Annotated in this window: 57 protein-coding genes, 1 tRNA gene and 1 riboswitch (1 of these 59 cut by a window edge); of the genes, 36 read left to right on the top strand and 22 right to left on the bottom strand. The window is 67.8% G+C overall.

Annotated elements, in window-relative coordinates:
• The first annotated feature begins 56 nt into the window (after positions 1-56).
• Both EHF44_RS09795 and EHF44_RS09790 read left to right on the top strand, forming a co-directional pair.
• On the top strand, positions 57-518 hold the full coding sequence (locus EHF44_RS09795) for a tripartite tricarboxylate transporter TctB family protein (RefSeq protein ID WP_124683569.1): 462 nt from the start codon (positions 57-59) through the stop codon (positions 516-518).
• 13 nt (positions 519-531) lie between these two features.
• Entirely contained in the window at positions 532-2,034 is a 1,503-nt protein-coding gene (locus EHF44_RS09790; RefSeq protein ID WP_124683568.1) for a tripartite tricarboxylate transporter permease, read from the top strand.
• Between the two features lie 81 nt (positions 2,035-2,115).
• Here EHF44_RS09790 and EHF44_RS09785 read toward each other — a convergent pair whose 3' ends face one another.
• Positions 2,116-3,000 (bottom strand): LysR substrate-binding domain-containing protein, encoded by an 885-nt coding sequence (locus tag EHF44_RS09785; RefSeq protein ID WP_124683567.1) that lies wholly within the window; start codon positions 2,998-3,000, stop codon positions 2,116-2,118.
• Positions 3,001-3,162: 162 nt separating this feature from the next.
• On the opposite strand from EHF44_RS09785, the gene EHF44_RS09780 reads away from it, so the two are divergent.
• Both EHF44_RS09780 and ggt read left to right on the top strand, forming a co-directional pair.
• The gene (locus EHF44_RS09780) at positions 3,163-4,140 is read left to right on the top strand and encodes a Bug family tripartite tricarboxylate transporter substrate binding protein (RefSeq protein ID WP_124683566.1); all 978 of its coding nucleotides are present in this window, start codon (positions 3,163-3,165) and stop codon (positions 4,138-4,140) included.
• A gap of 50 nt (positions 4,141-4,190) precedes the next feature.
• On the top strand, positions 4,191-5,816 hold the full coding sequence (gene ggt, locus EHF44_RS09775) for a gamma-glutamyltransferase (protein ID WP_124683565.1): 1,626 nt from the start codon (positions 4,191-4,193) through the stop codon (positions 5,814-5,816).
• A gap of 129 nt (positions 5,817-5,945) precedes the next feature.
• Here the strand turns inward: ggt and gltS are convergent, their stop codons facing one another.
• Positions 5,946-7,139: a sodium/glutamate symporter gene (gene gltS, locus EHF44_RS09770; protein ID WP_124683564.1), complete on the bottom strand. Its 1,194-nt coding sequence runs from the start codon at positions 7,137-7,139 to the stop codon at positions 5,946-5,948.
• 209 nt (positions 7,140-7,348) lie between these two features.
• Here gltS and EHF44_RS09765 point away from each other — a divergent pair, with 209 nt between their 5' ends.
• Positions 7,349-8,209, top strand: coding sequence for a PhzF family phenazine biosynthesis protein (locus EHF44_RS09765; protein WP_124683563.1), 861 nt, complete (start codon positions 7,349-7,351; stop codon positions 8,207-8,209).
• Between the two features lie 230 nt (positions 8,210-8,439).
• Complete coding sequence (locus tag EHF44_RS09760) at positions 8,440-9,081, top strand: pyridoxamine 5'-phosphate oxidase family protein (protein ID WP_124683562.1); 642 nt, start codon at positions 8,440-8,442, stop codon at positions 9,079-9,081.
• A 31-nt stretch (positions 9,082-9,112) separates the two neighbouring features.
• On the opposite strand, the gene EHF44_RS09755 is transcribed toward EHF44_RS09760, so the two are convergent.
• A complete protein-coding gene (locus EHF44_RS09755; protein ID WP_124683561.1) occupies positions 9,113-10,582 on the bottom strand; it encodes a CoA transferase in 1,470 nt (489 codons plus the stop codon).
• Positions 10,583-10,876: 294 nt separating this feature from the next.
• Between EHF44_RS09755 and EHF44_RS09750 the strand changes: the two genes are divergently transcribed.
• The 7 genes from EHF44_RS09750 to EHF44_RS09720 all read left to right on the top strand — a co-directional run bounded on the left by EHF44_RS09750 (position 10,877) and on the right by EHF44_RS09720 (position 15,493).
• On the top strand, positions 10,877-12,625 hold the full coding sequence (locus tag EHF44_RS09750; protein ID WP_124683560.1) for a glutamine--tRNA ligase/YqeY domain fusion protein: 1,749 nt from the start codon (positions 10,877-10,879) through the stop codon (positions 12,623-12,625).
• Positions 12,625-12,855, top strand: a complete 231-nt coding sequence (locus tag EHF44_RS09745) for an RNA-binding S4 domain-containing protein (protein WP_124683559.1) — start codon at positions 12,625-12,627, stop codon at positions 12,853-12,855. The genes EHF44_RS09750 and EHF44_RS09745 overlap by 1 nt, the downstream gene beginning before the upstream one ends.
• Positions 12,856-12,954: 99 nt before the next feature.
• Positions 12,955-13,341, top strand: a complete 387-nt coding sequence (locus tag EHF44_RS09740) for an MAPEG family protein (protein WP_124683558.1) — start codon at positions 12,955-12,957, stop codon at positions 13,339-13,341.
• Between the two features lie 11 nt (positions 13,342-13,352).
• Positions 13,353-13,952, top strand: coding sequence for a YceI family protein (locus EHF44_RS09735; protein ID WP_124683557.1), 600 nt, complete (start codon positions 13,353-13,355; stop codon positions 13,950-13,952).
• A gap of 154 nt (positions 13,953-14,106) precedes the next feature.
• Positions 14,107-14,427: a hypothetical protein gene (locus EHF44_RS09730; protein ID WP_124683556.1), complete on the top strand. Its 321-nt coding sequence runs from the start codon at positions 14,107-14,109 to the stop codon at positions 14,425-14,427.
• A gap of 123 nt (positions 14,428-14,550) precedes the next feature.
• Positions 14,551-15,099, top strand: coding sequence for a YaeQ family protein (locus tag EHF44_RS09725; protein ID WP_124683555.1), 549 nt, complete (start codon positions 14,551-14,553; stop codon positions 15,097-15,099).
• Between the two features lie 46 nt (positions 15,100-15,145).
• Complete coding sequence (locus EHF44_RS09720; protein ID WP_124683554.1) at positions 15,146-15,493, top strand: FKBP-type peptidyl-prolyl cis-trans isomerase; 348 nt, start codon at positions 15,146-15,148, stop codon at positions 15,491-15,493.
• A 90-nt stretch (positions 15,494-15,583) separates the two neighbouring features.
• On the opposite strand, the gene EHF44_RS09715 is transcribed toward EHF44_RS09720, so the two are convergent.
• Entirely contained in the window at positions 15,584-15,904 is a 321-nt protein-coding gene (locus tag EHF44_RS09715) for a hypothetical protein (RefSeq protein WP_124683553.1), read from the bottom strand.
• A gap of 232 nt (positions 15,905-16,136) precedes the next feature.
• On the opposite strand from EHF44_RS09715, the gene EHF44_RS09710 reads away from it, so the two are divergent.
• On the top strand, positions 16,137-16,934 hold the full coding sequence (locus tag EHF44_RS09710; protein WP_124683552.1) for a gamma-glutamylcyclotransferase: 798 nt from the start codon (positions 16,137-16,139) through the stop codon (positions 16,932-16,934).
• Between the two features lie 22 nt (positions 16,935-16,956).
• Complete coding sequence (locus EHF44_RS09705; protein ID WP_216643973.1) at positions 16,957-17,757, top strand: ankyrin repeat domain-containing protein; 801 nt, start codon at positions 16,957-16,959, stop codon at positions 17,755-17,757.
• A gap of 115 nt (positions 17,758-17,872) precedes the next feature.
• Here the strand turns inward: EHF44_RS09705 and EHF44_RS09700 are convergent, their stop codons facing one another.
• The gene (locus tag EHF44_RS09700) at positions 17,873-19,579 is read right to left on the bottom strand and encodes a long-chain fatty acid--CoA ligase (protein ID WP_124683551.1); all 1,707 of its coding nucleotides are present in this window, start codon (positions 19,577-19,579) and stop codon (positions 17,873-17,875) included.
• 237 nt (positions 19,580-19,816) lie between these two features.
• Here EHF44_RS09700 and trxA point away from each other — a divergent pair, with 237 nt between their 5' ends.
• Positions 19,817-20,656, top strand: coding sequence for a thioredoxin (gene trxA, locus EHF44_RS09695; RefSeq protein ID WP_124683550.1), 840 nt, complete (start codon positions 19,817-19,819; stop codon positions 20,654-20,656).
• 28 nt (positions 20,657-20,684) lie between these two features.
• On the opposite strand, the gene EHF44_RS09690 is transcribed toward trxA, so the two are convergent.
• A complete protein-coding gene (locus EHF44_RS09690; RefSeq protein ID WP_124683549.1) occupies positions 20,685-21,158 on the bottom strand; it encodes a bacteriohemerythrin in 474 nt (157 codons plus the stop codon).
• A 129-nt stretch (positions 21,159-21,287) separates the two neighbouring features.
• Between EHF44_RS09690 and EHF44_RS09685 the strand changes: the two genes are divergently transcribed.
• Positions 21,288-21,866: an AAA family ATPase gene (locus EHF44_RS09685; protein WP_124683548.1), complete on the top strand. Its 579-nt coding sequence runs from the start codon at positions 21,288-21,290 to the stop codon at positions 21,864-21,866.
• Positions 21,867-21,869: 3 nt separating this feature from the next.
• Here the strand turns inward: EHF44_RS09685 and tcdA are convergent, their stop codons facing one another.
• A complete protein-coding gene (gene tcdA, locus EHF44_RS09680; protein WP_253700016.1) occupies positions 21,870-22,721 on the bottom strand; it encodes a tRNA cyclic N6-threonylcarbamoyladenosine(37) synthase TcdA in 852 nt (283 codons plus the stop codon).
• Positions 22,722-22,914: 193 nt separating this feature from the next.
• Between tcdA and EHF44_RS09675 the strand changes: the two genes are divergently transcribed.
• From EHF44_RS09675 to EHF44_RS09650, 6 genes are all read left to right on the top strand, one after another.
• Positions 22,915-25,233 (top strand): AsmA family protein, encoded by a 2,319-nt coding sequence (locus EHF44_RS09675; RefSeq protein ID WP_124683547.1) that lies wholly within the window; start codon positions 22,915-22,917, stop codon positions 25,231-25,233.
• A gap of 314 nt (positions 25,234-25,547) precedes the next feature.
• Complete coding sequence (locus tag EHF44_RS09670) at positions 25,548-26,750, top strand: MFS transporter (protein WP_124683546.1); 1,203 nt, start codon at positions 25,548-25,550, stop codon at positions 26,748-26,750.
• A 131-nt stretch (positions 26,751-26,881) separates the two neighbouring features.
• Positions 26,882-27,520 (top strand): pyridoxamine 5'-phosphate oxidase, encoded by a 639-nt coding sequence (gene pdxH / locus EHF44_RS09665; protein WP_124683545.1) that lies wholly within the window; start codon positions 26,882-26,884, stop codon positions 27,518-27,520.
• Between the two features lie 247 nt (positions 27,521-27,767).
• Complete coding sequence (locus EHF44_RS09660; RefSeq protein ID WP_124683544.1) at positions 27,768-29,009, top strand: SAM-dependent methyltransferase; 1,242 nt, start codon at positions 27,768-27,770, stop codon at positions 29,007-29,009.
• Positions 29,010-29,019: 10 nt separating this feature from the next.
• The gene (locus tag EHF44_RS09655; RefSeq protein ID WP_124683543.1) at positions 29,020-30,126 is read left to right on the top strand and encodes a DUF72 domain-containing protein; all 1,107 of its coding nucleotides are present in this window, start codon (positions 29,020-29,022) and stop codon (positions 30,124-30,126) included.
• A 196-nt stretch (positions 30,127-30,322) separates the two neighbouring features.
• A complete protein-coding gene (locus tag EHF44_RS09650; RefSeq protein ID WP_124683542.1) occupies positions 30,323-30,886 on the top strand; it encodes a flavin reductase family protein in 564 nt (187 codons plus the stop codon).
• 2 nt (positions 30,887-30,888) lie between these two features.
• On the opposite strand, the gene EHF44_RS09645 is transcribed toward EHF44_RS09650, so the two are convergent.
• Positions 30,889-31,377 (bottom strand): Lrp/AsnC family transcriptional regulator, encoded by a 489-nt coding sequence (locus EHF44_RS09645; protein WP_124683541.1) that lies wholly within the window; start codon positions 31,375-31,377, stop codon positions 30,889-30,891.
• A gap of 158 nt (positions 31,378-31,535) precedes the next feature.
• On the opposite strand from EHF44_RS09645, the gene kynB reads away from it, so the two are divergent.
• Genes kynB through kynA form a run of 3 tightly spaced genes read left to right on the top strand, consistent with a single transcriptional unit; the run spans position 31,536 to position 34,350 of the window.
• Positions 31,536-32,183, top strand: a complete 648-nt coding sequence (gene kynB, locus EHF44_RS09640; protein WP_124683540.1) for an arylformamidase — start codon at positions 31,536-31,538, stop codon at positions 32,181-32,183.
• A gap of 31 nt (positions 32,184-32,214) precedes the next feature.
• Complete coding sequence (kynU, locus tag EHF44_RS09635) at positions 32,215-33,471, top strand: kynureninase (RefSeq protein WP_124683539.1); 1,257 nt, start codon at positions 32,215-32,217, stop codon at positions 33,469-33,471.
• A 12-nt stretch (positions 33,472-33,483) separates the two neighbouring features.
• Positions 33,484-34,350 carry a tryptophan 2,3-dioxygenase gene (gene kynA / locus EHF44_RS09630; RefSeq protein ID WP_124683538.1) on the top strand — a complete coding sequence of 289 codons (867 nt, stop codon included), beginning with the start codon at positions 33,484-33,486 and terminating at the stop codon, positions 34,348-34,350.
• A 164-nt stretch (positions 34,351-34,514) separates the two neighbouring features.
• On the opposite strand, the gene EHF44_RS09625 is transcribed toward kynA, so the two are convergent.
• A complete protein-coding gene (locus tag EHF44_RS09625) occupies positions 34,515-35,339 on the bottom strand; it encodes an IclR family transcriptional regulator (RefSeq protein WP_124683537.1) in 825 nt (274 codons plus the stop codon).
• Positions 35,340-35,532: 193 nt separating this feature from the next.
• On the opposite strand from EHF44_RS09625, the gene EHF44_RS09620 reads away from it, so the two are divergent.
• Complete coding sequence (locus tag EHF44_RS09620) at positions 35,533-36,726, top strand: acyl-CoA dehydrogenase (protein WP_124683536.1); 1,194 nt, start codon at positions 35,533-35,535, stop codon at positions 36,724-36,726.
• A gap of 159 nt (positions 36,727-36,885) precedes the next feature.
• On the opposite strand, the gene EHF44_RS09615 is transcribed toward EHF44_RS09620, so the two are convergent.
• Positions 36,886-37,524: a peroxiredoxin gene (locus EHF44_RS09615; RefSeq protein WP_124683535.1), complete on the bottom strand. Its 639-nt coding sequence runs from the start codon at positions 37,522-37,524 to the stop codon at positions 36,886-36,888.
• 269 nt (positions 37,525-37,793) lie between these two features.
• Between EHF44_RS09615 and EHF44_RS09610 the strand changes: the two genes are divergently transcribed.
• The 3 genes from EHF44_RS09610 (at position 37,794) to EHF44_RS09600 (ending at position 39,250) form a co-directional block, all read left to right on the top strand.
• Positions 37,794-38,141 carry a DUF883 family protein gene (locus EHF44_RS09610; protein WP_313835164.1) on the top strand — a complete coding sequence of 116 codons (348 nt, stop codon included), beginning with the start codon at positions 37,794-37,796 and terminating at the stop codon, positions 38,139-38,141.
• Positions 38,142-38,336: 195 nt separating this feature from the next.
• Positions 38,337-38,714: a phage holin family protein gene (locus tag EHF44_RS09605; protein ID WP_124683534.1), complete on the top strand. Its 378-nt coding sequence runs from the start codon at positions 38,337-38,339 to the stop codon at positions 38,712-38,714.
• The gene (locus EHF44_RS09600; protein WP_124683533.1) at positions 38,711-39,250 is read left to right on the top strand and encodes a DUF3318 domain-containing protein; all 540 of its coding nucleotides are present in this window, start codon (positions 38,711-38,713) and stop codon (positions 39,248-39,250) included. Before EHF44_RS09605 ends, EHF44_RS09600 begins: the two co-directional genes overlap by 4 nt.
• Here EHF44_RS09600 and EHF44_RS09595 read toward each other — a convergent pair.
• The 12 genes from EHF44_RS09595 to ybgC all read right to left on the bottom strand — a co-directional run bounded on the left by EHF44_RS09595 (position 39,247) and on the right by ybgC (position 50,190).
• Positions 39,247-41,259, bottom strand: a complete 2,013-nt coding sequence (locus EHF44_RS09595) for a diguanylate cyclase domain-containing protein (RefSeq protein ID WP_124683532.1) — start codon at positions 41,257-41,259, stop codon at positions 39,247-39,249. The genes EHF44_RS09600 and EHF44_RS09595 overlap by 4 nt on opposite strands.
• A gap of 121 nt (positions 41,260-41,380) precedes the next feature.
• Positions 41,381-42,268, bottom strand: coding sequence for a hypothetical protein (locus tag EHF44_RS09590; RefSeq protein WP_124683531.1), 888 nt, complete (start codon positions 42,266-42,268; stop codon positions 41,381-41,383).
• 180 nt (positions 42,269-42,448) lie between these two features.
• Positions 42,449-42,524, bottom strand: a tRNA-Lys gene (locus EHF44_RS09585).
• 60 nt (positions 42,525-42,584) lie between these two features.
• On the bottom strand, positions 42,585-43,700 hold the full coding sequence (locus EHF44_RS09580) for a YeeE/YedE family protein (RefSeq protein WP_124683530.1): 1,116 nt from the start codon (positions 43,698-43,700) through the stop codon (positions 42,585-42,587).
• Between the two features lie 96 nt (positions 43,701-43,796).
• Positions 43,797-44,480: a 7-cyano-7-deazaguanine synthase QueC gene (queC, locus tag EHF44_RS09575; RefSeq protein ID WP_124683529.1), complete on the bottom strand. Its 684-nt coding sequence runs from the start codon at positions 44,478-44,480 to the stop codon at positions 43,797-43,799.
• A gap of 224 nt (positions 44,481-44,704) precedes the next feature.
• Positions 44,705-45,460, bottom strand: a complete 756-nt coding sequence (gene ybgF, locus EHF44_RS09570) for a tol-pal system protein YbgF (RefSeq protein ID WP_124683528.1) — start codon at positions 45,458-45,460, stop codon at positions 44,705-44,707.
• 18 nt (positions 45,461-45,478) lie between these two features.
• Positions 45,479-45,988 carry a peptidoglycan-associated lipoprotein Pal gene (gene pal, locus EHF44_RS09565; RefSeq protein WP_172966031.1) on the bottom strand — a complete coding sequence of 170 codons (510 nt, stop codon included), beginning with the start codon at positions 45,986-45,988 and terminating at the stop codon, positions 45,479-45,481.
• A gap of 20 nt (positions 45,989-46,008) precedes the next feature.
• Entirely contained in the window at positions 46,009-47,349 is a 1,341-nt protein-coding gene (gene tolB / locus EHF44_RS09560; RefSeq protein ID WP_124683527.1) for a Tol-Pal system beta propeller repeat protein TolB, read from the bottom strand.
• Between the two features lie 212 nt (positions 47,350-47,561).
• Complete coding sequence (gene tolA / locus EHF44_RS09555; protein ID WP_124685055.1) at positions 47,562-48,629, bottom strand: cell envelope integrity protein TolA; 1,068 nt, start codon at positions 48,627-48,629, stop codon at positions 47,562-47,564.
• An 18-nt stretch (positions 48,630-48,647) separates the two neighbouring features.
• Positions 48,648-49,085: a protein TolR gene (gene tolR, locus EHF44_RS09550; RefSeq protein ID WP_124683526.1), complete on the bottom strand. Its 438-nt coding sequence runs from the start codon at positions 49,083-49,085 to the stop codon at positions 48,648-48,650.
• 20 nt (positions 49,086-49,105) lie between these two features.
• Complete coding sequence (tolQ, locus tag EHF44_RS09545) at positions 49,106-49,789, bottom strand: protein TolQ (RefSeq protein ID WP_061956800.1); 684 nt, start codon at positions 49,787-49,789, stop codon at positions 49,106-49,108.
• On the bottom strand, positions 49,786-50,190 hold the full coding sequence (gene ybgC / locus EHF44_RS09540) for a tol-pal system-associated acyl-CoA thioesterase (protein ID WP_124683525.1): 405 nt from the start codon (positions 50,188-50,190) through the stop codon (positions 49,786-49,788). The genes tolQ and ybgC overlap by 4 nt, the downstream gene beginning before the upstream one ends.
• Before the next feature lie 168 nt (positions 50,191-50,358).
• Positions 50,359-50,461, top strand: a riboswitch (ZMP/ZTP riboswitch).
• 180 nt (positions 50,462-50,641) lie between these two features.
• Here ybgC and glyA point away from each other — a divergent pair.
• From glyA to EHF44_RS09510, 6 genes are all read left to right on the top strand, one after another.
• Positions 50,642-51,889 carry a serine hydroxymethyltransferase gene (gene glyA / locus EHF44_RS09535; protein ID WP_124683524.1) on the top strand — a complete coding sequence of 416 codons (1,248 nt, stop codon included), beginning with the start codon at positions 50,642-50,644 and terminating at the stop codon, positions 51,887-51,889.
• 170 nt (positions 51,890-52,059) lie between these two features.
• A complete protein-coding gene (gene nrdR / locus EHF44_RS09530; protein ID WP_124683523.1) occupies positions 52,060-52,527 on the top strand; it encodes a transcriptional regulator NrdR in 468 nt (155 codons plus the stop codon).
• Between the two features lie 238 nt (positions 52,528-52,765).
• Complete coding sequence (gene pilV / locus EHF44_RS09525) at positions 52,766-53,392, top strand: type IV pilus modification protein PilV (RefSeq protein WP_124683522.1); 627 nt, start codon at positions 52,766-52,768, stop codon at positions 53,390-53,392.
• Complete coding sequence (locus tag EHF44_RS09520) at positions 53,392-54,345, top strand: PilW family protein (protein WP_124683521.1); 954 nt, start codon at positions 53,392-53,394, stop codon at positions 54,343-54,345. The genes pilV and EHF44_RS09520 overlap by 1 nt, the downstream gene beginning before the upstream one ends.
• Positions 54,336-54,977: a pilus assembly PilX family protein gene (locus EHF44_RS09515; protein ID WP_124683520.1), complete on the top strand. Its 642-nt coding sequence runs from the start codon at positions 54,336-54,338 to the stop codon at positions 54,975-54,977. The genes EHF44_RS09520 and EHF44_RS09515 overlap by 10 nt, the downstream gene beginning before the upstream one ends.
• Positions 54,978-55,041: 64 nt before the next feature.
• Positions 55,042-55,117: the 5' portion of a pilus assembly protein gene (locus tag EHF44_RS09510; protein ID WP_124683519.1), read on the top strand. 3,803 nt of this gene lie beyond the right edge of the window; 76 of the gene's 3,879 nt are visible here — the first part of the coding sequence; the start codon lies at positions 55,042-55,044; the stop codon falls past the right edge of the window.

Genomic DNA, 55,117 nt, shown 5'->3' with positions numbered 1-55,117 from the left:
CGACCGGGGAGCTTTCGTCGCGTCGATTTCTAGCAGTCATATCGAGGAGAATCATTTTGCGCATACGTAGCCAAAAGGACTTTGCCTCCGGCCTGATGTTCATTCTGGTCGGCCTGGGCTTTTCCTTCGTCGCCCGTGGCTATTCCATGGGAACAGCCGCCAAGATGGGACCGGGATACTTCCCGTTCTGGCTCGGCATCGTGCTCGCCATCCTGGGCGCGCTCGTCCTGTGGGGTTCGCTGTCGTCCAAGGGCGAAGACGACCAGCTTGCACGCTGGGACCTGAAGATCCTGCTGTGGATCCTGGGCTCGGTGGTGCTGTTCGGCCTGCTGCTCAAGCCGCTGGGCATGGTGCTGTCGGTGGTGGTACTGGTACTGGTCTCCTCGATGGCCAGCCATGAATTCAGCTGGAAGGGTGCAGTCCTGAACGCGATCATCCTCGTGCTGATCAGCCTGGGCGCGTTCGTGTACGGCATCAACCTCCAGATGCCGGTGTGGCCGGCTTTCCTGGCAAGCTAAGGAGACGGCCCTCATGGAACTGTTGACCAACCTGGGACTGGGCTTTTCCACCGCCCTGTCCTTCCAGAACATCGCCTACGCGTTCCTGGGCTGCGTGCTCGGGACGCTGATCGGCGTGCTGCCGGGCCTGGGCCCGCTGGCCACCATCGCGATGCTGCTGCCCGTGACCTACACGCTGCCCCCGGTGGCGGCGCTGATCATGCTGGCCGGTATCTACTACGGTGCCCAGTACGGCGGCTCCACCACGGCCATCCTGGTGAACCTGCCGGGCGAATCGTCGTCGGTGGTGACCACCATCGACGGCTACCAGATGGCGCGGCGCGGCCGGGCGGGGGTGGCGCTGGCCACCGCTGGCCTGGGTTCGTTCTTCGCCGGCTGCGTGGCCACGCTGATCCTGGCTGCCTTTGCTGCCCCGCTGTCGGAACTGGCGTTCAAGTTTGGCCCTGCCGAGTACTTCTCGCTGATGATCCTGGGCCTGATCGGTGCCGTGGTGCTGGCGTCCGGCTCGCTGGTCAAGGCGATCTCGATGATCGTGCTGGGTCTGCTGCTGGGTCTGGTCGGTACCGACGTGAACTCGGGCGCGGCGCGCTTCTCGTTCGACGTGCCGGAGCTGACCGACGGCCTGAACTTCGTGTCCGTGGCCATGGGCGTGTTCGGCTTTGCCGAAATCATCGCCAACCTGGAGCAGAAGGAAGCGCGTGAGACGTTCACGGACCACGTGACCAACCTGTTCCCGACCAAGGAAGACTTCAAGCGCATGATCCCGGCCGTGCTGCGCGGCACCGCCCTGGGTTCGGCGCTGGGTATCCTGCCGGGCGGTGGTGCATCGCTGGCGTCGTTCGCGGCTTACTCGCTGGAAAAGAAGACGTCGAAGTACCCGCAGGAATTCGGCAAGGGCGCCATCGAAGGCGTGGCCGGTCCGGAATCGGCCAACAACGCGGCCGCCCAGACGTCGTTCATCCCGCTGCTGACGCTGGGCATTCCGCCCAACGCCGTGATGGCGCTGATGGTCGGTGCGATGACGATCCACAACATCCAGCCCGGTCCGCAGGTCATGACCAGCAACCCGGCGCTGTTCTGGGGCCTGATCGCCTCGATGTGGCTCGGCAACCTGATCCTGATCGTGCTGAACCTGCCGATGATCGGCATCTGGGTGAAGCTGCTGAAGGTACCGTACCGCTACCTGTACCCGGCCATCCTGACGTTCTGCTGCATCGGCGTGTACTCGGTCCAGAACACCACGTTCGACGTGTTCCAGACCGCGGCCTTCGGCGTGATCGGCTACCTGTTCATCAAGCTCAAGTGCGAGCCGGCGCCGCTGCTGCTGGGTTTCGTGCTGGGGCCGATGATGGAAGAAAACTTCCGCCGTTCGCTGCTGCTGTCGCGTGGTGACTTCAGCGTGTTCGTGACGCGTCCGCTGTCGCTGGGCCTGCTGATCGCCGCGGCGATCCTGGTGGCGATCGTGGCGATGCCGTCGATCAAGGCGAAGCGCGAGGAAGCGTTCCAGGAAGAGTAAGACTGCCGCGCGGCCCATCGGCCGCGAGCAAGGAAAGGGCGCCCCGGTGGCGCCCTTTTTCTTTTGCCGGCGCGCCATGGCCTAGGTGCCGAACAGCGCCTCGCAGGCGGCCCGGATGGCCTCGGTCACGTGCACGCGGCCGTGGTCGCGCCGCTCCAGCATGCCGATGGTGCGCACCACCGGCTCGCCGCCCGCGCGCAGCGGCAGGATGCGCAGCGCCTTGTCGTCGCGCCAGCGGGCGCGCTTGAGCAGCGGCACGACGGTCACCCCCACCTCCTGGCGCACCAGTTCCACCAGCGCCTCGATCGAATTCAGCTCCAGGTACTCGTTGGTGCGCAGGTGCGCGCGCCGCAGCGCCCGCTCCACCAGCGCGCCGGTGCGCTGGCTGCGATCGAAGCGCAGGAACGGGTTGGCGGCCAGCGCCTGCCGGGCGTCGTCGCCGTGGCTGCCGCGCGACGCAATCGCGACGATCGGCTCGTCGTAGAGCGGGGTCCAGTGCAGCGTGCCCGCCAGCCGGGCCGAGCCCTCCACGACGAACGCGGCGTCAAGCTCGCCGCTTTCCACCATCGCCGCCAGCTCGAACGACTTGGCGCCGATCAGCCGCACGTCCAGCGCCGGGTAGGTCTGCTTGAGCCCCGCCACCACGTGCGACAGCCCGCCCATGACCGATACCACCGCCCCCACCGCCACGGCGCCGGCCATGGCCTCGGCATCGGCCAGCGGCACGCGCATCTCGTCGTACAGCGCCAGCAGCCGGCGCGCCTGGGGCAGCAGCGCGCGGCCGTCGGCATTGAGCACGGCCACCCGGCCGCTGCGGTCGAACAGCGCGCGGCGCAATTCTTGCTCAAGGGAACGCATCTGCAGGCTGACCGCAGCCTGGGTCAGGGCGACCTGGCTGGCGGCGGCCGCAAACGACCCGTGCTCGGCCACGGCCACGAAGGTTCGGAGGAAGCGGATCGTGCTCATGGTTGGTGCATCGCGGCGGGCACGGCAGCCCGGCCAGCGAATCACAAGTTTTTCTTGTCAATCAAGCAAGGAATATTAACTTTCATTATGGGGCCGGGCGCGGAATAATTTCGGTTTCCTGCCGCAGTTCCACGACGCACCCATCCGTACCGTAGACGCACAATGAACCACTGGCTACGCCATCTTGGCATCGGCCTTGCCACGAGCCTGACCCTGGCCGCCGCACCGGCGCTGGCCGATACCTACCCGAGCAAGCCGATCCGCCTGATCGTGCCGTTCCCGGCCAGCGGCGCCACCGACCTGCTGGCGCGCGCCATTGCGCAGAAGGTGGGCCAGAACATGGGCCAGCAACTCGTGGTGGACAACCGGCCGGGCGCCGGCGGCGCCATCGGTTCGGACATGGCCGCCAAGGCCGCGCCGGACGGCTACACGATCCTGATCGCCACCACCAGCACGCACTCGATCGGCCCGTTCATCAACACGCGCCTGCCGTACAACACCGAGACCGACTTCACGCCGATCGGCCAGGTGGCCACGGCCACGAACGTGCTGGTGGTGCCGAACCAGCTGCCGGTCAAGAACGTCAAGGAACTGATCGACTACGCCAAGAAGCATCCGGGCGAGCTGAACTACGCGTCCAGCGGCAACGGCACGGTCGTCCACCTGACGGCCGAGGCGTTCAAGGCCCAGGCTGGCGTGTTCATCACCCATATCCCCTACCGCGGCACCGCGCTGGCCGTGCCCGACCTGATCTCGAACAAGGTGCAGGTGCTGTTCGACAGCATCGTCTCGGGCATGCCGCACGTGAAGGACGGCAAGCTCAAGGCGCTGGCCGTGACGAGCCTGAAGCGGTCGCCTCTGGCGCCCGAACTGCCGACGGCCAGCGAATCGGGCCTGCCGGGCTTCGAATCGGACACGTGGTTCGGCATCTACGGTCCCAAGGGCCTGCCGCCCGAGATCGTCAGCCGCCTGAACGCCGAGTTCAACAAGGCCATCCAGTCCCAGGACGTGCGCGACCGCCTGGCCAAGCTGGGCGCCGAACCGGTGGGCGGCACGCCCGCCCAGTTCGCCGCGATGGTCCGGAAGGACAGCGCCCGCTGGGGCAAGCTGATCAAGGACCGCAAGATCCAGGTGGACTGATGCCCACGCCGGCCAGCCCATACAACGCATAGCATTACTACGAGACAACCATGCACACCTTCAACTGGACCAACCCCTACCCCACCGTGCGCATTCCGCTGTTTGCGCGCAACGTGGTCTCGACGTCGCACCCGCTGGCGGCGCAGGCGGGCCTGCGCATGCTGCTCAAGGGCGGCAACGCCGTGGACGCCGCCATCGCGGCGGCCGCCGCGATCACGCTCGTGGAGCCGGTCTCGTGCGGCCTGGGCAGCGACGCCTTCGCCATCCTCTGGGACGGCAAGGAACTGCACGGCCTGAATTCGTCGGGCGTGGCGCCGGCCGCGTGGAATACCGACTACTTCAAGAACAAGTACGGCGCCGACGGCAACGGACTGGCCAACCGGCCGATCCGGGGCTGGGACTCGGTGACCGTGCCGGGCGTGGTGGCCGGCTGGGCCGCGCTGCACGAGCGCTTTGGCAAGCTGCCGTTCGCGGACCTGATGGAGCCGGCCATCGAGATCGCCGAGCGCGGCTACGCCGTGCCGCCGGTGGTGGCGCACAAGTGGGCCGCCGCCGTGCCGGACCTGAAGAACCAGCCGGGCTTTGCCGACACGTTCATGCCCAACGGCCGCGCGCCGCACGTGGGCGAGAAGTTCCAGTTCAAGGCCGCCGCCGAGACGCTGCGCAAGATTGGCGCCACCGGGGGCCGCGCCTACTACGAGGGCGAGATCGCCGAGAAGATCGCCGCGTTCAGCAAGGAATGCGGCGCCGCGATGACGCTGGACGACCTGCGCAACTATCGCCCGGACTGGGTCAAGCCGATCAGCAAGTCCTACCGTGGCTACGAAGTGCACGAGATTCCGCCGAACGGCCAGGGCATCGCCGCGCTGATGGCGCTGGGCATCCTGGACCAGTTCGACGTGGGCGCGCTGCCCGTGGATTCGGTCGATTCGCAGCACCTGCAGATCGAGGCGATGAAGCTGGCCTTTGCCGACCTGTACCGCTACGTGGCCGACCCGCGCAGCATGGAAGTCACGCCCGAGCAGATGCTGGACGACGGCTACCTGAAGTCGCGCGCCAAGCTGATCGACCTGCAGCGCGCCACGCATTTCGACTTCGGCATGCCGCGCACCGGCGGCACGATCTACCTGACCGCCGCCGACGAAAACGGCATGATGATCTCGTTCATCCAGTCGAACTACATGGGTTTTGGCTCTGGCGTAGTGGTGCCGGGTACCGGCATCAGCCTGCAGAACCGTGGCGTGGGCTTCTCGATGGACCCAAAGTCGGCCAACGTGGTGGAAGGCGGCAAGCGCCCGTTCCACACGATCATCCCGGCTTTCCTGACCAAGAATGGCCAGCCGCAGATGAGCTTTGGCGTGATGGGCGGCGACATGCAGCCCCAGGGACACCTGCAGACCGTGGTGCGCATGCTGGACTACAAGCAGCAGCCCCAGGCCGCGTGCTGCGCCCCGCGCTGGAAGGTCAACCGCGACTTCACGCTGGACGTTGAAGGCACCATGGACCCGAACACCGTGGCCGGGCTGAAGGACCGCGGCCACCAGCTCAAGTCGGTGGACGATCCGTACATGGATTTCGGGTCGGGCCAGTTCATCTGGCGCCTGTCGGAAGATGCCGAGCACGGCTACGTGGCCGCCAGCGACAGCCGCCGCGACGGCCAGGCCGTGGGCTTCTGACGCCGCCGGCCCGCTGTCGAACCGGAGTCTCAAGCAGTACCGCAGCAAGCAGTACGAAGTCCTGCAGGGCGCCACGGTCATGCCGTGGCGCCTTTTTTATTGCGGATGCAGGAGGGGAATAGCCGGGTATCAGTAGATCGGCAGGCTCAGGAAGAGCTTGATCACCACGGCGTTGACGAGGTCGATGAAGAACGCGCCCACCATCGGCACGATCAGGAAGGCCAGGTGCGAGGCCCCGAAGCGGTCGGTAATCGCCTGCATGTTGGCAATGGCCGTGGGCGTGGCGCCAAGGCCAAACCCGCAGTGCCCGGCCGCCAGCACGGCCGCGTCATAGTTGCGGCCCATGACGCGGAACGTGACGAAGACCGCATAGAGCGCCATGGCCGCCGTCTGGATCAGCAGGATCAGCACCATCGGCAGCGCCAGCGACGCCAGCTCCCAGAGCCGCAGGCTCATCAGCGCCATCGCCAGGAACATCGACAGGCTGACGTTGCCCAGCACCGACAGCGCGCGATCGAACACCGTGTACCAGCCCAGCAGCGCCAGCCCGTTGCGCAGGACCACGCCGACGAACAGCACCCAGACGAATGTCGGCAGCTCCAGCCAGCTACCCTTGAACACGCCGGCCAGCGCCTGCCCGGCGGTCAGGCAGACCAGGATCAGCGCCAGCGTCTCGATCAGCGCCGACGCGGTGATCGGCCGCACGGCCTGCGGGTTCTCGAACGTCAGCACCTGGTCGTCCGCCGTCACGCCCGGCTTGGCCACGTTGCGCAACAGGTAGCGCGCCACGGGGCCGCCCACCAGCCCGCCCAGCACCAGCCCGAACGTGGCGCACGCCACCCCCAGCTCGGTGGCATAGGACATGCTGAACTGCTCGGCAAACGTCGAGCCCCAGGCGGCGCTGGTGCCGTGACCGCCGGACAGCGCGATCGATCCGGCCAGCAGGCCCGTGGCCGGCGGCAGGCCCAGCGCGCTGGCCAGCCCCACGCCGATCGTGTTCTGGATCACCAGCAGGCCAGCCACGGCGATCAGGAACACGCCGATGGACTTGCCGCCCTGCTTCAGGCTGGCCAGGTTGGCACTGAGCCCGAGCGAGGCAAAGAACGCCAGCATCAGCGGCGTCTGGGCCGACGTGTCGAACTTGACCTGGAAGTCCGCCGTCACGCGGGCCAGCAGCAGGCAGATGGCGACGACGAGGCCGCCCACCACCGGTTCGGGAATGTTGAAGGCCCGCAGCGGCGGGGTGACCTTCAACAGCTTGCGGCCCACCAGCAGCACCAGCGAGGCCGCGACGAGCGTTTCGTAGTTGTTCAATTCCAGCATGGCGATCGATTGGCAGAAAATCTAGATTCTTGGCGCCCGCCCGCCACCCGCCAATCGCCGTCTCCTTAAAAGCGTGCCACCGCAACTGTTCTGCCCCACATGCACGAAACTGTGCATGGCTTCCGGTGGGCAGTTCCGTACACTGGCCGTTCCGTTCCCTGCTTCGGCTCCCCTTCCTTTCTCTCCATCTGCCCTCCACGGCGCGACCCATGGCCACCTACGCTTTCCGCATCGTCAATGTCTTCGCCGAGTCCACGTTCGGCGGCAACCCCCTCTGCGTGTTCGAGGACGCGCGCGGCATGGACGACGCCACCATGCAGGCGCTGGCCCTGCAGTTCAACCTGTCCGAAACGACGTTCGTGCTGCCGTCCGACCAGGCCGACGCCGCCGTGCGGATCTTCACGCCCGGCTACGAGATGCGCTTTGCCGGCCATCCCACGCTCGGCACGGCCCACGTCGTGCGGGACCTCGCCCGCACCGGCGACGCGCTGACGCTGTCCTTCCCGGCCGGCATCGTGCCCGTGACCGCCAGCGGCGACCGCTGGACCCTGACCGCCCCGCATGCCGGCGCACCCCGGACGGCGCCGGCCGGCCTGCCGGACGCCGAGATGGCATCGCTGCTCGGCCTGCAGCCCGACGACCTGGCCGGCGCGCCGATGTGGGTCGACACCGGCGCGGACCAGTTGCTCGTCCCGCTCAAGACGCCCGACGCCGTGCGCCGCGCCCAGCCCGACAGCAGCCGCCTGGACCGCTGGCCGCAAAGCAGCCTGGGCCGCAAGACCGCCTACGTGTTCGCGTTCGATCCGGCCCAGCCGGGCAAGGTCTTGTCCCGCTACTTCTTCACCAAGCAGGGTGGCGGCGTATCCGAGGACCCCGGCACCGGCTCCGCCTGCGCCAACCTGGGCGGCTGGCTGATTGCCACCGGCCATGCCCTGCCCGCACGGTTCGAGGTCGACCAGGGCGAATTCGTCGACCGGCCCTGCCGGCTGGACCTGTCCGTGACCGCCGACGGCGCCATCCGCGTCGGTGGCCGCGTGATCGAACTGGGCCGGGGCACCGTCACGGTCTGAGGCAGCCGGCGCGGTCGGCGCGGCGGGTGCTTTCGCCGCGTTCGCCGTGTGGTGGAGTCGGCGCCGATGCCGGCCCCGGAGTCGGCATTGGTGCCGGCATCCCTGCCGTGCCGCCAAAGCTGTCGCTGTGTCGTCGTCGCTGTGCCCCTGTTTCGCTGTTTCATCATGCCGGGATCGCGGTGCGCCATACTGGCACCTCCGTGGTCCCGTCCGCCCTGTTGAGCCATCCCATGCCCCCGCACACCCCCTCGCCCGCTCCCTCCCACGACATTGCCCAGCTTGCCGACCTCGAAGCGCTGTACGACGAACCGCGCGGCGCGTCGCTGGCGAAGGAGGTCGACTACCTGCACCCCCACTACCGCGCCTTCGTCGACGCCTCGCCGTTCTGCCTGCTCTCGACCCAGAACGAGCACGGCGGCGACTGCTCCCCGCGCGGCGACGGGCCGGGCTTCGTGCAGGTGCTCGACGACCGCACCCTGCTGCTGCCCGACCGCCGTGGCAACAACCGCATCGACAGCCTGCGCAACATCCTCAAGGACCCGCGCGTCGGCCTGCTGTTCCTGGTGCCCGGCGTCAACGAGACGCTGCGCATCAGCGGCACCGCCACCATCAGCACCGATCCCGCGCTGATCGCCCGCTGCGTGGTCCAGGGCAAGGCGCCCACCACGGTGTTGGTGATCCGCATCCACTCGGCCTTCTTCCAGTGCGCCCGGGCCCTGCTGCGCTCGCGCCTGTGGGCCGCCGACGCCCAGATATCGCGCGACACGCTGCCCAGCACCGGCACGATGGTGGCCGACCTGAGCCAGAACGCGATTGACGGCGCCGCCTACGACCGCGAACTGCCCGAGCGCATCCGCACCACGCTCTACTAGCGCCAGTAGCGCTACTGGCGCTACCAGGGCCTCAGCCGGGCGGGCGCGGCAGCCACTCCGGCGCGTGCGAGCCCAGCGGCACCGACGGCAGCGTCCAGTGCGCGGGCGTCTCGGACAGCTTCGCCGCGTGCCGGACGACGGTCAGTTCGCCGAAGCCCGATTCGGCCACTTCCAGCAGGTCCGACACCTCGTCGATATGCTGGTCCGGCACGGTCACGCCGTCGGGCACACGGCCCAGACTGCGCAGCCACTGTCCCACCTGCGCCAGCGACACGCGCACCAGCCAGCTGCCGCCCTCCACCGAGCGCCGGTGCAGCGCGGCCATCGCGCCGAACGCCAGCAGGTAGCCGGTGGCGTGGTCCAGCACCTGCGCCGGCAGCGGCCGGGGTTCGGCGCTGCCGGCCGCCCGCGCCTCGTCGTCGTTGATGCCGGTGGCCGTCTGCACCAGCGAATCGAAGCCGCGCTTGCCCGACCACGGGCCCACATGGCCGTAGGCCGACAGCGAGACATAGACAATGCCGGGCCGCGCCCGCGCCGCCGCCTCGGGCCCGGCGCCGAGTTCCGCCAGCCCGTTGGGGCGATAGCCCTGCACCACCACGTCCGCGCCGTGAAACAGCTTGTGCAGCGTGCGCTTGTCGTCGGGGTCGCGCAGGTCCAGCTGGCACGACCGCTTGCCGCGCCCCGTGTCGATGACCAGCGACGGCATCGACGGCAGGTGCGCCGCCGTCACCAGCAGCACGTCGGCCCCGTGGGCGGCCAGCGTGCGGCCGGCCACCGGCCCGGCGATGATCCGCGTGAAATCGAGCACCCGCACGCCGGACAGCGGCCGGGCGTCGACATTGATCTCGGCGTGCGGCGGAAAGGCCGGCAACGGCTCGGGCGGCGCCTCGCCAATCTTCTCGATGGTCACGGGCGGCAGGCCGGCCAGCGCCTGGGCCTGCGGATGGCGCAGCCACGTCTCCAGCGAGCGCTGGGCGGCCACGACCATGCCGGCGTCCGACGCCACGGTCTCGAAGTCCTCGGCCTTCCAGTGCGCAAGCGCGGCGCGCACGGCGTCCCGGTCATGCGCGCACTTGAGGATCTTCAGCACGCCATCCCGGTGGTGCGGGAAGTTCGTATGCAGGCGCACCCAGCCGCCATCCCCGCACGGATACAGGCCGGCGATCTTCTCCCACAGCTCGGGGGCCGGGCCGCCGTTGACCCGCAGGTAGCGTTCGCTGCGGAATTCGGCCAGCGCGTGCCGCATGTCGACCGACACCGACTGCCAGCGGCCGGTCCGCTGCGCCCAGAGCGCGGCGGCGGCCAGCGCGGACGCCCCCAGGCTGGCCTGCGCCGCCGTGCCGATGGCGAAGCTCGATGGGAGGATCGGGTCCGCACCGGTCAGGGTCAGGTGGGACAGCGCGTCCGGCGGCATGGCGGCGTCGCGCCACAGCGCGGCAAGCGCGTCGGCGGGCGCCTGGTGGGTCGATCCGGCAAGGCCGGCAGAACTGGCGGCATTCATGGCGTGTTTTCCTGCGGCAAGAAATGGGGCGGCATGCGACGATGGCGTCGCACGGACGGACACGGCGCAGCAGTACCGTGCCGTGGATTCTGCACCACCTCGCCCGGCCGCGGGGTTGAGACGATTCTTAAAATGCGGAGCCACTGCCGTGTCGCCCCGCAAGCACGGTAAAATCGCCCCATTCGTCGCAGCCTCTGCGCACCAGATCCCAGGAACATCAGGACGCGCGGCAGGGTCAATCCAGACCCGGGCCGCGCCTTCCAGCTATCGAGCCGCATGTGATGCGGCGCCAACATGAGCCACGACAACAAGCCTACCGACACGCCCGCCGCCTCCAACTTCCTGCGGACCATCATCGACCAGGACCTCGCCGCCGGCACCTACGCCGGCCGCGCGGACACGCAGGGCGCGCCGCTGCCGACCGTCATCACGCGCTTCCCGCCGGAGCCGAACGGCTACCTGCACATCGGCCACGCCAAGAGCATCTGCGTGAATTTCGGGCTCGCGCGCGACTACGGCGGCCGCTGCCACCTGCGCTTCGACGACACGAATCCGGTGAAGGAAGACACCGAGTACGTGGACTCGATCATCGACGCCGTGCACTGGCTGGGCTTCTCGTGGGACGCCAGCCAGCCCGGCGCCGCACCGCACCTGTACTACGCGAGCGATTACTTCGACCGCCTGTACCAGTTCGCCGAGACGCTGATCGAGCGCGGCGTGGCCTATGTGGACAGCCAGAGCGCCGAGCAGATCGCCGCGAACCGGGGCAACTTCTCGGAGCCGGGCAAGCCGTCGCCCTTCCGCGACCGCACGGTCGAGGAAAACCTGGCGCTGTTCCGCGACATGCGCGCCGGCAAGTACGCCGACGGCGAGCACGTGCTGCGGGCCAAGATCGACATGGCCGCGCCGAACATCGTCATGCGCGACCCGGTGCTGTACCGGATCCGCCACGCCCATCACCACCGCACGGGCGACAAGTGGTGCATCTACCCGATGTACGACTTCACCCACTGCATCTCGGACGCGATCGAGCACATCACGCATTCGCTGTGCACGCTGGAGTTCGAGAACAACCGCCCGCTCTACGACTGGGTGCTGGAACACCTGCGCGACGCCGGCGTCTTTGCCAGCCCGCTGCCGCACCAGTACGAGTTCGCGCGCCTGAACCTGACCTACGCGATCACCAGCAAGCGCAAGCTCAAGCAGCTTGTGGACGAGCGCCGCGTGGACGGCTGGGACGACCCGCGCATGCCGACTATCGTCGGCATCCGCCGGCGCGGCTATACGCCGGAGTCGATCCAGCTGTTCTGTGACCGCGTGGGCGTGTCCAAGGCCGACAGCTGGATCGACATGAGCACGCTGGAAGGCGCCGTGCGCGACGACCTGGACGCCCGCGCGCCGCGCAGCGTGGCCGTGCTGGACCCGGTCAAGCTGATCCTGGACAACTACCCCGAGGGCCAGAGCGAGGAATGCTCGGCGCCGGTGCACCCGAAGCAGCCCGAGATGGGCCGCCGCGTGTTCCCGCTGTCGCGCGAGCTGTGGATCGAGCGCGAGGACTTCAACGAGAACCCGCCGAAGGGCTATTTCCGCCTGTTCCCGGGCAACAAGGTGCGCCTGCGCTACGGCTACGTGATCGAGTGCACGGGCGTGGACAAGGACGCGGACGGCAACGTGGTGGCCGTGCATGCGAACTACCTGCCCGAGACCAAGAGCGGCACGCCGGGCGCCGACAGCGTCAAGGTCAAGGGCAACATCCACTGGGTCAGCGCGGCCCACGCCTGCGCGGCCGAGGTGCGGCTGTACGACCGCCTGTTCAACGACCCGAACCCGGACGCGGGCGGCAAGAACTTCCTGGACGCGCTGCATCCCGATTCCAAGAAGGTCGTGACCGCCTACCTGGAGCCGGGCCTGCGCGACGCGCGCCCGGAGGACCGCTTCCAGTTCGAGCGCCATGGCTACTTTGTGGCGGACCGGATCGATTCGCAGCCGGGCAAGCCGGTGTTCAACCGGACGGTCGGGCTTAAGGATAGCTGGGGCAAGTGATGGCGCAGACGATCACGTTCCCGCTCGACCGCGAGTTCATCGCGCTGAACGACCTGCTGAAGCTGGCGGGCGTCTGTGACAGCGGCGGCGCCGGCAAGGCGCTGGTCGCCGCCGGCGAGGTGGCTGTCGATGGCGCGGCCGAATCGCGCAAGACCGCCAAGATCCGCGCCGGCCAGGTGGTGAACGTCGGCGGCGCCGACGGCATCCGCATCAAGGTCGTCGCGGCCTGACCCGGCGCCGGGTATCGGCACAGCGCCAGATGCCCGGTGCCGCGACTGACAAGGGGGGCGGCATCCGCCGCCTCCGCACCGAAACACGCAAGGAGAGTTATGCCGATCGCGTTCTGGTGTGTGCTGGTAGCGGGCTTGCTGCCGGTGTTGACGGTGTCGATCGCCAAGATGGGCGGCCGCACCGGCTTCGACAACCACGACCCCCGGGCGTGGCTGGAAAAGCAGAGCGGCCGGGCGCGCCGCGCGGACATGGCCCACCGCAACCACTTCGAAGCGTTTCCGTTCTTTGCCGCGGCCGTGCTGGTAGCTAAGCACCTCGACGCCCCGCAGGCGCGCCTGGACGAACTGGCGATGCTCTTCGTCGTCGTCCGCATCCTCTACACGATCTGCTACCTGACCGACCGCGCCACGCTGCGCACGCTGTGCTGGACCATCGGCTACCTGACGGTGGTCGGCATCTTCCTGCTGCCGGTGTTTGTCCATTAAGGAGGGCCGCCATGCCGGGGCCGTACCGTTTCGCCAGGGCTGCGGTCGCGCTGGTCGCCCTGCTTGCCCCGCCGGCCTGGGCGGCACCGACCCAGTACGCCGTCGATCCCACGCATACGAGCGTGTACTTCGAGGCGAGCCATTTCGACCGCACCACCGTCCGAGGCCGGTTCGGCAAGATCGATGGCCGTGTGATCTATGACCCCGCCACCGGCGCCGGCGCGATCGACTTCACCGTCGACACCGACTCAGTCGACAGCGGTAACCGCAGCCTCGACGGGGTGCTCCGGTCCGGCCAGTTTCTCGACGCTCAGAACTTTCCGGTCGCCCGGCTGCAGGCCAACCGCTTTGTCGTGGAAGGGGGGCGGCTGGTCGCCGTCGAAGGCACGTTCACGCTGCACGGGGTGACGCAGCCGCTGCGGCTGGAGGCCGACCGGTTCAGCTGCGGGCAGACCGTGCTGTTCGGCATCCGCCGCGACGTCTGCGGAGGCGACTTTAACGCCACATTTGCGCGCAGCGCGTTCGGCATGACGCGTTTCCTGCCCGATGTCGGCGATACCGTCACGTTGCGGATTTCCGTCGAAGCGGCGCCGGACGGTCCGGCCCCGTGACGCTTGTGCCCCATCCGGCGAAAAAGGGAAAACCACGACGGGCGATGACGACCGCGCGTCACCTTTGCGCGAAAAAAATTCAGTAAAATCAGCGCCTTCCCTCTTCCCATCCTGCCGCGTTTCGCCTATGCGTACCGGCCAGACGCGAGTCAAGATGAGCCTGATTTCCCCGAACGACGTCGTTGCGGCGTCGCTGGCTGCTGCCGGTGCCTGCGCCGTATGTAGCATTCCGTCCAATTTCCTGCGCCGGTTTCCACTCTGGGCCTTCCGTACCTACGGCCGTGGCGCCCTGCTGCTGCCGCTGCTGGCCAGCCTGGTCGGCGTGCTGCTGGCCCGCGTGGCCATGGCCGGCCAGATCAATACCGATGGCGGCCTGGCGCTGGTGGCCGCCGCGGCCTTTCTGGCGCTGGTGCTGGCGTCGGCCGTGCTGCGCTTCTGGCTGGGCGACTACCGCAACCCGAGCCGCGAGCCCTGACCGCTGGGCGCGGCGGCGCACGTTCCCGCGCCGGTTTTCCATCGCGCCGCCGCCCGGATCACGTATGATGCGGCCTTTCGCGTGCCGGGCACGGTCCCGGGCACGCGCCGCAATCCCGATCCCATGGCGCTCAAATCCACGATCTTCAAGGCCGAACTGTCCGTCTCGGACATGGACCGGCCGTACTACGGCAGCCACACGCTGACCATCGCGCAGCATCCGTCCGAGAACGATGCGCGGATGATGGTCCGGCTGCTCGCCTTTGCCTGCGAGGCCAGCGAAACGCTGGCGTTCACGCGCGGCCTGGACGACCCCGACGAGCCCGACCTCTGGGACAAGACGCTGACCGGCGACATCGCCCACTGGATCGACCTGGGCCAGCCCGATGAGACGCGTCTGAAGCGCGCCGCGTCGCGCGCGGACCGCGTCACGGTCTATACCTATCAGAGCGCCAGCGCGCGCGAGTGGTGGAAGGGCATGGCCGGCAAGGCCGGCAAGCTGCGCAACGTGACCGTCTACAATGTGCCGTCCGAAGCGGTCGACGCGCTGGCGCAGATGGCCCAGCGCGCCATGCGCCTGTCCGTCACGATCCAGGATGGCGACATCTGGGTCAGCGACGACGACCACAACGTGCAGTTGACGCGCGAAGTGCTCCAGCGCGCCGAAGACTAGCCGCCTCGGCCAACCCTTTATCGCCACACAGACAAGGAAGACCGCGATGCAAACCACTCCCTCCGGCCTGCAGTTCGAAGACACCGTCGTCGGCTCGGGCGCCGAAGCCACGGCCGGCAAGCACGTGACCGTGCACTACACCGGCTGGCTGTACGAAAACGGCCAGGCTGGCCGCAAGTTCGATTCGAGCAAGGACCGCAACGACCCGTTCGTCTTCCCGCTGGGTGCCGGCCACGTGATCCGCGGCTGGGACGAAGGCGTGCAGGGCATGAAGGTGGGCGGCACGCGCCGCCTGGTGATCCCGGCGGACCTGGGCTATGGCGCCCGCGGCGCCGGCGGCGTGATCCCGCCGAACGCCACGCTGCTGTTCGAAGTGGAGCTGCTGTCGGTCTGAGACCGGCCGGCGCCGGGCTGATCCGGCGCGCCACCCGCAAAAACGGACGCCTCGGCGTCCGTTTGTCATTCCTGGGGGCCCGCGCGGCGCTCAGAAGCCGATCGCCGCGTTGCCCACGTCGATGCGCACCTTGTCGCGGTCCAGCAGCTTGCCGGCATGCCGGGCGAAGTCCTGGGCCCAGGCGGCGTCGGCGGCAAACCGGTTCTCGCCCGAGAACTTGGCGACGTTGAGGATCTTGTCGATCACAAGCACCTTGCCGACCGGGCTGGACGCCTGGCAGTCCAGTTCCGCGTACTCGCGGTCGAACCAGCGCCAGGCGGCGTCGTCGGTCAGCGCCGCCAGATCATTGTCCGCGAGCGTGAATTCAAATTCCTTGCCGCTGCCAAACACCACGGTCAGGGTATGCGCCATGTCCGGTTCTCCGAAGGTCGCTGCACATTGCGCGACAGTTGCACGCCCGTTCGCCGTCAGTTGCACGGCAGTTCCCGGGCGTTAGGGCCCCTATTGTAGTGACCCGGCACCCGATCCGGCCAATCGGCGGCCCCTCGGGCAAGCCCCCGACCGTTGCCTGCTGCACACACCCGGGCACGAATCCGTGGTTTGCTTGCGACGCATCAATGCGCTTTGGATTATTCTTTCAGCCATGGCCATCACCAGACAGGACCTCGAGGCAGACCGGCTGCGCACCAAGCTGTGCAGCTCGCCGGTCGCGTCCTCGCTGCTGCCTGAGGCCGACGTGGAGCGCTCGCTGGGCTGCGCGCTGGCCTGCCGGCCCGATACGGCCGACCTGAACGGCGACGTCTGGGTGTTCGGCTACGGATCGCTGATCTGGAACCCGATGGTCGTCCACACCGAGAGCCGGCTGGCCACGGTGCACGGCTATCACCGGGGCTTCTACCTCTATTCGAAGATCAATCGCGGCACCTGGGACAACCCCGGCCTCGTGCTGGGCCTGGATCGGGGCGGTAGCTGCACGGGCATGGTGTTCCGCATCCCGAGCCACGTGGTGGAGCAGGAATTCCGCGTGCTGTGGCGCCGCGAGATGATGACGGGCGCCTACCACCCGCGCTGGCTGCGCGTGAAGCTGGACCAGGCGCCGGACGCGCCCGAGCAGCGCGCGCTCGCCTTCGTCATGAACCGGTCCCACGCCGGCTACGCCGGGCGCCTGCCCGACGCGCGCGTGGTGGACTGCCTGCGCCATGCCTGCGGCCTGTACGGCCCCGCCCGCGAATACCTGCAACAAACCCTGCTGGGGCTTGCCACGCACGGCGTCGACGATCCTTACCTGGGCCGGCTCTGGCGCCAGCTCCAGGAGCGCGACGCGGCCGAGGTGGCCCGGGCGGCCTGCACCACTGCCACGCCGGTGGCCACCTCGGCCAGCGCGGCAACGCGCCCGGACGACGCCGTGGCCGCCGCCGTCCATCCACACGAAACCGTCTGACCGCAGCCCAACGCCGATCATCATGACGCCCTCCCAGACCCGCCACCGCCGCCAGGCACTTGCCGAAATGCTCGGGTTGATGGGATTGCTGATGGCGGGCGGGCTGCTGGCGGGCCAGGGCGGCCAGACGCTGGCGCGATCGCTGGGCGGCATGCGCGATGCCTCGGCGCCCGCGCCGATGCCGCGCCCGCTGCCGGCCAGCCCGCCATCGCGCGGCGAAGGCATGACCGCGCTGGATCGCAATCTGGTGACAGCGGCCAGCATCGGCGACCTCGATCTCGTGAACCGGCTGCTGCGGGCCGGCGCGTCGCTGTCAGCCGTGGACGAACGCGGCCGCTCGGCGCTGGTGGCCGCCGTCTACAACCGCCGCGGCGACGTGGCGCGCGCGCTGATCATGGCCGGCGCCGACGTGAATCAGAAGGACGGGGAATCGAACAGCGCGTTTCTGCTGGCTTCGGCCACCAACCAGCTCGACATCGTGCGGCTGTCGCTGTCGCACGGCGCCGACGTCCGCAGCACCGACCGCTACGACGGCACCGCGCTGATCGCGGCCAGCCAGCATGGCAACGTGGAAGTGGTGAAGCTGCTGCTGAAGGCCGGCGTACCGGTGGACCGCGTCAACCAGCTCGGCTGGACGGCGCTGCTGGAAGCCATCATCCTGGGCGACGGCAGCACGCGCTACGAGGAAGTGGTGCAACTGCTGCTGGACGCCGGCGCTGACGCCAACCTGGCCGACCGCGAAGGCATCACCCCCTCACGCCACGCCCGCGAGCGCGGCTACAAGACGATGGTGAAGGCGCTGATGCGGGCCCGGGGGCATTGATTCAGGGAGGGTGTTGGCACGACATGTCGCATCTGCGACCTCAACGCCCTCATCCCAGACCCCGCTCCCGCACGGCAGGGGCGGGAGAAATACAGCGAACCCTTCGCCCGCTACCTCACGCCGCCGCCGGCGTCTGCCGCGCGTTCTCGGTTTCCTGTAGCTGTCGCCACATCACCTTGCCCGTGCCCGACTTCGGCAGGGCGTCGACGAATTCCACCACGCGCGGGTACTTGTACGCGGCCATGTTTTCCTTGGCCCATTCGATGATGTCCTCGGGCGTGGTCTTGCCCTTGGCGTCGGCGCGCAGCACCACCACGGCCTTGACCGTTTCGCCGCGGTACGGGTCGCGGGTGCCGATGATGCACGCTTCCTGCACGGCCGGGTGCTTGTACAGCAGGTTTTCCACCTCGGCCGGCCAGACCTTGAAGCCCGACGCGTTGATCATCCGCTTCAGGCGGTCGGTGATGAAGTAGTAGCCTTCTTCGTCCATGCGGCCCAGGTCGCCGGTGCGGAAGTACGTCCGGCCCTCGAACTCGATGAACGCCTCGCGCGTGGCGTCGGGCTTGCCCCAGTAGCCCTTGAACACCTGCGGGCCGCGCACGATGATCTCGCCCACCTCGTTCGGCGGCAGTTCCTGCAGCGTGACCGGGTCCACCACGCGGGCGTCGGTGTTGAACGTCGGCACGCCCAGGCATTGCAGCTTGGCGCGGTCCGACGGGTTGCTGTGCGTCGGCGCCATGGTCTCGGACAGGCCATAGCCTTCCAGGTAGCTCAGGCCGAACTGCGTCTTCAGCCGCTCGGCCACGGCCTGCGGCATGGCCGCGCCGCCGCCGCCGATGTAGCGCAGGCTGCTGACGTCGAAGCTGGCCAGGTTCGGGCTGCCCAGGAAGTCGATCACCATGGTCGGGATGTTGGTCCAGTGCGTGACCTGGTAGCGCGAGATCAGCCGGCCGGCCACCTCGCGGTCCCAGCGCGGCAGCATGACCACGGTGGCGCCGGTGTAGATCGGGCCGTTCATGCCGTACTGCATGCCGGTCACGTGGAACAGCGGCAGCACCGACAGGATCACCGATTCCGCGCCGCTGCCGGACCACGTGGCGCCGCCGATCACGTTGTGCATGACCGAGCGGTGCGTGTGGATGCAGCCCTTGGGAAAGCCCGTGGTACCCGACGTGTACGGCATCACGGCCATGTCGTCGGGCCCGGCCGTATGCGGGCCCGGCTGCTGGCCGGCGCCCAGCGCCTGCGCCCACGGCGTGGCGCCGGCCGGCAGCGGATGCTCGGCGGCCAGCCATGCGGGCGGGGCATCCTCGGGGAATTCGTACGTGGCGGGCAGCGCGTCGGCGTACTGCGTGACCAGCAGGTGCTGGAGCCGCTGGTCGGCCGGGATCTCGGCGTCGGCCTGCATCACGCCGGCCGCCAGGTCTGCCGTGCAGATCGCCACGCGCGCCTGGGCGTCGGTCACGTAGTGCTTGAATTCCTCGGCCCGGTTCATCGGATTGACCGGCACGACCACGGCGTCCGCGCGCAGGATGGCGTAGTAGCTGATGATGAACTGCGGGCAGTTCTGCATGTACAGCAGCACGCGGTCGCCCTTCTTCACGCCGGCCGACTGCTGCAGCCAGCCCGCCAGCGCGGTGGCCTGGTCCTGCAGCGCGCGGAACGTGATGGCGTTGCCGAAATAGCGGATCGCGGCCTTGTCCGCGTAGCGGCGCGCCGAGACTTCGAGGTTGTACCAGAGCGAGGTCTCGGGCAGCACGATCTCGGTCGGCACGCGCTTAGGCCAGAACTGGAAGTGCGGGCGGGCGGGCGTGGTGGTCATGATGTCTCCTGCGGACGGTCTTCGAGGACCAGTTTTTTCGGAAGGCGGGTGTTCGCAGGGTGGGCCCCGCGTAGTGGTCAAGCAATATAACTGAACGACCGTTCTATTTTCAACCGGAGGTTTTCCCGCCCATCGCGCCGGGGGTGCCGGACAGCCGCCGGTTGCAATTTGGGGCTCCGCCCTCACAATAGGGACATTCGGCCGCTGGTGCGGCTCTCACATTCCAAGGTGCACAACATGAGCGACGTCACCCTGCAGAACTTCGAAGCCGAAGTCATCAACAGCCCCGTGCCCGTGCTGGTCGATTTCTGGGCGCCGTGGTGCGGCCCGTGCCGCACGCTGGGGCCGATGCTGGAAAAGCTGGAAGCCGAGGCCGGCGGCACCTGGAAGCTCGTCAAGGTCAACGTCGACGAGAACCAGCAGCTTGCCGCGCACTTTGGCGTGCGCAGCATCCCCCATGTGGTGGCGTTTGCCGAGGGGCAGGCGGTCAACCAGTTTGTCGGCGTGCTGCCCGAATCGCAGTTGCGCGAGTTCATCGACACGCTCCAGCCCACCGACGGCGAGCTAGCCGTGCAGAGCGCCCAGGCGCTGGCCGAAGCGGGCGACCGCGAGGGCGCCAGGGCCGCCTGGCAGGCGTCGCTGGCCCACGAGCCCGAGAACGACGCGAACCGGCTGGCCTACATCAGCTTCCTGCTCGACGACAACGCCATTGACGCCGCCGACGCCGAATTCGGCCGTCTGACCGCGCGTGCGCCGCAGGAGGATGGCTACGCGGCGATCAAGACCCGGCTCGATGCGATGAAGGGGCTCGACGACCTGCCGGACGGCGCCGAACTGAAGGCGCAGGTCCAGGCCGATCCGGCCAACCTGGCCGCCCGGCTGGACCTGGCGAAAGTGCTGATCGCGCGGCGCGAGTATCAGCCGGCGCTGGAACAGTTGATGGAAATCGTACGCCGCGACCGCGGCTTCGAGGACGACATCGGCCGCAAGACGATGCTGTCGGTCTTCGACCTGATGGCCGATTCGCCAGAAGTGGTGTCGAAGTGGCGCCGCCAGCTCAGCACGACGCTGAACTGACGCGGAGCGGCGTTGGGAGGGTCGCCGGCTAGGCCGCCGGCGCCTCCACCAGCAGGAAGCCGTTGGCCTTCATATGCTCGACCATCATCGCGTCCATCGACTTGACGTGGTTGTCGAACCAGCCTGACAGTTCGTCCACCAGGCGGCGCCCCAGCGACAGCCCGCCCTTGCCCGGCCCTTCCGGGTCCTCCATTTCCTGCGCGATCTTGTCGCGCACGGCCTGCACCACCTGCAACACCCCGTTGTGCTCGTTCGTGTGGCAGAAGCGCGGCCCGAACTGCATCGCCTCCATCCACTGCTCTTCCTGGCCGAAATGGTGCCGGGTGTGGTCGATCCAGGCGTCGTAGGCCGCCAGGAAGCCGGCGTCGTCGGCCTTGGCGACCGCATCGAGCAACTGCAGGAATTCCGCGTGCGTGGCGTCGGTCACGGGCTCGCCTAGCCGCAGCGCCTCGGGCAGGCCTTCGGCGGAAAGCCCGGCGTAGGGATTCTGTTCTGCAGACATGGAATCGGGACTTTGTCTTTGAGATAAGCGGCAAGGATACCGATTTCACGGCCTGCCGATCTGATTTTCCGCAAACAACGGTTATGCTCGGGGTTCACGCCGCTGATGCAACCCCGCCCCGCCCCAGACATGCCCCGACTGATCTTCTTCTGCGGTCACGCCGGCACCGGCAAGACCACGCTGGCACACCGGCTGATCGGGCCGCTGATGCAGGCCACCGGCGAGCCGTTCTGCCTGCTCGACAAGGACACGCTCTACGGCCGCTACAGCGCGGCGGCCATGCGGGCCATCACGGGCGACGCCAACGACCGCGACAGCCCGGCCTACCTGGACAACCTGCGCGACCCCGAATACGAGGGCCTGCTCGATACCGCGCGCGAGAACCTGACGCTCGGCATCAGCGTGATCGTGATCGGGCCGCTGTCGCGCGAGATCCGCGCCCACCTGCTGACCGACCCGCAGTGGCTGCACGTGCCGCCCGGCACCGAGACGCGGATCGTCTGGGTTCACCTGCCCGAAGACGCCGCCCACGCGCGGATCATCGCGCGCGGCAATCCCAACGATGCCTACAAGCTGGCGCACTGGGACGCGTATCGCCAGCGCCGTTTCGCGCCGGGCCCGGCCGACTATCCCGAGCTGATCTTCTTCGACAACCTGGCGCCCGACGCCGCCGCCATCGACGGCCTGCTGCGCACGCTGGCCGCCTGAGCGTCAGCCCGCGGCCAGCGCGCCGATGACGGCCGACGCCGCCACGAAGCCGAACACCGCCGTCACCGCCACCGACGAGCCAAACCCGGCGCACGCCAGCCCCTGCGGGCCGCGCACCGGCGCCGGCGGCACCTCGTCGATCTCGCACGCCTGTTGCGCGGGCTCGGGATACTGCAGCGGCTCGTCGGAATACACGGCCTGGATGCCGAACTTCTTCTTCGGATCGCGCGGAAAGCCCCACTGGCGGCGCAGGTTGCCGCGCACCTTGGCCAGCAGCGGGTCCTGGATCGTGCGCGCCAGGTCGTCGATGCGCACGCGGGTGGGATCAAGCTGGCCGCCCGCCCCGCCGCACGTGATGACCCGCGTGCCCTCGCGCCGCGCCCAGCCCAGAATGGCCGTCTTGACCTTGACCGCGTCGATGGCGTCGATCACGTAGTCGAAGCCGCCCAGCAGCGCGGCCACGTTGTCCTCGGTGACAAAGTCGTCCACCGGCGTCACGCGGCAGCGCGGGTTGATCGCCACGATCCGCTCGGCCATGGCGTCGACCTTGGCCCGGCCGTAGGCATCGCCCAGCGCGTGGATCTGACGGTTCGTGTTCGACGGCGCGATGTGATCCAGATCGATCAGCGTCAGCCGGCCCACCGCGTTGCGGGCCAGCGCCTCGGCGGCCCAGCTGCCCACGCCGCCGATGCCGATCACGCACACGCTGGCCGTCTCCAGCCGGGCCAGCCCGTCGGCGCCATACAGCCGCGCCACGCCCGCAAAGCGGCGGTGGTAGTCGTCGTCGGCGGGGCTTTCGTGGGTCAGGGGCGCGGGCAGGTCCTGCTCCGCCGGGGGCGTGGAAGCGGTGGTCATCGTCGATCTCTGAAAATCTGCCGGCATTCTATGTCAGCGGCCGGCATCCTTCTCGGCCCAGCCGCGCCAAAAATAGGGTTCCGGGCGACCGCAATGTCAGCGGGAGGCCGACAACCGCACGCCGGGCCGGTTTCTACAATGAAACGAGCAGTGGTTCATCCGCCGCATGGCCGCCCACAGGAGCCCGCCCCTTATGCCCGCCTCGCGTCGACAGAAAATCGTCTTCTGGAGTGTGTTCACGCCCCTGGCGCTGATCGCGCTCGTCGTCATCGTCATCCTGACCTTCGACTGGAACCGGCTCAAGCCGTGGCTCAACGACAAGGTGTCGGAGTCCATCGGCCGCCCGTTCGCGATCAACGGCGACCTCAGCGTCACCTGGAAACGCCCGCAGGGCGAGACCGGCTGGCGCACGCTGGTGCCGTGGCCGCGGCTGTCGGGCAAGGACATCACGATCGGCAACCCGGACTGGGCAGAGGCGCCCAACATGGGCACCATCCGCGAGCTGATCTTCATCCTGCGCCCGCTGCCGCTGCTGGCGCACGAGATCAACGTGCCGACCATCGTCGTCGACAGCCCGGCCGTGTGGCTGGAGCGGCTGGCCGACAAGCGCAACAACTGGACGTTCGACACGCGCAAGGAGACCGATTCCGGCAAGTCGAAGTGGCACCTGGACGTGGGCGAGGTGGTGCTGCAGCGCGGCAACCTGGCGCTCAAGGACGCCGCCGAGAAGATCGAGCTGCAGGCCACGCTGGACACCATCGGCGACAAGGGCATCTACGACAAGGCGCGCGACGGCGCGCTGATGCCGTCCGACGCCTCGGCCGTGGCGGCGTCGCAGGCGGCGGCCGCATCCGCCGCATCCGCCCCGGACGCCCGGGCGCGCGACAACAAGACCGGCAACGACGACCGCTACGGGCTGCGCTGGAAGGCGGTGGGCCACTACAACCAGGCGACCATCAACGCCACCGGCAAGGCCGGCACGGTGCTGAGCCTGCGCGACACCAACACGCCCTACCCCATCCAGGCCGACGTGCGCGTGGGCGCCACGCGGGCGACCATCGAGGGCACCGTGACCAATCCGGCCCACCTGGGCGCGCTGGACGTGAACCTGGCGCTGTCCGGCGACAGCATGGCGTCGCTCTACAAGCTGACCGGCATCGTGCTGCCGTCCACGCCGCCGTATGAAACGCGCGGCCGGCTGGTGGCCACGCTGAACAAGGGCGCGCCGACGTACACCTATCGCAACTTCACCGGCAAGGTGGGCGGCAGCGACATCGGCGGCACGCTGACGTTCGCGCAGCGTTCGCCCCGGCCGCTGCTGTCGGGCGAGCTGGTATCGAAGCAATTGCTGTTCGCCGACCTGGCGCCGCTGATCGGCGGCGGCGCCAAGCCGGGCGAGGCGGCCAAGGACAGCCCGGTCAAGCAGCCGCCCAACAAGGCGCTGCCCGTGGCGCCGTTCCGCACCGAGCGCTGGGACGAGATCGACGCCGACGTGAAGTTCACCGGCAAGCGCATCGTGCGCGACGAAGACCTGCCGATCACGGACCTGACCACCCACCTGAAGCTGACCGACGGCGTGCTGCTGCTCGATCCGCTGAACTTCGGCGTGGCCGGCGGCAACCTGGTGTCGACGATCCGGCTGGACGGCAAGCGCGAGCCGATGGGCGCGATGATCGACATGACCGCGCGGCACCTGAAGATCAAGCAGCTGTTTCCGAAGGCGGACAGCGCCCGGGCCAGCGTGGGCGAGATCAACGGCAGCGCCAAGCTGTCGGCCACCGGCAACTCGGTGGCGCAGATCCTCGGGTCGTCCAACGGCGAGGCCCGGCTGCTGGTGGAAAACGGCACGGTCAGCAAGTTCATCCTCGAAGCCATCGGGCTCAACGTGGGCAGCGTGGTGGTGTCGAAGCTGTTTGGCGACAAACCGGTGCAGATCAACTGCGGCGTGGCGGCGTTCGGCTTCCAGAACGGCATCGCGCGGGCCCAGACCTTCGTGCTGGACACGCAGGACGCCGTGATCAACACCGAGGGCGCCGTCGACTTCAAGGACGAGCGGCTGGCGCTGACGATCCACCCCGACTCCAAGGGGCTGCGGATCATCTCGCTGCGCTCGCCGCTGTACGTGGGCGGCACGTTCAAGGACCCGTCGGTCAGCCCGAACATCGCCATCCTGGCGCTGCGGGCCGGCGGCGCGCTGGCGCTGGCGCTGACCGCGCCGGTGGCGATGGTGGTGCCGCTGCTCGACATCTCGGGCGGCGAGGAATCCAACTGCGGCAAGCTGCTGGCGGAACTCAAGAAGCGGCCCACCGCGCCGCCGCCGGGCAAGACCTACACGGGTCCGTCGGCCGGCAAGGGCCAGCAGCAGGCCGGCCCGGCGATTCCCGAGTCGCCGACCAAGTCCGACGCGGCCCGTGGCGAGCCGGCACCGGAGCCCACCAAGCCGCGCATCCCCGCGCCGAACGTGCAGCAGAACCGTCCGGCCAACGACCGGCAGCTCTACCAGGGCGGCTGACCGCGCGCCCGTCCCCTCCCCCGTTGATCCGCAACGCTTCGCCGGCCCCCGCCGCGAGGTGTTGCGGATTTGGCACGCCCGGCTTCACCGATGTTGTGCGCGGCCGCGGCCAGTCGCATAATCGGCGGGTCGTTGATTAAGCAAGTAATTAATGAACAGCGACGTGCAACGCCACCGTTGCCGGGTTCCAGTCCGGCCACCGGTGTCTTGTCAGGTGCGGCCCCGGCCGCACTGATTTTCTTTTTCGCGCATCTTGTCGCTGGATCGGAGACCCTTGCCGGCGGCGCGAACCACCCTCCTGCCCCGCCCCTGCCATGACGTTGCCTCACGCCGCCGTCCCCCCGATCAGCTGGCTGATCGCGTTGACGGTGTGCAATCACGTGGCGTTCAACGCCAGTCGCGTCGTCGTTTCCCTATTTGCCATCTCGCTCAAGGCGTCCACCGTCACGCTGGGCATCCTGATGTCGCTCTACGCGCTGCTGCCGATGTTCCTGGCGATCCGCGCGGGCAAGCGCATCGACGAGATCGGGCCGCGGCTGCCGATGACGGCGGGGTCGCTGATGGTGGTGGCCGGCACGCTGCTGCCGGCGGTGTGGCACGACATTGCGTCGCTCTACGCGGCCTGCGCGCTGATCGGCGTGGGCTTCATGCTCGTGCAGGTGGCCATGCAGTTGCTGATCGGCCAGGTATCGACCAACGAGACGCGGCTGCGCAACTACACGTGGCACGCGCTGGGCCTGTCGATCTCGGGCACGCTGGGGCCGGTGGCCATGGGTTACACGATCGAGCACGCGGGCTTTCGCACGGCGTTCTGCATCCTGGTGGGCGTGGCGCTGCTGGGCCAGGCCGGGCTGCAGTACGTGCGGCCGCGCCTGCCGGCCACGGGCGGCAACGCGGGCCGCCTCGCCATCGAGGACGGCTCGCGCCATTCCACGCTGGACCTGCTCCAGCATCCGGAGCTGCGCGCGGTGTTCGTGGCCAGCGCGGTGCTGTCGGCCGCGTGGGACCTGCACGCGTTCCTGATCCCCATCCAGGGCACGCGCATCGGGCTGTCGCCGTCGATGATCGGCTGGGTGCTCGGCGCCTTTTCCATTGCCACGCTGGCCATCCGCGTGGCCATGCCGATGGTGTCGCGCCGCTTCTCGGAATGGCGGATCATCCGGCTGGCCCTGCTGGTGGGCGCGCTGGCCTACCTGGTCTACCCGTTCGTGTCGCATTTCTGGCTGATGTGCGCGCTGGCGTTCGTGCTGGGGCTGGCGCTGGGCAGCGCCCAGCCCAACGTGATGAACATCCTCCATACCGCGTCGCCGTCCGGCCGCGCCGGCGAGGCGCTGGGGCTGCGGTCGGCCGTGCTCAACACGAGCCAGGTGGTGTGGCCGCTCACGTTCGGCGTGGTCGGCACCGCGCTGGGCATGCTGCCGATCTTCCTGTCGATGGCCGGCGCCATGGGCATGGCCAACTACTACTCGCGCCGCCAGACCCGCAAGCTGCCGGCGCCGGCCCCGACCCAGCCGTAGCCGTCCAGCAAATCTAGTAAAACGGCGATGCCGCTTGCCATGGCGCAAATGCGGTGTCCGGCGCATTGGCTATACTCGAAGCATCCTCGTCCGCGTGCCCCGGCAGGCGGACCGACTCTTCGACATGCGATATGACCCAGCTCGCCGACCTGCGCCGCAACTACATGCTGAGCGCGCTTTCCGAAACCGACGTGGCCCATGACCCCGTCCGCCAGTTCCAGCACTGGTTCGACGAGGCGCTGCAGGCCAAGCTGCCCGAACCCAACGCGATGACGCTGGCCACGGTCGGCGCCGACGGGCAGCCGTCCGCCCGCATCGTGCTGCTCAAGGGCATGGACGCCAACGGCTTCACGTTCTTCACCAACTACGAGAGCCGCAAGGGCCTGGACCTGGAAGCCAACCCGCGCGCCGCGCTGCTGTTCCACTGGGTCCAGCTGGAGCGCCAGGTGCGCGTGGAAGGCGTGGTCGAGAAGGTGGCCGATGCCGAGAGCGATGCCTACTACGCGTCGCGGCCGCTCGGATCGCGCCTGGGTGCGTGGGCGTCCGAACAAAGCCGCGAGGTGGCCGGCCGCGACGTGCTGGAAGCCCGCGAGGCCGACTTCCGCAACAAGTTCGGCGACAACCCGCCGCGCCCCCCGCACTGGGGCGGCTACCGGCTGCGGCCAACCTGGATCGAATTCTGGCAGGGCCGCCCGTCGCGCCTGCATGACCGCATCGCGTTCCGGCAACAGGCCGATGGCGGCTGGCAGATCGTGCGGCTGTCGCCCTGATTGAAACAGGCGATGACGCGGCGCCAGACGGCGCTGCGTGGTCAATGTCTGCATGTGCCGACAGGTACCGCAGCCGCGGCGGCCTGCACTGCACAATCCTGTTTTTTGGCGTAAAGTTCTTGCGTCGCCGCACCGGCCATGCATCGGTGCGCCCCCAAGGCCGGGCTGCGTTCACCACGCAGTCTTGCGCAGCCGACCATGGGGCATTTTTTCGAGAGGGATCACCAACCAATCGGGAGAAAGCCGCATGTTCTTCAAGCAAGCCATCGACAAGCAGCTCGATAGCTGGATCTCCGATGTCCGCGAGCACGCCAACCTGCCGGTCAGGCTCCGGCTCTGGAACGGCACCGAATACCAGCTCGGCAACTTCGACAAGCCCGACGTCACGCTGACGGTGCGTGAAGCCTCCGCGCTGCCGATGCTGCTTGCGCCGAGCCTCGATAACCTTGGCGAGGCCTACGTCCAGGAAAAGATCGACCTCGACGGCCGGCTGGCGGACATCATCAAGGTGGGATACGGGCTGTCGTCGGCCGCCGCGCGCAGCGCCGGTGGCGCACTGGCCAAGGTGGCCCAGCACTTCACGCACAGCAAGGCCGAGGACAAGGCGTCGATCCAGTACCACTACGACGTCTCGAACGCGTTCTACGCGCTCTGGCTGGACCCGCGCATGGTCTACTCGTGCGCGTACTTCGAGCACGGCAACGAAGACCTGGCCACCGCGCAGCTCAAGAAGATCGACCACATCCTGACCAAGATCCGCGTGCAGCCGGGCCAGACGCTGCTGGACATCGGCTGCGGCTGGGGCGCGCTGGTGATCCGCGCCGCGCAGAAGTTCGGCGCGCAGTGCGTGGGCATCACGCTGTCCCAGAACCAGTTCGACCTGGCCACCGAGCGCGTGCGGGCCGCCGGGCTGCAGGACCGCATCGAGATCCGGCTGCAGGACTACCGCGACATCCAGGGCCAGTTCGACCGCATCACGAGCGTCGGCATGTTCGAGCACGTGGGCAAGGCCAACCTGGTTGGCTACTTCGGCCGGATCCGCGACCTGCTCAAGGACGACGGCGTGGCGATGAACCACGGCATCACCGCCACGGACCCCGACAGCGGCGCGGTGCCGCTGGACGGCTCGGGCTTCATGGACCGCTACGTGTTCCCGCAGGGCGAACTGCCGCACATCAGCATGGTCCTGCATACGATGGCGAAGGCCGGGCTGGAAGCGTTCGACGTGGAGCTGATGCGCCGCCACTACGCGCAGACGCTGCGCCACTGGGCCGACAACTTCGAGGTCAACGCCGACAAGATCCGCGCCATGGTGGGCGAGAAGAAGTACCGCATCTGGCGTATCTACCTGGCTGGCTGCGAGCATGCGTTCCTCCACAGCATCATGTCGCTGCACCAGGTGGTGTGCCAGAAGGCGGACCGTGCCGCCGACACGTTCCCGGTCTCGCGGCGCTATATTTACGCCTCTCCGATCGGTAACGACGCCTGACGCCTGACGCTTGACTGACAACCTCGACCTGTTCGGCGATGCCCTGGCGTCGCCGGACAAGCCTCCCGGGCCGCCGCGCGCGGCCCCTTCCGACAAGAAGGCCCCTGCCGGCAAGGCTGTCCAGCCATGGACGCCCGACGCCGCGCTGACCGCGCTGGCCCGGCGGCTGCCGCCAAACCTGTACTTCGGCACGTCGTCGTGGTCGTATCCGGGCTGGCACGGGCTGGTCTACGACGGCCAGTACACCGAGAGCCTGCTGTCGCGCAAGGGGCTGCGCGCGTGCGGCCAGCACCCGCTGCTGCGCATGGCCGGCATCGACCGCGGCTTCTACGGGCCGATCCCGCTGACCGACTACATGAACTACGCGGCCCAGGTGCCCGAGGGTTTCCGCTTCCTGATCAAGGCGCCGGCCAGCGTCTGCGATGCCTGGCTGCGCGGGCCCGATGGCGCCGGGCGACTGGTCAACGCAGCGTTCCTGGACGCCGAGATCGCCATCCGCGATTTCATCGTGCCGGCCACGGGCGGGCTCGGCCAGCGCTGCGGGCCGCTGCTGTTCCAGCTCTCGCCGTTGCAGAGTGTGGCCGACGACGGCCCGGCGTTCCTGGCGCGGCTCGACGCCTTCCTGGCCGCGCTGCCGCCGCTGGACCCGACGCTCACGCCGCACGCCTGCTACGCCGTGGAGATGCGCGACCCGGCGCTGCTGACGCCGCGCTACATCCGCCTGCTGCGCGACCGTGGCGTGCGCTTCTGCCTGGCCGCGCGCGACCGCCTGCCGGCCGTGCCGCGCCAGGCCCACGCCCAGGCGCTCATGGACGACGGCGCGCCGGGCCCGCTGGTGCTGCGCTGGATGCTGCGCGAAGGCCGCTCGTATGCGATGGCCGAGCGCGCGTACATGCCGTTCGACAAGCTCGTGGACCCCGACGACGCCACGCGCGACGCCATCGCCGACGTGGTGGTCCGCACGCTGCGCACGGGCCAGCCGGCCTACGTGATCGTCAGCAACAACGCCGAAGGCTGCGCGCCGCACAGCATCGCCCGGCTGGCGTCGGCCATCGCCGACCGGTTGGAAGCGCCGGCATCACACGCAATGCCGGCGGCCGCCGCGCGCCCAGCATGACACCACCGGCGGCAGGGTCGCGCGGACGTCACTTCGGAGCCAATGTCCTGAGTCCGCTACAATCGGCCCATCGGCGGCCGTGCCCCTGTGTGGGGCAGGCCACCGAAATTACGCACCGCGAGGAATAGGTTGGACGTGTTGCACGCGCGCCGGCCGTCCCGATATGAAGATCATGGATTTGTGTGGAGCCCGAGAGATGGGCATGCCAGAGGCCGAGGACCCCGACACCGGGAACCGCAAGGCCACCGCCCCCGATTTTGACAGCCAGCATTTCAAGCGCGCGCTGTCGCAGTTCGCCACAGGTGTGACGGTTATCACCACGCGCGCCGCCGGCCATCCGTATGCCAATGGCGCGCCGTTCGTCGGCATCACCGCCAGTTCGTTCAACTCTGTGTCGCTGGACCCGCCGCTGGTGCTGTGGAGCATGGCCCATCGTGCCAACAGCCTGCCGATGTTCCGCGATGGCTCGCACTACATCATCAACGTGCTGGCCGCATCACAAATGGACCTGTGCCAGCGCTTTGCCACGCTCAAGGGCGACCGCTTTGCCGGCGTGGACTACCAGTTGTCCGAAACCGGGCTGCCGATCCTGGCCAACGCGCTGGCCTGGTTCGAATGCCACAACCGCAGCCGGTACGACGAAGGCGACCACGTGATCTTCGTCGGCGAGGTGGAGCGCTGCGGCATCCTCGACGCCGGCGGGCAGCCGCTGGTGTTCCAGGGCGCGCAGTTTTCCACGCTCTGCCCGCTCGACCGCTAGCGTCACGCCGCCGGCTGGCCCGGCTCCTTCAGGATCGCCAGCGGCGATCCGCCCGTCTTGATCCGCTGCAGCACGATGTTCGAGCGGATATCCATCACGCCCGGCGTGCGATACAGCCGGTTCACGATGAAATCGGAGTAGTGCTTCAGGTTGCGCGCCTGCACCCGCAGGATGTAGTTGCTGTCGCCGGTAATCACATAGGCGGTCAGCACCTCGGGCCAGGTCTGCACCACGGCATTGAACGTGTCGTGCCAGCCCTCCACGTCGTGCCGCATCGACACCTGCACGATCGCCTCGATCTCCAGCCCCAGTTGCTCGGCGTCGAACCACGCCCGGTAGCCGCCGATCACCCCGCCCTCTTCCAGCAACCGCACCCGCCGCAGGCATGCCGATGGCGATAACGCCACTTTGTCGGCAAGGTCCTGGTTGCTGATGCGGCCGTTCTCCTGCAGCGCGGTGAGAATGCGCAAATCGATCGGATCGAGGGTCATGTCGCAGATTCCACGGTTTTAGCTTGTGTCCTTCGCATTTTATGCGAAAGCCAGCCCGACGGACGCCCCATTTCGCAAGCCTCTTTCCGGCGGATTTGACTATGATTCCGGCACGCACCGCGTCCGCAGAAACGCGCCTCCGGAGACCCGCTTCCATCATGTCGACCGCCCCAATGCCTTCCCGCCGGATCTGGGACATCAGCCCGCCCGTTTCGAACGCCACGCCGGTCTGGCCCGGCGACACGCCGTTCCGCCACGAACCCGCCTGGCAGCTTGACGAGCACTGCCCGGTCAACGTCGGCCGCATCACGATGTCGCCGCACACGGGCGCCCACGCCGATGCGCCGCTCCACTACGCCGCCGATGGCGCGCCGATTGGCGACGTGCCGCTGGACGCCTACCTGGGCCCGTGCCGTGTGATCCATTGCATCGGCGCGGCGCCGGTGGTGGCGCCGCACCACGTGGAGGCGTCGCTGGCCGGCGTGCCGCCGCGCGTGCTGCTGCGCACCTATCGCGCCGTGCCGCAGGGCGCCTGGGATGCGGATTTCTGCGCCGTGGCGCCCGAGACCATCGCGCTGCTGGCCCGCCATGGCGTGCGGCTGATCGGCATCGACACGCCGTCGCTGGACCCCGAGACCTCCAAGACCATGGACGCCCACCACGCCGTGCGCGACCACCGGCTGGCCATCCTCGAAGGCATCGTGCTGGACGACGTGCCGGCCGGCGACTACGAACTGATCGCGCTGCCGCTGCGCCTGGCCACGTTGGACGCGAGCCCGGTGCGGGCCATCCTGCGCGAACTCTGACCCCTTCCGATTTCACCGACATTTGCCACGCATGACCAACCTGACACGCGAACGCTGCCAGGCGCTGGACCGGGACGACCCGCTCCGCGCACTGCGCGAACAATTTGCCCTGCCCGAGGGCGTGATCTACCTGGATGGCAACTCGCTGGGCGCCCGCCCGCGAGCCGCCGCCGCGCGCGCCGCCGAGGTGGTGAACGCCGAATGGGGCGATGGCCTGATCCGCAGCTGGAACACGGCCGGCTGGTTCGACCTGCCGGGGCGGCTGGGCAACCGGCTGGCGCCGCTGATCGGAGCCGGGCATGACGAGGTGGTGGTGACCGACACGACGTCGATCAACCTGTTCAAGGTGCTGGCCGCCGCGCTGCGCGTGCAGCAGCAGCGCGACCCGTCGCGCCGCGTGATCGTGTCCGAGGCCAGCAACTTCCCGACCGACCTCTATATCGCCCAGGGCTTGGCTGACCTGCTGCAACAGGGCTATGAGGTGCGGCTCGTGGACAGCCCGGCCGCCATCGACGCCGCCGTGGGCCCGGACACCGCCGTGCTGATGCTGACGCACGTCAACTACAAGACCGGCGAGATGCTCGACATGGCCGGCCTGACGGAACTGGCCCACGCCCGCGGCGCGCTGACGGTGTGGGACCTGGCCCATTCGGCCGGCGCCGTGCCCGTGGACCTGACCGCCGCGCGCGCCGACTACGCCATCGGCTGCACCTACAAGTACCTGAACGGCGGCCCCGGCTCGCCGGCGTTCGTCTGGGTATCGCCCGCCCTGCGCGACCAGTTCTGGCAGCCGCTGTCGGGCTGGTGGGGCCATGGCGCCCCGTTTGCGATGTCGCCGCAGTACCAGCCGGCGCGCGGCATCGGCCGCTTCCTGTGCGGCACGCAGCCGATCGCGTCGCTGGCGATGGTGGAATGCGGGCTCGACATCTTCGCGCAGACCAGCATGCGCGCGCTGCGCGCCAAGTCGCTCAAGCTGACCGACCTGTTCATCGAACTGGTGGAAGCCCGCTGCGGGGCCCACCCGCTGGCGCTGGTCACGCCGCGCGAGCACGCCCGGCGCGGCAGCCAGGTCAGCTTCTCGCACCCGGACGGCTACGCGCTGGTGGCGGCGCTGATCGAGCGTGGCGTGATTGGCGACTACCGCGAGCCCGGCATCGCCCGGTTCGGTTTCACGCCGCTGTACACGAGCTTTACCGAGGTCTGGGACGCCGTGGAGATCCTGCGCGACGTGCTGGACAGCGGCGCCTATCGCGACGCGCGTTTTGCCGTGCGCACGGCGGTGACCTGAGCGGAGCCCGACATGAGCGAGAACAAGGGATGCCCGATGGGGCACGGTGCCGGCGGCGACGAGCGCTGGCACGGCGCGCAGATGGATTTCTCGCGCGACATGAGCTACGGCGACTACCTGGGACTGGACCAGATCCTCTCGGCCCAGCATCCGCTGTCGCCGGACCACAACGAGATGCTGTTCATCGTCCAGCACCAGACCACCGAGCTGTGGATGAAGCTGATGCTGCACGAACTGCGCGCCGCGCGCGACGGGGTGCGGAACGACCAGCTACGCCCCGCGTTCAAGATGCTGGCCCGGGTGTCGCGCATCATGGACCAGCTTGTGCAGGCGTGGAACGTGCTGGCGACGATGACGCCGCCCGAGTACTCGGCGATGCGGCCGTACCTGGGCGCGTCGTCGGGCTTCCAGTCGTACCAGTACCGCGAGATCGAGTTCATCCTGGGCAACAAGAACGCCGCCATGCTGCGCCCGCACGCCCATCGCGGCGAGCACCTGGCGCTGGTGGAGGCGGCGCTGCACACGCCGTCGATGTACGACGAGGCGATCCGGCTGATGGCGCGGCGCGGGTTCCAGATCGACCCGGACGTGGTGGAGCGCGACTGGACGCAGCCGACGCAGTACAACGCGTCGGTCGAGGCCGCGTGGCTGGAGGTCTATCGGAATCCGTCGGCGCACTGGGAACTGTACGAACTGGGCGAGAAGCTCGTCGACCTGGAGGACGCGTTCCGCCAATGGCGCTTCCGCCATGTGACCACCGTCGAGCGCGTCATCGGCTTCAAGCGCGGCACCGGCGGCACCGAAGGCGTCAGCTACCTGCGCCGGATGCTGGACGTGGTGCTGTTCCCCGAGCTGTGGAAGCTGCGAACGGATCTTTGAATTCGTAGCGTTTTGAAGATAGCGCTTGTCTGCTCCCCGCTCCCGCCCGCGCGAGAGGGGTTGGGGGGAGAGGGCGTCGAGGCCCTGCTTGCCGACCCCTCGGCAATCTGCACCCCTGCCGCTCCCCCGCGCACGGGAGAGCGGAAGAGCCGCCCCTACCGCCCCTACCGCCCCGCCGGATCCGACAGCCTGGCCCCCAGCGCCATCAGCGCCGGCGCCAGCGTTTCGCGGAACGTTTCCTCGGTGACCGCGCCGTACGACGCACTGCAGCTCAGCAGGTGCAGGTCCTTCTCCCCCACCGGCTTGAATGCCACCGCGCAGGCGTGGATGGCCGGATGCCAGTCGCGGAACGACGCGGCGTAGCCGTCCCGCTCGGCCTGCGCCAGCGCGGCGCGCGTGGGCGCCTCCTGCTGCTTCCATTGCTCGGGATACGCCTGGGCGAACTCGGCCAGCACGCGGTCCCGCCGGGCGGCCGGCAGCGCGGCCAGGTAGGCGCGCCCCATCGAACTCGACACCAGCGACAGCCGCGAGCCCACGCCCAGCCCCAGCATCACGCCGGCGTCGTTCCGGATCGATTCCATGTAGATGACTTCCAGCCGCTCGCGCTTGCCCAGCGACACCGACACGCCGTAGCTCTGCGCGAAGGCCAGCATGTGCGGCCGGGCCAGCGCCACCACGTCGGACGCCGCCAGGTACGAAAACCCCAGCGCCAGCACGCCGGCGTCCAGCGCGTACTTGCCCAGGCTGTCGTCGTAGCGCAGGTAGCCAAGCTGCACCAGCGTGCCGGCCAGCCGGCTCACCGTCGCCTTCGGAAAGCCGGTGCGGCGTACGAAGTCCTGGTTGCCCAGCATCGCCTCGCCGGTCCGGAAGCAGCGCAGCAGTTCCAGCCCCCGGGCCAGCGCGGTGACGAAGTTCGGATCACTTTCCCGTTCCTTCTGCGCGGCGGCGGCGGCGGGAGCGGCGGCGGGAGCGGCGGCGGTTGGTGCCAAGGTGGTCTCCAGGGATGGTCGATTGTCGAACGCAAACGTGCGGCGGTCCGGTTTCACCCCGTTGCAGCGAAAACCGGTTCGGCTATACTAGCTCATCGGAACAAGGTTCCGCAATGCGGAACCCAAACTTTTGATTCACCGGACCCGAGAAGGCGCGCAGCCTTCTACGCCCCATCCAAAGAAGGAGACCTCCATGGCTGCCAACGCCGAATTCCACTGGGCCGACCCGCTGCTGCTGGACCAGCAACTGACCGACGACGAGCGCATGATCCGTGACGCCGCCGCGGCCTATTGCCAGGACAAGCTGATGCCGCGCGTGCTGCAGTCGTTCCGCAACGAGAAGACCGACGTGGAGATCTTCCGCGAGATGGGCGAACTGGGCCTGCTGGGCCCCACCATCCCCGAGCAGTACGGCGGCCCGGGCCTGAACTACGTGAGCTACGGCCTGATCGCCCGCGAGGTGGAGCGCGTGGATTCGGGCTACCGCTCGATGATGAGCGTGCAGTCGTCGCTGGTCATGGTTCCCATCCACGAATTCGGCAGCGAGGCCCAGAAGCAGAAGTACCTGCCCAAGCTGGCCACCGGCGAATGGATCGGCTGCTTCGGCCTGACCGAGCCCAACCACGGCTCGGACCCGGGCTCGATGGTCACGCGCGCCAAGAAGGTGGATGGCGGCTACGAGCTGACCGGCGCCAAGATGTGGATCACGAACTCGCCCATCGCCGACGTCTTCGTCGTCTGGGGTAAGCTGACCGGCGACGACGGCAAGGAAGCCATCCGCGGCTTCATCCTGGAAAAGGGCTGGAAGGGCCTGAGCGCGCCGGCCATCCACGGCAAGGTGGGCCTGCGCACGTCGATCACCGGCGAGATCGTGATGGACCAGGTGTTCGTGCCCGAGGAAAACCTGATGCCGGGCGTGAGCGGCCTGAAGGGCCCGTTCACGTGCCTGAATTCGGCCCGCTACGGCATCGCCTGGGGCGCGCTGGGCGCCGCCGAGTTCTGCTGGCATACCGCCCGCCAGTACACGCTGGACCGCAAGCAGTTCGGCCGCCCGCTGGCACAGACGCAGCTCGTGCAGAAGAAGCTGGCCGACATGCAGACCGAGATCACGCTGGGCCTGCAGGGCTGCCTGCGCCTGGGCCGCATGAAGGACGAAGGCACGGCCGCGGTGGAAATCACGTCGATCATGAAGCGCAACTCGTGCGGCAAGTCGCTGGACATCGCCCGCGTGGCGCGCGACATGCTGGGCGGCAACGGCATCTCGGACGAATTCGGCGTGATCCGCCACGTGGTGAACCTGGAAGTGGTCAACACCTACGAAGGCACGCACGACATCCACGCGCTGATCCTGGGCCGCGCCCAGACCGGCCTGCAGGCGTTCTTCTGACCGGCCGCGCCGGCGCATGAAAAAGCCCGGCTGGAAGGCCGGGCGGAAAGCACACTACCAAGGAGACGACGGGCGCTGCCCGCCGTGTTACGACATCGGTCACGCAGTACTGGGCCGGGCCGGGGCGACACACCCCGCGCCCGGCTTTTTCGTGCGCGCTTACTTGTTGGGCTGCGGCGTCAGGCGCAGGTACGGACGCACCGCCTTGTACCCCTTCGGGAATTTCTGGCGGATCACCTCCTCGTCCTTCAGCGACGGCACGATGACCACGTCGTCGCCGTCCTGCCAGTTGCCGGGGGTGGCCACGCTGTGGTGGTCGGTGAGCTGCAGCGAATCAATGACGCGCAAGATTTCGTTGAAATTTCTACCGGTGCTTGCAGGATAGGTAATGATCAGCCGGACCTTCTTCTTCGGGTCGATCACGAACAGCGAGCGCACCGTCAGCGTCTCATTCGCATTCGGATGAATCATGTCGTAGAGCGTCGACACCTTGCGGTCGCCGTCGGCCAGGATCGGGAAATTGACCGTGGTGGACTGGGTCTCGTTGATGTCGCGGATCCAGCCCTGGTGCGACGCCACGCTGTCCACGGACAGGGCGATCGCCTTGACGTTGCGCTTGCCGAACTCTTCCTTCAGCTTGGCGGTCAGGCCCAGTTCGGTGGTGCAGACCGGCGTGTAGTCGGCGGGGTGGGAGAACAGCACGCCCCAGCTATCGCCAAGCCATTCGTGGAAGCGGATGCGACCCTCGCTCGATTCTTGCTCGAAGTCCGGTGCGATATCGCCAAGACGCAGTGCCATGAGAGAAGTCTCCAAAAACTTTACGGAAGTAAGGAAAGGTAAGAGCCGGTGAACCAGCCTACTTGGATTGCCATCCAACCCAAACGAATATAAAGTCACTACAAAATCACTCGAAGTCATAAAGACTTCGGTGAACGGGCCGCGGTTCCCTCTCCGGGCGGATCAACGCCGGGATTTTGGATGGCCCGTTGCGTGACATCGTCGTGGTGGCGCGCCGGCGAGCTTGAAACGATGGCCGGCCGCCACATATGCTACGGGGAAGACAAGAAATGCCACAAGCCCGAGCGGGCAAGGCAAAATGTCACCCACTTGAATCAACCGCCCGCAAACAGGAGAAACTGATGAGCGATGTCAAGACCGTTCTGTCCGACGCCGAAGAACTGCTTAAGCAAGCGGCCTCGACCACCGGCGAGAAAGCCGCCGAACTGCGCGAGCGCGGCATGGGGCTGCTGAAGCAGGCCAAAGAGAAGGCACAGGACTTGCAAGACGCAGTCGTGACCAAGAGCAAGGCGGCCGCGCGCGCTACCGACGATTATGTGCACGACCACCCGTGGCGTGCCGTCGGCGTGGCAGCCGGCGTCGGCCTGCTGGTTGGCCTGCTGCTGAACCGCAAGTAAGACAGCGCGGCGCGGCCCGCCAACGTCGCACGATCAGTTGTATCAGTACCCGTCGTACTGGCTGTACCAGCCCCGGCTGCGCATCTGCGCCGGGTGCATGAAGTTGAAGACCGACGGCAGCGGCCCATTCCCCGCTGCCGTCATTCCCTTGCAGATGCCGCCCATGCCGGCGCATCGCTTTTTCGCCGGAGCCGCATGAGCGATTCTCACTCCCCCAAGTTCCTGGACTCCCTCCGCAACCTCGGTGGTTCCATCGTGTCGATGCTGCAGACACGGCTGGAGCTGGCCAGTGTGGAGCTGGCCGAGGAGCGTACCCGGCTGATGAAGGTGGCGTTGCTCGCCTGCTTTGGCCTCGTATTCTTCGGCATGGCGCTGATGACCTTCACGCTGCTGATCGCCATCCTGTTCTGGGAAACCTACCGCTGGCAGGCCATTGGCGCGATCGTGGTGTTCTACGTCGCCTGCGCCGCCGCCTGCCTGCTCGTCGCGCGCCACAAGGTGCGCTCCGCCCCGCCGCTGTTTGAATCCACGCTGGCCGAGCTAGACAAAGACCGGGAGATGCTGCGCCAATGACCACGCCCGAAGACGATTCGATCGACAGCAGCCGTCCGCGCAGCGAGCATCCCCGCCCGGTCCGCTTCACGCGCGAGGTGCGCCTGCCGCTGGCGGTGCGCAAGGAGCTGCTGATCACCCGTGCCGCGCTGGAACGCTACGACGCCGTGCAGGCGTTGCGGCAGGTCCGGGGCGGCGCCCGCCGCATGGCCAACCTTGGCACGTGGCTGCCGCGCATGACGCGGCCCGGCGGCTGGCTCAAGCTGTTCGGCATCACGCGCGACTACCCGGTGCTGAGCACGGCCATCACGCTGGCCCTGCCGCTGCTGCGCCGCACCCCGGTCGGCCGCATCGCCTGGAAGCTGTCGAAGGTCGGCATGCTGGCCGGCGCCGGCTACTGGGGATACAAGACCTGGAAGGCGTCGCAGCCGCGCAAGCCCGGCGTGGTGGTCGTGCCGACGACGTCCGGCTCCACCGTGACCCTCGACACCGGCTTCCGCGACCCGCTGGTGCCCTCGCCGCCAGCCCCGGCCACGCCGCCGCCCGTCGCCCCCTAGCCCACCCGCACCCGGTTGCGCCCTTCCCGCTTGGCGCGGTAGCAGGCCGTGTCGGCCGCGCCCAGCGCCGCCTCGCGGCTGGCCGTCCGTTCGTCGATGGTCACCAGGCCGATGCTTACACCCACCGCGAACGCCTGGTCGCGGCAGCGGTAGCGATAGTCGGCAATGGCGGCGCGCAGCGTCTCGGCCACGCGCTCGCCGTCGGCCGCGCCACAATACTCCAGCAGTACCGCGAATTCGTCGCCGCCCAGGCGCGCCAGCGTGTCGCTGCGCCGTAGTTGCTGGCGCATGACATCGGCAAGCTGGCAGATCAGCTCGTCGCCGGCCGCGTGGCCGCAGGTGTCGTTGACCACCTTGAACTGGTCCAGATCCAGGTACATCAGCGTGTGGACGCTGCCCGCGTGCTGCGCCCGCGACACTGCCGCATCGAGCCGCCGCTCGAATTCCAGCCGGTTGACCAGCCCGGTCAGCGGATCATGGCTGGCCTGGTAGGCAAGCTGCGCCGCCTGCGCCCGCTCCAGGCTGACGTCGTGCAGCACCACGACGATGCCGATGGCCTGCCCCGCCTTGTCCCGGATCAGCGCGACCGACAGCTTGACCGCCGTGGTCGCCTCCTGCTCGGCCGCGTCGCGCCGGCGCAGCAGCATGACGACCTGGCTGGGCCAGTTGCCGGCCAGCGCGCGCGGCACCAGGTCGTTGGCCGGCGCCTGCGTGGCTTCATCGTGTAGCTGGCAGACCTGCTGCAGGAAGCAGCCGGCGGCCTCGGCGTCGGTCCAGCCCGTCATCGTCTGGGCCACGGGGTTTAGCGACTGGATCCGGCCCCAGACGTCGGTCGTGATGACCGCGTCGGCGATGGCGTGCAGCGTGACCTGCGCGCGCTCCTTTTCGGCGAACAACTGCGCCTCGAAGCGCTTGCGCTCGGAAATGTCGCTCAGCGATCCGGCCATGCGCCGGGCCTTGCCCACGGCCCCGCGCACCATGCGGCCCCGCGCCCGCACCCACAGGTAGCCGCCGTGCTTGCGGCGCAGCCGCATCTCCACGTCGTACGGCATGCCCTTGCGGACATGGCCATCCAGGCGCCGCTCGAATTCCGGCACGTCTTCGGGATGCATCAGCGCCAGCAGCGTCTCGCGCGCGTGCGGCAGTTCGTCGGGCGCGTAGCCGAGCATTTCGGCGCAGCGCGGCGAGAAGTACAGCTCGCCGCGATGGGGATGCCAGTCCCAGAGGCCGTCGGTACTGCCCGCCACGGCAAGCTGCAGCCGCTCCTCGCTGACGGCCAGCGCCTGCTGCAGCAGCCGCTGGCGGCGCATCATCCGCGTCGACAGCCAGTATCCGCACACCAGCAGCAGCGCCGGCAGCGCGCCCGCGCACCAGATCAGCAGCACCCGCACCCGCCGCGACGCCTTGCCCAGCGCGTTCGAGAACGCTTCCTCCATCGGCGTGAGCAGCGCGTCGATGTCGGCGATATCGCGCTGCAGCGGCGCCACGCAGGCGGCGTCACAGCCGGGCTCGTTCACGCGCGCGCGCAGGCGCCGCGCCAGCGCGTCGAGGCGCGCGATTTCGGCGTCGGCGGTGGTCCAGATCGAGATCGCCTCGTCGATCTCCGGCACCTGCCGGAAATAGCGATAGAGGCGGATCATGGCCGGAATGTCGTCGGGATGGTTGCCGCCCGTCAGCAGGCCCTGCACGGCCACGGCGCGGTCATAGTCAGGTTTTTCGAGTTCCAGGCGGGCGCGGTGATCGCCCAGCGGCACCGCGATGGCGGCCAGGTAGGCCTGGTAGTCGGCCTCGCGCCGGGTTTCGGCGTAGCGCAGCAGGTGCAGCACGGCCGCCTTCTGGCCCTTGGTCCAGAGGCTCTCGCCAGCCACGAAGCCCCGCGCCGCCGATAGCACGTCGACGCTGGCGATGCAGAACAGCGCCAACGCCACCACCACGGGGACAAACGGCCAGACGACACGCAGTACGTGCTCGTTGGCCGGCAGGCGACGCCCGCCACCAGCTTGCTGCATCCGAGACTTCCCGCGCCGGACGCTTTCCGGCTGTCGAAGATTTCACCCCGGTCGCCTGCTGGCGGCCGTGTCTGGTTGCATTGTCAATGAGGCGTTGCGGGGTGTCTCTAACTCAGACTGGTTAATTGATTCCGGGCACGTGCGGGCGCCATCCGCCCAGCAGGAAGACCAGCAGCGCGCCATTGAGCAGCGCCAGGCCGGTCAGGATGAACGCCAGCATCGGCAGGGTCTTGAGCCACGACAGGCCGCTGGCCGCCGACGCGAACGCGGCGTCCAGATAGCGCGACGCCTGCTTGCGGATGACCAGCCAGTAGAACGCGCCGCCGCCCGCCAGCAGCACCAGCACCCAGGCCATCCACGTGAAGGCCGATGCCGGGCCCGGCCGGTCGGGGCGTGGCCCGCGCGGCGGCAGCGGTGGCAGGGAATCGCGCAGCGACAGCGTGGCGGGCTCGAAACTCGGCGTCGCCGGGTCGGACGCCGACGCGGCCAGGTCGATCATCGCAAGGTCGGCATCGGTGTCGCCAGCGGGCGTGACAACCGCGTCGCCGTGGACCGTGGCGGGATGGGGCGCCGGCATCGCACGCCGGGGCGCCGGGCGGGTGTCGGCCAGCGTCGGCGGCCTGGCCGGCGCGTCGCGCAGCGCCGGCCCGCGCCGGCCGCTGTGCCAGCTGGCGAACAACTGGTCCAGGCATCGCACCGTCGTGCACGCGTCGCGCTTGCGGCGCCAGGCGTCCAGTTCGGCGCGGCTCAGCGTACCGGCATGGCGGCCGCGCTGCTGGTCGGCGTAGATCGCCTCGTAGCTCTCGTGCAGCATCGCGTATTCGCAGATCAGTTGCCGCCCGTGCGGATGGATCCGCGCGGTGTCCTGGCAGGCCGTGCCGGCCGGCGCCGATACGTCGCAGCGCCCCCGGAACGTGGTCGGGCAGGCAATATCGGACGCCCACGCCACATTGGCGCCCCACAGAACCAGGGCAACGAAGAGAGCCAGGCGGCTTGCCATCCGTTTCATGGGATCAACGCTTCGGCCTTTTTCGAACGGGAGCATCCATTCTAGGCAGCGGCGCCGCACGATGCCGGGTCTGTTACGTGCGGTAGCGCATGGACGCCCGGCACGCCACCAAGGCGCCATTTCGCGCGCCAAAAGCAAAAGGGCCCGTGACTTGCGCCACAGGCCCTTTTGAGGAAATGCTGGTGGGTCGTGCGTGACTCGAACACGCGACCAACGGATTAAAAGTCCGCTGCTCTACCGACTGAGCTAACGACCCGGAAAAACTGAATCCGCGATTATAGGGAGGCCCCCTGGGGGTGTCAAGACGCCGCCGGCGTCACGCCATACGCTCCAGGCGCCACATCTGGTACTTGAAGGCGAGCACGGCGCCCACCAAGATCGTTGCGAAAACGATGAACGAGCCGACCGCCAGCGTCGACACGCCTGACAGCCCCTGGCCGATGGTGCAGCCCAGCGCCGTGACGCCACCGGCGCCCATCAGGATGCCGCCGACCATGTGGTTGGCCACGTCCTCGGCATTGCCGAAACCTTCCCAGCGGAACGTGCGCGACGCCAGCGCGTAGGCCGCGGCGCCGGCGATCACGCCGATCACGCTGACGATGCCGATGGTCAGCACCTTGCTCTTGTCGCTGAACAGCATCAGCCAGTCCAGCGTGTAGGCGTACGGCGCCACAAAGCTCAGGCTTTCCATGCGGCCGCTGTTGGTGCCGACGAACAGTTCCTCCAGCGTGTTCGGGTCTTCGGACACGTAGCCCAGATGGCCCGACACGTACCACATGCCGACGATGATCAGCCCCACGGCCAGCCCGCCCAGCAGGTTGTCGAACGTGCGGAAGCCGTTGCCGAGCAGCGCCCAGACCACCAGCACGGCGCCGATGGCCCCGCCCAGCACCAGTTGCAGCGTGCCGCGCGCCATGCCGCTGGCCTGCGCCACCAACGACGGCAGGTCCTGCGTCGACGGCAGCGCCACCGCCACTGCGTCAACGGTATTCACGCGCACCACGCCGAACAGGCCGCGCAGCGTCATGTAGGCCGACAGCCCCAGGAACACGAACACGACCAGCGACTTCAGGTTGCCGGCGCCAATGCGCACCAGCGTCTTGCTGCCGCAGCCCGACGCCAGCACCATGCCGAAGCCAAACATCAGCCCGCCCACGGCTGCCGACAGCCACGCCAGCTTCGCCGACGTGTAGATCGTCTTGGTCGGGTCGATCAGGCCGGCCCACGCCAGCACGCCCGTGCCTATCATCGCCACGCCGATGGCCAGGACCCACATCCGCATGCGGCTCCAGTCGCCAATGTTGACGATGTCCGAGATGGCGCCCATCGTGCAGAAATGCGTGCGCTGCAGGACGGCGCCGAACAGGAAGGTCAGGACGAAGGTGCTCAGCAGGACCGTGTGCGTGAGCGCGGGGATGTCGATGTCGGGCATGTCTCGGGGGGTGGCTCGTGGAACGTCTTGGTGTTCTGGTACCGCGGTGTGCGGGGGCGCTCGGCGGCGCCCCTTCTTGTCTGGTCAGCCGGCCCGTCAGGCGGCGGGCTGGTAGCGCGTGGGGTCGGCCACGCCGGCCTGCTCGAAACCGGCCCGGCGGATGCGGCACGAATCGCACACGCCGCAGGCGCGGCCTTCGTCGTCGGCCTTGTAGCACGACACGGTCAGGCCGTAGTCGACGCCCAGCTTCACGCCGGCGCGGATGATGTCCGCCTTGGTCATGTCGATGATCGGCGCGTGGACGCGGAACCGGTCGCCCTCGACGCCGGCCTTGGTCGCCAGGTTCGCCAGCGTCTCGTAGGCCGACACGTATTCGGGGCGGCAGTCGGGATAGCCTGAGTAGTCCACGGCATTGGCGCCGAAGAACAGGTCGCGGCCGCCGATGGCCTCGGCCCAGCCGAGCGCCAGCGACAGCATGATCGTGTTGCGGGCCGGCACGTAGGTGATCGGGATGCCGCCCGTTTCGCCCGCGGTGGGCACGTCCAGCGCATCGTCGGTCAGCGCCGAGCCGCCAAAGCGGCGCAGGTCCAGGTCGATGATCTCGTGCCGCTTCGCGCCCAGCGCGGCCGCCACCTTGCGGGCGGCGTCCAGTTCTGACGAATGGCGCTGGCCGTAGCGCATCGACAGCGCGTAGGTTTCAAATCCGGCCGCATTGGCCATGGCGAGCACGGTGGCGGAGTCCAGGCCGCCGGATAACAGGACGATTGCGCGTTGGGTCATGATGTGCGGTGCGCGCGGAACAAGCGCGCTGTAGTCACGCCTCGATGGGCGAATCGCGTATTTTAGCGCGGTTGCCTGGCCTGACTGCGGCCTTGCTCCACTCTCTCATTGCATGGGAAAGGGGAGCCAGCCGTCGGCCGGTCTCCCACCTACCCACCCCCCCAAAAAGAAAAAAGCCCGCGAACGTCGCGGGCTTTTCCTGACTGCCTTGCTGCCGATACCGGTTACTTCAGCGTCTTCAGCCGGTTGCTGGCGGCCTGGGCGCCTTCGGTGCCGGGATACTTCGACACCACCGTCTCCAGCGTCTTGCGGGCCTGTGCCTTCTGGCCCGTTTCCAGCTGGTTGTTGGCGATGGCGATCATGGCGTCGGGTACCTTCGCATGCGTCGGGTACTGCTGCACCATGTTCTGCAGCACGAAAGTCGAACCCTTGTAGTCACGCTGCGCGTAGAGCGAATTGCCGAGCCAGAACTGGGCCAGCGGCAGGTACGGGCTCTGCGGATACTTCTTCGCAAACGCCGAGAAGGCGTTGCCCGCGCCCTTGAAATCGCCCGACTGGAACTGCTTCAGCGCGGCGTCGTACTCGGGTTTCTCGGTCGGCTGTGCAAGCCCTTCCTTGCCGTCGACGGTCACCTGCTGCGGCTCGAACTTCTTGAGGCGCGCGTCGAGGTCGGCGTAGTAATCCTTCTGCTGCTTCTGCAGCGTGTCCACCGTGTTCTGCAACACCTCGTTCTGGCCACGCAGCCGTGCCACTTCCTGACGCAGACCCTCAAGCTGGTTCTGCATGTCAAGCTGCTGACGGCTGTTCTGGTCGATCCGCTGCGATGCCGTGGCCTGGAAACCGTTGAACTGGTCCCGGAGCTGGATCACCGCCTTGCGCGCCTCGTCGTCGTCGAACACGCCGGCGTGGGCGGAACTGGCTGCCAGCAGGCCGCCAGATACAGCGGCCAGCCACAGCAGGGTGGAAACGCGAGCATTCATGAAGGATTATTCCGTGGATCAGTAGACGATGTCGGCGCGACGGTTCTCAGCCCACGAGGCTTCGTCGTGACCGGTGGCCTTCGGCTTTTCCTTGCCCAGGCTCACAGCTTCCATCTGCGACTCGGGCACGCCCAGCGACGCCATCGAACGGCGCACGGCCTCGGCACGCTTCTGGCCCAGGGCCAGGTTGTACTCGCTGGTGCCGCGTTCGTCGGTGTTGCCCTGGATCAGGATCTTGCGGCTCTTGTTGGTGCCCAGGTACTGCGCGTGCGACTGCAGCACGCCCTGGTATTCCGACTTGACCGAGTAGCTGTCGAAGTCGAAGTACACGCTGCGCTTGGCCAGCGGGCTGTTCGGGTCGTTTAGCGGATCGGCGGCCACCACCGGCGCCACGGCGCGCGGATCGGTCTGGGCGCCGCCCGTGCCGGTACCGGCCTTCGAAGCGTCGTCCAGCTTCACGCCGGAGCTGCAGGCGCCCAGGGCCAGCAGGGCAGCCAGGGCGAGCGATTTGGTCATCATTTGGGACATGGCGAGAGACTCCTCTTTTTCTACTGCATGAAAGGACCCCAGGACGGCTCGCGAACCTCGCCGGACTGGAGCGACAGAACCTGTTTCGTTCGGCCGTCCGTGGAGACCGCCGCCAGAACCGAGCGGCCGCCCACACGGGTGGCATACAGGATGTATTTGCCATTGGCGGCGAAGCTCGGGGCTTCGTCGTTGGACGTATCCGTGAGAGAAGTCACATCACCGTTGGACAGGTCCTGCAGTTGCAGGCGGAAGCCGCCCGAACGCGAGATGTAGGCCAGGTACTTGCCGTCCGGCGACACGCGCGGACTGACGTTGTAGTTGCCCTTGAACGTCACGCGTTGCGCGGCGCCGGATTCCTCGCCAGAGGCCGGCATCCGGTAGATCTGCGGCGCACCGCCGCGATCGCTGGTGAAATAGATGCTGCGGCCGTCCGGCGAGAACTGCGGCTCGGTATCGATCGCGCTGCTGCGCGTGATGCGGCGCAGGCCAGAGCCGTCGGCGTTGACCAGGTAGATCTGGGTGTTGCCGTCGCGCGACAGCGCCACGGCCAGCCGCTGGCCATCGGGCGACCACGACGGGGCGCTGTTGTTGCCCTTCTGGTTCGATACCAGCGTGCGCTTGCCGGTGGCCAGGTCATGCACGTACACCACCGGCTTCTTGGCCTCGAACGAGACGTAGGCCACGCGGCGGCCATCGGGCGACCACGACGGCGAGATGATCGGCTCGCTGCTGGACAGTGCCACCTGGGCGTTCTGGCCGTCCGAATCGGAAATCAGAAGCTGGTAGCGGCTGCCCACCTTCGACACGTACGACAGCCGCGTGGCAAACACGCCGCGCTCGCCCAGCAGCTTTTCGTAGATGTAGTCGGCAATCTTGTGCGCGGTCACGCGAAGCTGGCTCTGCGACACGTTGAACGCCAGGCCGCCAAGGCTCTGGCCCTTGACCGTGTCGTACAGGCGGAAGCGCACCTCGTACTGGCCATTGCCGCTCGGGGTGACGCTGCCGGCCACGAACGCGTCGGCGCCCTTGGCCTTCCAGCTGCCCAGGTCCACCTGGGCCGATTCGGGCACGGTGGCACCGGCGGGATCGATATTGCGGAAACGGCCGCTGTTGACCAGGTCGGCGCGGATGACGGCGGTCAGGTTCTGCGCGCCCTGCCCTTCGCCCTGGAAGTTGGCCGTGGCCACGGGGAACTGGTTCGAACCAACGCCCGTGATTTCCACGTTCAGTTGCGCGTGCGCCGCGCCGGCCGACATCAGCGCCACCGCCAGCCACGCCATCAGCGCGTGGCGGCCCTGGTCGCGGGTGATCGTGGTGGTCTGGCGTCGGGACAGCCAGTTAGGGGCCCAAAGCTTTCGCATGCTGCTCCTCAGTCGATTTCAGGATTCATCGGTACGGCGGGCACAGCAAGCACGTCGGCACGGACGGCATGCAGCTTGGCGCATGTCCGTCGTGCGCGCGTGTTGCACGCTGCCGGCCGCGTCAGGCAACCGTTCATGGTAGCGATCGGACTGGCGGCCAACGATGAAGGTTGCATTATGTTGCAAATCATGGCACTCGACGCTCCGCCCTGTCAGTCCTTCGGACGGAACGTGATGGTGAACTCGAACGACGGCGCCTTGCCGTCCTCGTCGCGCGGCAGCGGGTCAGAGCGCTCCACGGCGCGCAGCACGGCGTTGTCCCAGTCGGCGTCGCCGCTGGACTTGGCCAGCCGCTTGGACAGGATCGACCCGTCCGGCGCCAGCCGCACCGCCACCACGGCGGCCGGATTGCCCTGCACGTCGCCGTTGAAGATGATGTTCGGCTTGACGCGGCGGCGCACGCGGTCCGAATAGCCCGGCGACGCCTTGCCGCCCGAACCCGCGCCCGAGCCCGTGGCGCTGCCGACACCGCCGCCGCTCGACGCGGCGCTGCCGCCGCCGGCCAGCGCCTGCAGCCGCGCCAGTTCCGACTTGCGCTGCGCGTTGGCCGCGGCTTCGCGCTTGGCCTTGGCGTCCGCGTCGGCCTTGGCCTTGGCTTTCTGCTCGGCGTCGGCCTTGGCCTTGGCCTGCTTGTCGGCATCGGCGCGCGCCTTGGCCTCGGCGTCCTTGCGCTCCTGCTCGGCCTTTTCCTTCTCGCGCGCGGCCAGGGCGGCCTTGTCAGCCTTTTCCTTGTCAGCCTTCTTCTTCGCGTCTTCCTTGCGCTGCGCCTCCAGTTGCTGCTGGCGCTGTTCTTCCTTGCGCTGCGCTTCCTTCTGTTCCTGTTCCTTGCGCTCGCGCTCGCGGCGCGCGGCTTCCTCGCGGGCGGCGGCCTCCTCGGCCTGCTTGCGCTTCTTCTGTTCCAGCGCGATGTCGGCCTCTTCCTCGACCTTGCTGCGCACGGCCGGCTGCGGCGGCGCGGGCACCGGCTGCTCCACCGGACGCGGCGGCGGCGCCGGCGTGACGTCGGGAATTTCCTCCCACAGCTCGGCCTCGGCGCCGACCGGCGTGCTGCTCTGCCAGTGCACGCCGTAGTACAGCACGATGCCGAGCAACAGGTGCATCAGCAGCGCAAGCAGGAACGACCGCGTCGTGCCGCGTTCCTTGACCGGCTGATACGGATAGGCGGCGGCCTTCGCGCGCGAAGGGCCTGGCTGCGGATGACGTGACGGGATGCTGGCCACTTTGGGACGCAATGACGCTTACTTGGACTTGACCATCAGGCCGACGCGCTTGACGCCATCGGCCTTGAGCACGGACATGACGTCCAGCACGGCTTCGTACTTGACGGCCTTGTCGGCGGCGATCACCACCGGCTGGTCCGGATTCTCGTTCTGGCGCTGGTGCACGAAATCGATCAGGCCGCGCTTGTCGAGCTTGCGCTCGAACGACCCGCCCGAGCTTTCCTTGCCGCGCGCGGTGAGCTGGCCGTCCTCGTGCACGGTGACGATGATCGGCGGCGTCTGCTGCTGCGGCGTGGCGTTGGCCACCGACGGCAGGTCCACGACGGCCGGGTTCACGATCGGTGCCGCCACCATGAAGATGACGAGCAGCACGAGCATCACGTCGATATACGGCACGACATTGATGTCGGCGCTGGCCCGGCGGCGCGAACCGCCCCGGCGCTGGATGGCTGCCATGGCTGTGCTCCCCAGTCGGTTCAGCGGGTCTGCCGCTGCAGGATGTTCAGGAATTCTTCCATGAAGCTTTCGAACCGGATGGCCAGCCGGTCGATCTCGGTGGCATAGCGGTTATAGGCAATCACGGCCGGGATGGCGGCGAACAGGCCGATCGCGGTAGCGACCAGCGCCTCGGCGATGCCGGGGGCCACCGATGCAAGCGTCGCCTGTTGCACATTCGACAGGCCGCGGAACGCATTCATGATCCCCCAGACCGTGCCGAACAGGCCGATGTACGGGCTGACCGAGCCCACCGACGCCAGGAACGGCAGGTGGGATTCGAGCACGTCCATCTCGCGCTGGTACGCGGCGCGCATGGCGCGGCGGGCCGCGTCGAGCAGCGCGCCGGCATCGTTGCTGCGCTCGCGGGCCTTCAGGAATTCACCCATGCCCGATTCGAAGATGCGTTCCAGCGCGCCGGTGTTGTGGCGGTTGTTGACGGCGCTGTTATAGAGTGCCTGCAGGTCGCCACCGGCCCAGAAATCGCGCTCGAAGCCCTCGGTCTGGGTGCGCGCCGCGCGCAGCGCCAGATGTTTGCGGAAGATGTAGGTCCACGAGAACAGGGACATCACCAGCAGCAGGGCCATGACGGCCTGTGCCAGCAGGCTGGCGTGAAGGACCAGCGAAATGATCGACAGGTCTTGTGTGACGGTCACCGGATTCATCGAGCGTTTTTAATAGTGGCGAGAACAGGAGCAGGAATCGGGGCCGGACGGAATGTGGCCTTATCGACACATCCCACACGGATTTTGCCGCTGGCCAGCATCACGTCCCCTCGCCAGGCTTCCTGGGCGAATTGGACCGATGCCGGCCCGACCCGTTCGACGAGCGTACGGATCTCCAGCTGGTCGTCCAGCCGGGCGGGCGCATTGTATTCCACCGCGGTACTGCGTACGACGAAGACCACGCCGGACGCATCGGCAAGGGTCTGTTGTTCAATGCCGAGCGAGCGCAGCCATTCGGTCCGCGCCCGCTCGAAGAACTTGAGATAGTTGGCGTAGAACACCACGCCGCCAGCGTCGGTGTCTTCCCAGTACACGCGCAGCGGCCACACGAAATTTGGCATGGCCCGCATTGTAACGGAGCGCACTGGTTAACCCGTACGCGACTTTGCAACAGCAAGTTGCGAGCCATGCGCCACAAGCCCTTGGCCGCGCAGGGCGCACGGCGGCCCGGGGCTTGACCTCGCGGGTTGCGGCAAGCGGCCCGTTCGCATAAACTCTGCGGCAACCATTCCACCTTGCGCGACTGGCGAAGTCAGTGGGTACTACCACGAGGAAGCGCAAGATCTTTGGGCGTGAAGTTGCAAGCGCCTGCCGCTCGCCTGGGCAGCGAATGGGAAGCAGGGTGCGCCCTGCATCGGCCAGCCGCGCGTTGCGGCCCACGATGCTGGACGCCAGTGCCTTCCCCGCGCGCCCTATCCGCGAAGTTTTCCCGCTTCCATCCGAACGCCGATCCGCAACCGATCTTCATATCGACATTGCCGTCCGCTTTCCTTTTTACAGACGAGTCACGCCATGTTTGAACGCAGCCGTTTCACGATCGAACAGATCGATCCCGAAGTCTTCGCCGCCATCGAGAAAGAAAACCAGCGCCAGGAAGACCATATCGAACTGATTGCTTCCGAGAACTACACCTCGCCGGCCGTGATGGCCGCCCAGGGTTCGCAACTGACCAACAAGTACGCCGAAGGGTATCCGGGCAAGCGCTACTACGGCGGCTGCGAGTACGTGGACGTGGTAGAGCAACTGGCCATCGACCGCGTGAAGCAGCTCTTCGGCGCCGAAGCCGCCAACGTGCAGCCCAACTCGGGCTCGCAGGCCAACCAGGGCGTGTTCTTCGCCATGCTCAAGCCGGGCGACACGATCATGGGCATGAGCCTGGCCGAAGGCGGCCACCTGACGCACGGCATGGCCCTGAACATGAGCGGCAAGTGGTTCAACGTGGTCAGCTACGGCCTGAACGCCCAGGAAGACATCGACTACGACGCGCTGGAAAAGCAGGCCCACGAGACCAAGCCGAAGATGATCATCGCCGGCGCCTCGGCCTTTGCCCTGCGCATCGACTTCGAACGCATCGCCAAGGTTGCCAAGGCAGTTGGCGCCTACTTCATGGTCGACATGGCGCACTACGCCGGCCTGATCGCCGCGGGCGTCTACCCGAACCCGGTGCCGCACGCCGACTTCGTGACCACCACCACCCACAAGAGCCTGCGCGGCCCGCGCGGCGGCGTGATCCTGATGAAGGCCGAGCACGAGAAGGCCATCAACTCGGCCATCTTCCCGGGTATCCAGGGCGGCCCGCTGATGCACGTGATTGCCGGCAAGGCCGTCGCGTTCAAGGAAGCGCTGCAGCCGGAATTCAAGACCTACCAGCAGCAGGTGGTGAAGAACGCCGCCGTGCTGGCCGAGACGCTGATCTCGCGCGGCCTGCGCATCGTGTCGGGCAAGACCGAAAGCCACGTGATGCTGGTGGACCTGCGCGCCAAGCAGATCACCGGCAAGGAAGCCGAGAAGATCCTGGGCGACGCGCATATCACGGTCAACAAGAACGCCATCCCGAACGACCCGGAAAAGCCGTTCGTGACCTCGGGCATCCGCCTGGGCTCGCCGGCCATGACCACGCGCGGCTTCAAGGAAGAAGAAGCACGCCAGGTGGCCAACCTGATCGCCGACGTGCTGGACAACCCGCACGACGCCGCCAACATCGCCCGCGTGCGCGAGCAGGTGTCGGCGCTGACGCGCCGCTTCCCGGTGTACGGCTGATCGGCCTGAACGGGCTGAACGGCCTGGACGGTCCTTCCGCGTACCGATAGTCAGTACGCACCAACAGCGCCGCCGCCTCCGGGCGGCGGCGCCGGTTGACCCGCCGCAATCCCGCAGCAGAATTCAAAGATGCAAAATGCGGGCTGGCACATTTCTTCAGGTGGTCAGGCATGAAATGCCCCTTCTGCGGTCATTCCAATACCCAGGTCCTCGATAGCCGCGTCTCGGAAGACGGCGAAACCGTACGCCGCCGCCGCCGCTGCGAAGCCTGCGACCGCCGCTTCACTACCTACGAACGCATCGAACTGTTCTTCCCGGCCATCGTCAAGAAAAACGGCTCCCGGGTGGACTACACACGCGCCAAGCTCAAGGATTCCATGCGCCTGGCGCTGCGCAAGCGGCCGGTATCGGCCGAGGCCATCGACGAAGCCATCCTGCGCATCGAGGAAAAACTGCTGGCGCTGGGCGAAAAGGAAATTTCGAGCAGCCAGGTGGGCGAGCTGGTCATGCGCGAACTGCGCAAGCTGGACAAGATTGCCTACATCCGCTTTGCCTCGGTCTACCGCAGCTTCGAGGATGTGTCGGAATTCCGCGACGTACTCGACGAGTTTTCAACCCCTACCCCACGAAAGGGGTAGCCACTTGGCCAAAAAAGCTGTCTAATCTGCACTAGCCTCCTTTGGGTAAGGAGGCGGGCGAGCGGGCGCGCGCTCCCGTCGGACCGGATCGGACCAAACCGAACCGGCACGAACGGCAGCGCGGCAACAAACAGCCGCCAGCGGAACCGGTCCCGTCAGAGGCCCGGACGCACACAGAATTCCAGCGCGCCGCGCAAAGAACAAAAAAGAACTGTCGTTTTTTGGACGGGAGTTACAAATGGGTCAATTCCGCTGCCGGGAGGCAGCCGGCTTCACCATGCTTGAAGCATTGGTTGCTATCGTCGTGCTCGCCTTCGGCGTGCTCGGCGTGGCCAACCTGCTCGTCAAGTCTTTCCGCTTCGCCCAGCAATCTTCCTACGACATCGTGGCACTGCAGATCGCCAACGACATGGCAGATCGCATGCGCGCGAACGACGCGCTGACCCGGGCCGGGGCCTACGACAAGTTCGACACCAGCAATGGCGCGCCCGCCATCGCCGACAACGCCAATCCCTACGTCACGCCGTGCACCGGCGACGCCAAGACCTGCGCCCCCCTGACTGCGGCGTTCGACCAGGCCGAATGGGCTCGCATGATCGCCGCGAACCTGCCCAAGGGCCGCGCAGTGGTCTGCCGCGACGCCACGGCTTTCAACCTCGATACCGGTTACGACTGGGGCTGCGCCGTGGGACCCGGCGGCGGCACCGCTACGCCGCTGGTCGTCAAGATCGGCTGGGTCTCACGCTTTGCCGACACCGGCGGCACAGACGTGCCAGCCGGCTCGAAACTGGCCGATTCCCGCGACGCCAAGGGCGATGCCAAGCCCCAGATCGTGGTCACCATTCTCCCGGGGGTGGAGCAGTGATGCGCCGTACGATTCCAACCACCCGGCGCCGCTCCGGCGGCTACACGCTGGTCGAGCTGATGGTCACGCTGGTGCTGTCGCTGCTGCTGCTGTCGGCCGGCCTGGCGTTCTACATGATGAGTCGCAACAGCTACGCGACCATCGATGACAGCGCCAACCTGCAAGAGCGTGGCAACTTCGCCATTTCGGTGGTCACCCGGATGCTGCGGCAAACCGCCTTCACCCCGCCTGCCAGCGGCGGCGGGGGCCTGATGACGGTCGACGACCCGATGATCGACGGCAAGGACCATTGCGCGGCGCCTCAGATCACGCCCGATGCAAACGGACTGCAGCGCGTGACCTGCAGCGGCGGCGTGGCGATCAACAACAGCGACGCAGTGATGATCCGCTTCTTCGGCATCTCGAATCCCGACGGTACGCCGGACGGCTCCGTTGTGGACTGCGCGGGCATGGCCGTCGGCGCCCTCGACGAGAAGAACAAGAACACCGCCGCCAAGCAACGCGGCCTGGCCCTGCTCTACGTCGACACGGGCAGCAACGGCAAGCCGGCGCTGATGTGCAAGTACCCCGAGCGCAAGAACGGCGCGGTGGTGCCAGACAGCTACGTCACCCAGGAACTGGTGCCCGGCGTGGAAGCGTTCCAGGTGCTGTACGGCATTGCTGTCAACGACGACGAAGTCCCGGACAAGTTCGTGACCGCGGACCAGATCGGCACGAACGAATGGGACATGGTCCTGACGGCCAAGGTGGCAATGGTCGTCAGGACCGACAACCTCAACGCCACCGGCACCGACGCCGGCACCTTCAATCTGTTTGGCACGCTGGGTTCGAGCCTGCCGGACGCCTCGTACGTACCGAAGGTCGATACGAAGGCCGCACGCAAGCTCTACACGGCCACTGTGCAGTTGCACAACTACCTCACCTGCTACAAGGGAGACGTCCTATGCTTCTGACGACCCGCGTCAACAGGCTGGCGCCCCGCCGGGAGCAGGGCATCGCACTGATCACCGCCGTGATCATGCTGCTGGTCATCACGATGCTCGCCATCGCCGGCGCCCGGGCCGCGCTCGACACCAAGCGCAGCTCGCGCAACCAGCGCGACTTCGAGATCGCCTTCCAGGCCGCCGAGGCAGCACTGCGCGACGCCGAGAAGGATATCGAATCCGGCAGCCGGGCCGACTCGTTCATCCCCACCGCGCCCAAAGGCTTCATGGTCGGTTGCGGCACGGGCACCAGCAAGGCCGACCCCACGCTGGGACTGTGCGACACCACGGACACCTGGACCACCACGAACATCTGGGACCAGGTCGACTGGACAACCAAGGTTGGCCAACGGACGGTGGAATATGGCACGTTCACCGGCCTGGCCTTCCCTACCGGCGCGGGCCTGACCCCGGCCCGCAAGCCCCGCTACCTGATCGAGATCTTCCAGGACACCGAACTGGGCGAGGATGCCACCGGCACGCAGTCGCCGCCGTCGTTCATCTATCGCGTCACCGCCGTGGGATTCGGGCCGAACGACACCACGCGCGCGGTGGTGCAGACCTACTATCGGCGGGGCCAGCTACAGCCGTCCGCCACGTGATGCGGGCCGCCGGCCCGATCTCCCAACCGCTTCGCTTCTGCCTACACGCAACGGGACCTACATCATGAAGATCCTGAACCGATTGCTGCCGCTGGTTGCCCTGTGCTGGGCAACGCTCGCCGGCGCCGCCACGACCCCGA

Origin of the sequence: Cupriavidus pauculus (assembly GCF_003854935.1) — a bacterium.
Lineage (GTDB): Bacteria > Pseudomonadota > Gammaproteobacteria > Burkholderiales > Burkholderiaceae > Cupriavidus > Cupriavidus pauculus_C.
This window is presented reverse-complemented; position numbering and strand designations above follow the sequence as displayed.

Coding starts and splice junctions, on each gene's coding strand:
- tolQ (WP_061956800.1), bottom strand. CDS start 49,789: ATGAATCCGGTGACCGTCACACAAGACCTGTCGATCATTTCGCTGGTC.
- EHF44_RS09650 (WP_124683542.1), top strand. CDS start 30,323: ATGGGCATGCCAGAGGCCGAGGACCCCGACACCGGGAACCGCAAGGCC.
- EHF44_RS09620 (WP_124683536.1), top strand. CDS start 35,533: ATGGCTGCCAACGCCGAATTCCACTGGGCCGACCCGCTGCTGCTGGAC.
- EHF44_RS09735 (WP_124683557.1), top strand. CDS start 13,353: ATGCCGGGGCCGTACCGTTTCGCCAGGGCTGCGGTCGCGCTGGTCGCC.
- pdxH (WP_124683545.1), top strand. CDS start 26,882: ATGACCCAGCTCGCCGACCTGCGCCGCAACTACATGCTGAGCGCGCTT.
- kynB (WP_124683540.1), top strand. CDS start 31,536: ATGTCGACCGCCCCAATGCCTTCCCGCCGGATCTGGGACATCAGCCCG.
- EHF44_RS09720 (WP_124683554.1), top strand. CDS start 15,146: ATGCAAACCACTCCCTCCGGCCTGCAGTTCGAAGACACCGTCGTCGGC.
- EHF44_RS09790 (WP_124683568.1), top strand. CDS start 532: ATGGAACTGTTGACCAACCTGGGACTGGGCTTTTCCACCGCCCTGTCC.
- tcdA (WP_253700016.1), bottom strand. CDS start 22,721: ATGACCACCGCTTCCACGCCCCCGGCGGAGCAGGACCTGCCCGCGCCC.
- ybgC (WP_124683525.1), bottom strand. CDS start 50,190: ATGCCAAATTTCGTGTGGCCGCTGCGCGTGTACTGGGAAGACACCGAC.
- EHF44_RS09595 (WP_124683532.1), bottom strand. CDS start 41,259: ATGCAGCAAGCTGGTGGCGGGCGTCGCCTGCCGGCCAACGAGCACGTA.
- EHF44_RS09760 (WP_124683562.1), top strand. CDS start 8,440: ATGCCCCCGCACACCCCCTCGCCCGCTCCCTCCCACGACATTGCCCAG.
- EHF44_RS09765 (WP_124683563.1), top strand. CDS start 7,349: ATGGCCACCTACGCTTTCCGCATCGTCAATGTCTTCGCCGAGTCCACG.
- EHF44_RS09745 (WP_124683559.1), top strand. CDS start 12,625: ATGGCGCAGACGATCACGTTCCCGCTCGACCGCGAGTTCATCGCGCTG.
- EHF44_RS09515 (WP_124683520.1), top strand. CDS start 54,336: ATGCTTCTGACGACCCGCGTCAACAGGCTGGCGCCCCGCCGGGAGCAG.
- pal (WP_172966031.1), bottom strand. CDS start 45,988: ATGTCCCAAATGATGACCAAATCGCTCGCCCTGGCTGCCCTGCTGGCC.
- EHF44_RS09520 (WP_124683521.1), top strand. CDS start 53,392: ATGCGCCGTACGATTCCAACCACCCGGCGCCGCTCCGGCGGCTACACG.
- ybgF (WP_124683528.1), bottom strand. CDS start 45,460: ATGAATGCTCGCGTTTCCACCCTGCTGTGGCTGGCCGCTGTATCTGGC.
- tolB (WP_124683527.1), bottom strand. CDS start 47,349: ATGCGAAAGCTTTGGGCCCCTAACTGGCTGTCCCGACGCCAGACCACC.
- EHF44_RS09615 (WP_124683535.1), bottom strand. CDS start 37,524: ATGGCACTGCGTCTTGGCGATATCGCACCGGACTTCGAGCAAGAATCG.
- kynU (WP_124683539.1), top strand. CDS start 32,215: ATGACCAACCTGACACGCGAACGCTGCCAGGCGCTGGACCGGGACGAC.
- ggt (WP_124683565.1), top strand. CDS start 4,191: ATGCACACCTTCAACTGGACCAACCCCTACCCCACCGTGCGCATTCCG.
- EHF44_RS09740 (WP_124683558.1), top strand. CDS start 12,955: ATGCCGATCGCGTTCTGGTGTGTGCTGGTAGCGGGCTTGCTGCCGGTG.
- gltS (WP_124683564.1), bottom strand. CDS start 7,139: ATGCTGGAATTGAACAACTACGAAACGCTCGTCGCGGCCTCGCTGGTG.
- EHF44_RS09690 (WP_124683549.1), bottom strand. CDS start 21,158: ATGTCTGCAGAACAGAATCCCTACGCCGGGCTTTCCGCCGAAGGCCTG.
- EHF44_RS09675 (WP_124683547.1), top strand. CDS start 22,915: ATGCCCGCCTCGCGTCGACAGAAAATCGTCTTCTGGAGTGTGTTCACG.
- EHF44_RS09590 (WP_124683531.1), bottom strand. CDS start 42,268: ATGAAACGGATGGCAAGCCGCCTGGCTCTCTTCGTTGCCCTGGTTCTG.
- pilV (WP_124683522.1), top strand. CDS start 52,766: ATGGGTCAATTCCGCTGCCGGGAGGCAGCCGGCTTCACCATGCTTGAA.
- EHF44_RS09610 (WP_313835164.1), top strand. CDS start 37,794: ATGCCACAAGCCCGAGCGGGCAAGGCAAAATGTCACCCACTTGAATCA.
- EHF44_RS09660 (WP_124683544.1), top strand. CDS start 27,768: ATGTTCTTCAAGCAAGCCATCGACAAGCAGCTCGATAGCTGGATCTCC.
- EHF44_RS09700 (WP_124683551.1), bottom strand. CDS start 19,579: ATGACCACCACGCCCGCCCGCCCGCACTTCCAGTTCTGGCCTAAGCGC.
- kynA (WP_124683538.1), top strand. CDS start 33,484: ATGAGCGAGAACAAGGGATGCCCGATGGGGCACGGTGCCGGCGGCGAC.
- EHF44_RS09780 (WP_124683566.1), top strand. CDS start 3,163: ATGAACCACTGGCTACGCCATCTTGGCATCGGCCTTGCCACGAGCCTG.
- EHF44_RS09705 (WP_216643973.1), top strand. CDS start 16,957: ATGACGCCCTCCCAGACCCGCCACCGCCGCCAGGCACTTGCCGAAATG.
- glyA (WP_124683524.1), top strand. CDS start 50,642: ATGTTTGAACGCAGCCGTTTCACGATCGAACAGATCGATCCCGAAGTC.
- queC (WP_124683529.1), bottom strand. CDS start 44,480: ATGACCCAACGCGCAATCGTCCTGTTATCCGGCGGCCTGGACTCCGCC.
- EHF44_RS09685 (WP_124683548.1), top strand. CDS start 21,288: ATGCCCCGACTGATCTTCTTCTGCGGTCACGCCGGCACCGGCAAGACC.
- EHF44_RS09710 (WP_124683552.1), top strand. CDS start 16,137: ATGGCCATCACCAGACAGGACCTCGAGGCAGACCGGCTGCGCACCAAG.
- EHF44_RS09755 (WP_124683561.1), bottom strand. CDS start 10,582: ATGAATGCCGCCAGTTCTGCCGGCCTTGCCGGATCGACCCACCAGGCG.
- EHF44_RS09600 (WP_124683533.1), top strand. CDS start 38,711: ATGACCACGCCCGAAGACGATTCGATCGACAGCAGCCGTCCGCGCAGC.
- tolR (WP_124683526.1), bottom strand. CDS start 49,085: ATGGCAGCCATCCAGCGCCGGGGCGGTTCGCGCCGCCGGGCCAGCGCC.
- EHF44_RS09645 (WP_124683541.1), bottom strand. CDS start 31,377: ATGACCCTCGATCCGATCGATTTGCGCATTCTCACCGCGCTGCAGGAG.
- EHF44_RS09785 (WP_124683567.1), bottom strand. CDS start 3,000: ATGAGCACGATCCGCTTCCTCCGAACCTTCGTGGCCGTGGCCGAGCAC.
- EHF44_RS09580 (WP_124683530.1), bottom strand. CDS start 43,700: ATGCCCGACATCGACATCCCCGCGCTCACGCACACGGTCCTGCTGAGC.
- EHF44_RS09725 (WP_124683555.1), top strand. CDS start 14,551: ATGGCGCTCAAATCCACGATCTTCAAGGCCGAACTGTCCGTCTCGGAC.
- EHF44_RS09605 (WP_124683534.1), top strand. CDS start 38,337: ATGAGCGATTCTCACTCCCCCAAGTTCCTGGACTCCCTCCGCAACCTC.
- EHF44_RS09715 (WP_124683553.1), bottom strand. CDS start 15,904: ATGGCGCATACCCTGACCGTGGTGTTTGGCAGCGGCAAGGAATTTGAA.
- EHF44_RS09730 (WP_124683556.1), top strand. CDS start 14,107: ATGAGCCTGATTTCCCCGAACGACGTCGTTGCGGCGTCGCTGGCTGCT.
- EHF44_RS09750 (WP_124683560.1), top strand. CDS start 10,877: ATGAGCCACGACAACAAGCCTACCGACACGCCCGCCGCCTCCAACTTC.
- EHF44_RS09670 (WP_124683546.1), top strand. CDS start 25,548: ATGACGTTGCCTCACGCCGCCGTCCCCCCGATCAGCTGGCTGATCGCG.
- nrdR (WP_124683523.1), top strand. CDS start 52,060: ATGAAATGCCCCTTCTGCGGTCATTCCAATACCCAGGTCCTCGATAGC.
- trxA (WP_124683550.1), top strand. CDS start 19,817: ATGAGCGACGTCACCCTGCAGAACTTCGAAGCCGAAGTCATCAACAGC.